This is a genomic window from Promicromonospora umidemergens (assembly GCF_024171995.1).
Classification (GTDB): domain Bacteria; phylum Actinomycetota; class Actinomycetes; order Actinomycetales; family Cellulomonadaceae; genus Promicromonospora; species Promicromonospora umidemergens.
In genome coordinates this window covers 1-56,408 of the sequence record NZ_JAMTCT010000001.1, presented here as the reverse complement: position 1 = coordinate 56,408, position 56,408 = coordinate 1, and the positions used below count along the sequence as shown (strand labels likewise).

Genomic DNA, 56,408 nt, shown 5'->3' with positions numbered 1-56,408 from the left:
AGGTCTCCCGAGACGATGACCGTGTCGTGCCGCTCGGCGTTGACCGCGTCCGCCAGCTGCAGCGCGCTCGTGTTCCGGAGCTCCGTCTGGAACCCGCCGCTACCCAGCCGGACCGAGGGCAGGTGGGCCGCGAACAGCGCGACCGGCGCTCCGTCCCGCTGGATCACGACGCGCAAGCAGCGGTCCCAGCTGGCGTCGATTCCCTCGGGCCGGATGTCCACGGCCGTCGCGCCCTTGAGCGGGTACCTGGACCAGACGCCGACGGTGCCCTGCGTCTCGTGGTGCGGCAGCACGTCGCCGAACGCCCGCGTGTACTTCTCGGCCGTCGCGTCCGAGACCTCGGTGAGCGTCACGACGTCCGGCTCCGCCGCGAGGAGCACCTCCGCGGTGCCCGCCACTTCGGTGTTGGTGTCGCTGACGTTGTGCTGGACCACGGTCAGGTCGCCGGGCTCCGGGACGACGGGGCGCAGCTGGGGCAGGAAGACCCAGATCCAGGCGGCGAGCGGCAGCAGGACGGCGAGGATGGCGAGCGCCGACCGGCGCAGCAGCGCCGCGAGGATCCCCAGCGGCACCGCCAGGCCGAGCCATGGCAGGAACGTCTGGACGAGGCTGCCGAGGTTTCCCCAGCGGTTGGGCACAAGATCGTGGGCAACCAGCAATGCGGCGACCGCGACGGAACCGAGCGCAAGGAGCCTCCCGCGCTGCCAGGCAGTCTTCGCCGGCCCGCCGGTGTGGATCGCATGCTTCGCGTCGACCGTCACGGGCCGTGACCCTATCGGTTGCGCCTTTCGGACGTAAGGCGTGGGTCATCCCTTTCACCCCGCGTGATTTCACCCTGCCGAATCTCGGCGGCCGTTCGCCGGGAGCTCTGCACGCCCGTTCGAGTCACGCCCGTTCGAGGAACTCCTCCTGATCCTCGTCGAGCTGGGCACGGATCGCTTTCGCCAGCTCCGGGAACTCCGTCAGGTCGGGGGAAGCCCGCACGACGTCGACGGCGGCGGTGCGTGCCTCCTCGATGAGGCCGGCGTCCTTGACCACCCGCAGCAGGCGCAGGGAGCTGGTCCGGCCCGACTGTGCGGCGCCGAGCACGTCGCCCTCGCTCCGCAGCTCCAGGTCGAGGTTCGCGAGCTTGAAGCCGTCGGTGGTCTGGGTCATCGCCTCCAGCCGGGCATAGGCCGGTGTACCCGGCTCGGCGTCGGACACCAGGAGGCACAGGCCCGGGTCGGTGCCTCGCCCCACGCGCCCGCGCAGCTGGTGCAGCTGAGAGATGCCGAACCGGTCGGCGTCGAAGATCACCATGGCCGTGGCCTCAGGGACGTCGACGCCCACCTCGATCACGGTGGTGGCGACCAGGACCGGCACCTCTCCGGAGGCGAACCGGGCCATGGCCTCCTCCTTCTGGTCGGCCGGCAGCTGCCCGTGCAGCATGCCGATATCGATGCCTGCCAGCTCGGGCCGCGAGCGCAGCTCCTCGACGACCTCGAGCACGGCGCGCAGCGGCGGCCGGTCGGCGGCGCCCTCGGCGGCAGGTCCGGAGGGGTCGAGGAACTCCGGTACCTCGTCGAAGTCCTTGGCGGCTGTCCTGGTCTCCTCGTCCGGGTGGATCCGCGCACACACGACGTAGGCGCGGCGGCCCGCGTCGACCTCCTCGCGGACCCGGGCCCAGGTGCGGTCCGTCCAGCGGGTGTTGCGGGCGGGGACCGCGACGGTGGTGATGCCCGCGCGCCCGGCCGGCACCTCGGTGAGGGACGACGTCTCCAGGTCGCCGAAGACCGTCATCGCCACGGTGCGCGGGATGGGCGTGGCCGTCATGACCAGCAGGTGCGGGGACACCCGCCCCTTGGCCCGCAGGGCGTCCCGCTGCTCGACTCCGAAGCGGTGCTGCTCGTCCACCACCACAAGGCCCAGGTCGGCGAACTGCACCTGCTCCGACAGGAGCGCGTGCGTGCCGACCACGATCCCGGCCTCGCCGCTCGCTGCCTGGAGCAGGGCCGCCTTGCGGGCCTTCGCGCCGAGCGAGCCGGTGAGCAGCGCTATCCGGGTGCTCGCGCCGGCATGCTCCGCCCCGAACAGGGTGCCGCCCTCGGCCAGCGGGCCCAGCAGCGCACGCAGGGTCCTGGCGTGCTGCGCGGCGAGCACCTCGGTGGGTGCGAGCAGGGCGGCCTGACCGCCGGCGTCGACGACCTGCAGCATGGCGCGGAGCGCGACCACCGTCTTTCCGCTGCCGACCTCGCCCTGCAGCAGCCGGTGCATCGGGCGCGGGTCGGCGAGCTCGGTGGCTATCTCGTCACCCACCGCACGCTGACCGTCGGTGAGCACGAACGGGAGGGAGGCGTCGAAGTCGGCGAGGAGGCTCGGCTTCCCCTTGGCCAGCGGCGGGCGGGCGGTGGCGTCCTCCGCGGCGGTGCGGGCACGGCGCTGTGCGAGCGCAGCCTGCAGCACGAACGCCTCCTCGAACCGCATCCGGTGCTGCGCGCGGTAGGCCTCTTTCACGGTCGCCGGCCGGTGCAGGCTGCGCAGCGCGGCGGCCCGCCCGGGCATCCCCTGGCGTTCCCGTACCTCGTCGGGCACCGGGTCCGGCACGTCGTCGTCGGTCAGCGTGTCGAGGACCACGCGCAACGCACCCTGGATCTTCCAGCTCGGGATACCCGCGGCTGCCGGGTAGATCGGGATGGGCTTGGTCGCGTGCTCGAGGAGCGCCTCGTCGCTGTCGAGGTCGGACTCCTCCCCCATGAGCGTGAAGTCCGGGTGGGTGAGCTGCCGCGCGCCCCTGTACAGGCCGACGGTTCCCGTGAACAGGCCCGTCGCGCCCGGGACCAGGCGCTTCTCGTGGTTGAAGAGCGAGCCGCGGTGCTTGCCGAAGAACGTGAGGGACAGCCGGCTGTTGCCGTCCGTCACCACCACCTCCATGAGCGCGCCCTTGCGGTTCCGCATGGGGCGGACGGTCGCCTGCTCCACCCGGGCCAGGATCGTCACGTGCTCACCCACCTCGAGCGCCGCGATGTCCGAGAGCGCTCCCGGGTCGGCGTACCGGCGGGGATAGTGGCCCAGCAGGTCTCCGACGGTCCGCAGGCCGAGCTTGCCGAGGGCGGTCGCCGTCCGCTTGTCGAAGGCGCGCTCCAGCCGCTCGTCCACCCGTTCGGTCATGCGTCCTCCTCCGTACCCAGGTGCACCCTGTCGCCCGGGCGGCCGGTCGACAGGACGACGAGCTCTGCCTCCGGCGCACGCTCGGCGAGCGCGGCGGCGAGCCGGCCGGACAGGCCGTCCGGGACGTCCCCGTCGAGCAGCGCCGTCGCCAGGGTGGTCGCCGGGCCCGCCGCGTCCCGCAGGGCCTCGACCGCGGCGGCTCCCTTGGCCTCCACCACGGTCAGCGCGGCGAGCGCCTGGTCCACTATCGCGCGGGCGTCGACGGAGGGCGAGGCGGACCCGTCCGGCGGCCCGTCCGGCAGCCCGACCGGCAGCAGCGTCCCGAGGGCGGCCAGTGCCACGACGGCGTGCAGGTCGGTGGGTGCCTGCACCGCGACCACCTCGTCGACGTCGAGCTGCGCCTCACCCCCCGCTCCCGCGTCCGGTACCCCGAGCAGCAGTACCCGCCGGGCTCCGGTCGACGCGGCGGCACGGCCGACGTCCTCGGCGGTCAGGGCCTCGACCGTGCTGCCGAGCCCGCCCGTGAGGAGCACGACGGCGCCCGCGTGCGCGAGCTCCGCCGCCAGGCCGGGAGCCGACGTCGCGGCGACGACGCCCCACTCGTGCTGGTGCACGGCTTCGAGGTGGCGCACGTGCACCTGGGCCAGCGAGCCCTCCCGGGCGGCCTTCGCCGCGATCGTGAGCGCCCGGTCGAGGTGGTCGGTGTGCACGTGGGCCTGCCAGACGGCGGTGCCGGTGCCTGCGTCCCCGCCGACCACGACCACCGAGTCGCCGACCTCTCCGAGCGCTGCCCGCAGCCCGGCCGCCACGGCCTCCGCCGCGGCCGAGGCCGGCGCGGCGAGCACGAACATCAGCTCGAGACCGCCCGTGCCGCCCTCTACGCCGTGCGGCCCGACGTCAGGCGTCTCGGTCACGGGCGGCGGCGCGCCGGCGTCGAGCAGCTGGTCCAGGTTCACGGCGTCCATGCTGCCGTCCGCCACTGACACTCCCCCTGACGCTTCCCCTGCCGCGGCGACGACCAGGGCATCGAGCACGAGGACCAGCCCGAGGGCTCCGGCGTCGAGCACGCCTGCCACGCGCAGGGCGTCGAGCTCGTCGCGGCTCGCACGCGCCGCGGTGCGCGCGGCGGCCGCGGCAGCGGTCACGACCGGCAGCGGACCGGCCGTGCCCACCGAGCCTGGCCCCGCGTCGCGCTCCAGGGAGCTCTCGGCGGCCCGCGCCGCGGCGGCAGCGGCGTCGGCCGCCGTGAGGATCGTGCCCTCGGCCGGCCGCGCCACCGCTGACCTGGCCGACGTCGCCGCCCGCGTGAACAGCTCCGCCGTGCCCGCCCCACGGCGCGCCGCTACCGCCAGCCCGCGGAGCCACTCGCTGAGGATCACGCCGGAGTTGCCCCGCGCGCCCAGCAGGGCGGCCCTGGCGAGGGTCGCCAGCAGCTGCGTACCGGTCGCCCCGGAGGGCGCACCGGCAACCGCACGGTCCCCCTCACGGAACGTCAGGTAGAGGTTGGTGCCGGTGTCGGCGTCCGCCACCGGGAAGACGTTGACCCGGTCGATCGCGGCCCGCTCCCTGCGCAGGGCCGCTGTCGCCCCACGGGTCCAGGCGCGCACCAGGCCCGGGTCCTCGAGGCGGACACCGGCCCGGGATGGCTCCGGTCCGGAACCGGTCGTCCGGCTGCCGCTGTCGACGTCGGTCACGTTCTGCCCTCCTGCACGTGGCTGCACAGCTGACCGGGCGCCCGCCCGGACGGATCCACCGTACCGAGCGACCGAGGCGATCGCGTGCGGCTGTCCACAGGCCTGACCAGGCGGCACAGGTGGGCCGACCCTGGTGTGACGCACCACCCGACGGCTACGGTTTGAGGGCCCGGCCCGGGATCGGGTACTCTGTGGAAGTTGCCTGGCCCGCTAAGTAGCGTTGCTTGCTCTGAAGCGTCTAGGCTCCCCCTTTTTTGACCATCCATCACGTCGTGCTGTCGTTTCTGCACAGGCGTGCACGACATTCAGGAGACACCGTGGCTGCCAACTGCGACGTCTGCGGCAAGGGCCCCGGCTTCGGGCACTCTGTTTCGCACTCTCACATCCGCACCAAGCGCCGCTGGAACCCGAACATCCAGCGCGTCCGTGCGATCGTGGGCGGGACTCCGAAGCGCGTCAACGTGTGCACCTCCTGCCTCAAGGCCGGCAAGGTCACGCGCAAGGTCTCGGCCTGACGCTGCCGCAGCCGGGTCGCTGACGCGACCCGTAATGCTTGATGAAGACGCCTGCCGGGCTTGTTCCGGCGGGCGTCTTCGGCGTTCCTGAACATTCATCTCGAACCAAAGAAGTAGTTGCGCCCAGCACCCGGTGGTGGAAAGGTGAAGTCATGATGGCACCGGACGACGTGACCATCCGCCCAGCAACGACGACCGACGCCGAAGCCATCGCTCGTGTCGACATCGCCTCCTGGCGTGGTGCTTACTCAGAGATTCTGCCCGACTCCTACCTGGCGTCGCTCGAGGTCGCCGACCGAGCCGGACACTGGTCAGCGGCCCTGACCGCCCGGGGCACCAAGATGCTCCTCGCCGAGGACGACGGAAAGACCATCGGGTTCACCAGCGTCGGTCCGTCCCGCGACGAGGACGCCGAGCCCGGCGACCTCGAGATCTACGCCATCTACCTGCATCCGCGCGCGTGGGGTACCGGTGTGGCCCGTGACCTGATGCGGACGGCGCTCGGCGGCCTGGCGCCTGGCACCGTCGTCAGCCTCTGGATCTTCGAGGGCAACGAGCGCGCCCAGCACTTCTACCGGCGGCACGGGTTCCAGCACGACGGCACCGAGCGCATCGACGACTTCGGCGGCCGCCCGCTCAAGCAGCTCCGCTTCCGCAAGCGCTGAGGCGCTCGGTCAGCCGTCACGCGCGGAAGTGGTCCCAGCCAGGTTGATCGGCGGGCGCCTCGCCACCGATCGTGACGGCGGGGCCCGCCTCGCCCACCGCCTGCACTCGGCCGACGGCGGTCCAGCCCGCCGGCAGCTCAGTTCCGGCCGGGAACGTGGCGAGCAGCCCGTGGTCCTCTCCCCCGCCCCAGACCCAGCGCCCGACCAGCCCGTCGATGTCCGCTGTCCCTGGCCCCCAGCCGGGGTCGCCCAGCCCGGTCGCCGCGGCCACGGCTCGGGCCGCCGAGTGCAGTGCGTCCCGGTCCTTGGCGAACGCCCCGGCGTCGAGGTCGAGCCGTACGCCGCTCGCGCGGGCGATCCGTCCGGCGTCACGCAGCAGGCCGTCGGAGAGGTCGAGCATGGCGGTGGCCCCCGCCTGGGCTGCCGAGACGCCGGCGGCGAGCGGCGGGTCCGGCCGCAGGTACGCGGCGACGAGCCGTTCCCAGGCGTCCTCGAGCAGCACGCCGTCGGTGACCTCCAGCGGCGCGGTGGACAGCGGCGTGCGGACCAGGCCCGCCTCCAGGAGCGCCAGCCCGGCGGCCGACCACCCGCGCACCCCGGCGTGCGCGACGACGTCGCCCGGCCGGGCGCCCGACCGCAGCACCGGCGGGCGCCCCTCCAGGTCGCCGTGGACGGTGATGCTCACCACCAGGAACGGGCCGCCCGACAGGTCGCCGCCCACGGCGCCCGCACCGACCGGCGCGCAGCCGTCGGCCAGGCCGATGGCCAGGCCGGTCACCCAGTCCAGCTCGGTGTCGCCCGGCACCACCAGGGAGGTCACCAGTGCGGTGGGCCGTGCGCCCATCGCGGCGATGTCTGCGAGGTTCTGCGCGGCGGCACGCCGTCCGACGTCGTACCCCGTGGACCAGCGGGTACGGAAGTGGCGGTCCTCGACCAGCACGTCGGTCGAGACCACGAACCGGCCGTCGGGTGCAGCGAGCACCGCGGCGTCGTCGCCGGGCCCGAGCAGCGTGGCGCTCCCCCGGGGCAGCAGGGGCACTATGCGTTCGAGGATCTGCTCCTCGGAGAGGTCACGGACGCGGGTCACTGGTCGACCCTAAGGGCCAGCCCCGGTCGGACGCGGCAGGCCGGCCACCGCGCGAGCCGCACACCGGCCGCAGACGGGCATCGGGGACGGGCCCTATCCGAGACGGGTAACGTATCTCTCCGTGCTTCCTGCCCGCTTCGTCACCGCTCTGACCGCCGCTGCTCTCACCGTCGTGGTACTGGCCGGGTGCGCACCACGAACGATCGGCGTGGAGGTCGCGCCGGACGCCGCCGACCCGAGGTGCGCCGACGTGATGCTCGCCGTGCCGGACGAGCTCGGCGGCGACCTGCTGAAGGTGCCGACCGACGCGCAGGCGACGGCGGCGTGGGGCGAGCCGGGCGCCGCGGTCACCATGCGGTGCGGCGTGGCCCAGATCGGCCCGTCCGCGGACTGCCAGCACGTCGACTCGGGCGACGGGACCGCCGTCGACTGGATAGTCACCACCGACGACGCAGGCACCTGGTCGTTCGTCACCTACGGCCGCGAGCCCGCGGTCGAGGTGATCGTGCCGCCAGCGGTCACCGAGAACCACTCGACGTCGTTCATCGCCGATCTCGCCGGCGCCGTGACACAGGTACCTGCCACGAAGGAGTGTCAGTGAGCCCGGTTGTCTCAGTGCCAGCGACAGATCCCGCCCCGCCCGTGCAGTCGCGGCGCGAACGCCTGCGCGACGAGCTGCACCGTGAGGTCCTCACCGCGGCACGCCACCAGCTCGCCGGGCAGCACGGCCTGAGCAAGCTCACGATGGCCGCCGTCGCGAAGGAGGTGGGTGTCACGCCGCCCGCGCTGTACCGGCACTTCGAGAACCGGCAGGACGTCATCGCGCAGCTCTGCGTGCTGATCGTCGAGGAGGTGCTGGAGGAGCTCGGCGCCGCCGTCGCCCGGCAGGAGCCTGGCGACATCTCGGCGGCCCTGGTGGCGTCGACCCGCGCCTCGCTCGAGTGGGCGGTCCGCAACCCGGCGGAGTTCGACCTCGTCATCGGCTCCGGCATCCGCGCTGAGCTCCCCGACAGCTACGCCCTCCAGCGCCGCATGGCCGAGCTGGTCGGGGGCCACTACGTGCCTCTCTTCCGCGAGCTGGCGGCATCGGGCATCCCGCGCCCGGCCGACGACGAGATCGGTCCCGAGCTGGCCGAGCAGGTCCGCCGGTACCGCGACGCCGTGGGTGGGCACGACCTGCCGCTCGGCGTCGCCCACCTCATGGTGACGAGCTGGCGGCAGGTCTACGGCCTGCAGTGCATGGCCGTCTACGGGCACCAGGAGTTCGCGTTCGGAGACCACGTGGCGCTCCACGAGGACCTCGTCTCGTCGTTGCTGGCCCAGATGGGTCTGGAGCCGCACCCGACCGTGCGCTGAACGGGCACACCGCACCGGTGCACCCGTCAGCGCACCATCGAGTCCCTGCTGGCCTCCATCGTGTGCAGCGCGTCGGCGTTCGAGATCAGCTGGATGGTCCCGTGGTAGGAGATCGCCGGGTCCTTCATCGCCGCGGCCAGCAGCGCCGCGAGCGCCGAGAGGTGCCTGGCGTCGTGCGCGCAGATGCGGTGCACGTGCTGCGTCGCGGTGACCAGCTGCAGGGCGAACACCGGGTGCCTCCACACCGGCTTCCAGAACTTCGTCTGCTGCCACGCGCGCGCCGCCGGCCACCCGAGGCCCGCACAAGCCATGGCAAGGGCGGCCTCCCACGGGACGGCGTCGGCCCCCACCGCGCGGAGCAGCAGGACGACCACCGCGATGATGCAGAACGGGTAGGCGACCTGGTTCGCCCAGGCGCCGATGGGCTGGGGTTTCGCCACGCCCACCACCTCGACCCGCATGACGTTGCTCAGGGCGAAGGTGGTGAGCCCGATCGTGAGCGTCCCGTTCGCGACCCGCACGTCACGCGCGGCGTACCTGTAGCGCGGCTCGCCCCACATCCTGCCTCCTCAGAGCCCCTATTCCGGTACGGACGACCGGTGGTGAGAGGCAGAGTACAGGCGATCAGCGCAGGCCGGTGGGCCGCTCCAGAGCGAGCTGGATGAGCTCGTCGATGAGCTCCGGGTAGCTCAGGCCGGAGGCGTCCCACATGCGCGGATACATCGAGAACGGCGTGAAGCCTGGCATCGTGTTGATCTCGTTGACCACCACCTGGTCCTCGGGCGTCACGAACACGTCGACGCGCGCCAGGCCCTCGGCGCTGACCGCCTCGAACGTCCGCACGGCGATCTCCTGGACCTGCTTGATGACGTGCTCCGGCAGGTCGGCGGGGCAGGAGAGCTGCACGGCCGCCTCGTCGAAGTACTTGGCCTCGTAGTCGTAGAAGCCGTTCTTGGTCTCGTCGGTGACCAGGATCTCGCCGGGCAGCGACGCTCGCGGGCGCTCACCGCCGCGGCCGCCGAGCACCGCGCACTCGATCTCCCGGCCGGCGATGCCTGCCTCGACGATCACCTTGGGGTCGTGCCTGCGTGCTTCCTCGACGGCGGCGTCCAGGTCGTCCAGGGAGTCCACCCTGGACACGCCGAGCGACGACCCGGCACGGGCCGGCTTGACGAACAACGGTAGCCCGAGGGGCTCTACGGTCTGCAGCACGACGTCCCGGCGCCGCTCCCAGTCGCCCGGCTTGATCACGGTGTACGGGCCGATGGGCAGGCCCTGCCCGGCGAACACCATCTTCATGAAGTGCTTGTCCATGCCGACGGCGGACGCGAGCACGCCGGAGCCGACGTACCGCGCATCGGCGAGCTCGAGCAGGCCCTGGACGGTCCCGTCCTCGCCGTACGGGCCGTGCAGGAGCGGGAACACCACGTCGACGTCGGCGAGCGCCGACGGCACCCGGCCCGGCTCCAGGACCCGCAGCGCGGCGTCGCCCACGGTCAGCGGGAGCACCACCTCGGCGGCGGACGCGGGGACCTCCGCCGCCTTGCCGTCGGTGATGGCCCAGCGCTCGGGCTCGTCCGCTGCGATGACCCACTGCCCCTTCGGGGTGATGCCGATGGGCACCACCTCGTACTTCGAGCGGTCGATGGCGCTCATCACGCCGCCGGCGGTGGCGACGGAGATCCCGTGCTCGCCGGAGCGTCCGCCGAACAGGATCACGACGCGGGTCTTGGCGGCAGCGTCCGGCGTCGGCGCGGGGCTCGCCCCGGCGGAGGCTGGTTCAGGTGTGTGGTGCGACATCGCGCCTGACCCTACCGGACCTGCGTGCGCAGGACCTGTCCGCGAAAGACCCGACGCGGAGCCCTACTTGAGGTCCTTGCGCAGGACCTTCCCGGAGGCCGACTTCGGCACCGCCTCGATGAACTCCACGCTCCGCACCTTCTTGTAGGGGGCAACCTGTTCGGCGACGTACGCGATGACCTCGGCCTCGCTCAGCGATTCCCCCCGCGCGGTCACGACGAACGCCTTCGGGATCTCGCCGGCTTCATCGTCGGGCAGGCCGATCACCGCGGCGTCCGCGATCTTCGGGTGGGACAGCAGCAGCGCCTCCAGCTCGGCGGGCGGGACCTGGTAGCCCTTGTACTTGATGAGCTCCTTGAGCCGGTCCACCACCCGGAACACGCCGTCGGCGTCGACGGTGACGATGTCGCCGGTGTGCATGAACCCGTCGGGCTCCAGCGTGTCGGCCGTCGCCTCGGGATTGCCGAGGTAGCCGACCATCACGTTCGGCCCGCGGCACAGCAGCTCACCCGGGGCCGAGACGCCCTCGCCCGGCTGCTCGATCTGGGCGCCCGTCGCCGGGTCGACGATCTTTGCCTCCATGCCGGCGACGAGCAGCCCGACGGTCCCGGGCGAGATGTCCGCGCGGTCGAACGGGATGCAGTGCGAGACCGGCGACATCTCGGTCATGCCGTACCCCTGCAGGACCCGCACGCTGTCGCCGAGCCGGTCGAGCACCGCCTGGGCGAGCTTCTCGTCGAGCGGCGCGGCCCCCGACAGCACGGCCCGCACGCTGGAGACGTCGTAGGAGTCCACGAGGGGGTGCTTCGCCAGCGCGAGCGCGATGGGCGGCGCCACGAACAGGAACGTCGCCCGGTGCTCCTGGATGACCCCGAGGTACTGCGCCAGGTCGAACCGGGGCAGCGTCACGAGCTTCGCCCGGGTGCGCAGCGCCAGGTTGAGCAGCACGGTCATGCCGTAGATGTGGAAGAACGGCAGCACGCACGGCACGACGTCGTCGGGCCCCACCCCGATCGCGAGGGACTGTGCCACGTTCGCCACAAGGTTGGTGTGCGTCAGCATGACGCCCTTGGGGCGGCCCGTCGTGCCGGACGAGTAGGGCAGCACCGCGAGGTGGGTCGCGGGGTCGAACGAGACGTCGGGTGCCGGGCGCGGCTCGGCCAGCAGGTCGGCCAGGGACGTGTAGGCCTCTGCGGCACCGGAGCCGCCGTCGAGCACCACCAGCTGGTCGTCGGTGAGGCCTGCGCCCCGTGCGCCGGACTCGCCGGCGGCGAGCAGCGCCGACACGGTGATCATGAGCCGCGCGCCGGAGTCGGCGAGCTGCTTGGTGATCTCCGGGGCGGTGGCCAGGCCGTTGACGGTGGTCACGGTGACCCCGGCCCGCAGCAGCCCGTGGAACACGGTGACGTAGGCGGGGACGTTGGGGGCGTGCAGCGCGACGACGTCGCCCACCCCGAACCCGCGCGCCGCCATGGCGCCTGCGACCGCGTCGATCTGCGCGAGGAGGGAGCGGAACGTCGTCTCCACCCCGCTGACACCGTCGACCACCGCAACGCGGTCCAGGTCGTCAGACGCGATATCGCCGAACAGGTACTCGTAGACGCTGACGGACGGGATCTTCACGTCGGGCAGCGGGCTCCGGACAACCATCATCGGTCTCCTTCGGTCAGTTGCCGGACCGTCGTCGGCCCGGCCGAGCCGCCGGACCCCCATCGGCCCGGCGCAAGAGCATTGTGCAGCCACACCGCCCCGTCATGCACGGAACGCGGCGAGCAGTACCGGCACGAGCCTGCGCCACGACGGCGCCGCCGCATAGCGGGTCAGCCGCCGGCCTGTCTCCGTCCCGCTCCGGGAGCCGCTGAACCACGGCGGCTTCGGGAAGAGCGAGAGCTCGCCGTGCAGCACGCTGCGCGGGAACGGGCGGAACGGCCCGGTCACGACGGTACGTTCCGGCCCGGAGAGCAGGTGCCCGTTGTGCACGACGTCGATCCCGGAGCCGACGTCGGCGACCGTGTGCCCGGGGAACGCGCCCCACGTGGCCCCCGGCAGGAGGAAGCCGACACCCGTCCAGGCGTTGATCGCGATGGTGCCGTAGCGCAGGTCGGCGATCGCGGCGTCGAACGCCGGCCCCAGCGCCGCGCGGTCCTGGGGCCGCACCACCACGTTGGCGCCCAGCGTCCCGTACAGGGAGTCGTTGGCGAGGCCGACGGCGGCGGGCAGGAACTCGGCGCCCACGCCCGGCAGCTGCGTCCACGCCAGCACCGGCGCGAAGTACTCGTCGGTGCACGCCGGGTCGCCTGGGGCCACCTCCATCAGGATGCGTCCGCTCACGTGCTCGGCGTCCGGGTGCGCGTCGGCGGCCCGCGCGACCTTGGCATCCGTACCGGGATACCAGGGCGCGCGAGCCGGCAGGGTCGCCAGGGCACGGCGCAGCTCGGCGAGGAACGCGTCCTTCTGGTCCCAGTCCGCCGAGAGCACGACGAGCTGCCCCGCCACGCAGTTGTGCCCCGCGTTGTGCAGGCGCATGGAGACCAGGTGCTCGGCCTGGTACCGCAGGTCGGCGGCGCTCCACCGGCCGGGCAGCACGATCATCGGCGCGACCCCGCCCAGCTCGCTCGTGATCGGCACCCGCAGCAGAGGGTCGTCCGCCGCCCGACGCCGCTCGGCCTCCGCGCCGGTGCCCCACACGATCGCGTCGTGCGTGACGGCGGAGCCCGTGATGTGCACCTTGTCGATGCCGCCGTGCGCCGTGAGGTAGGCGCCGACGGCGCCGTCGCCGTTGACCACCCGGACCACGCCCGCCTCGATCAGGGGGGCGAGCGCCCTGCGGTACACCCCGAGCAGACCGCCGAAGGTCGGGTTGAGCTTCACGAGCGAGGCGCGGTTGTACGCGACGAGCTCGTAGAACGCGTCCAGCGGCGCGATCGACGAGACGTTGCCGGCGCCCAGCACCAGCCCGACGCCGCCGTACTCACCCACCGTGCCGGCCCGCAGGCCCGCCTCGGTCCGCACCTGTCGCTCGGTCACGCCCGGCGGCAGCCAGACCTCCGCCCTGAAACCGTTGAACAGCACCCACTCCTTGGCGGTGCGGGGCAGCGCCCGCACCGCCACGCGGCCGCCCGGCGCCGTCCCGAAGGGCAGCCCGTCGAGCGGCGACCTGCCCGCTGCGAGCGCCTCGTACGACTGCGCGTAGGTGGCAGCGCTCTCCAGCGCGCCGTACGGGCCGGTCATCCACTCCTCGCCCGCGTACGGGGCGGACGGCGCGACGTGCTTCGCCTCGGCGGCGGCCGTCGCCCACTCTTCCGAGACCTCGGCTATCGACGCGTGCACCCTCCGGAACAGCGCCCCCCTGGCCGCGACGGGCAGCTGTGCCCAGCGCGCCGCACCGGCCTTGAGCTCCTCGACCGCCTGGTCGAGCTCACGCTCCGTGGCGGCTCGCGTGTCCGTCACGCTCATCAGCTGTCTCCTTCGACCGCTCGGCATCCGACCGTCCCAGACCTGGCTATCACTGACCTGGACTCCAATAGCCTAGGGGTCCGCACCGGTCCGGCGCGAGACCCAGTACCGGTTGACATCTCGACCTTCGGTGCACTGGCGACGCCTCACCGTTACGCTGCCGGTTATGTCGGACATCGTTGGAGACGGACGCCACGACCTCCGCGATGCCCTCGAACTGCTGAGCTCGCAGGTAGCCGAAGGCATCCTGCACGCAGAACCCACCTACCAGGAGACCCGGCTCCCAGCAGCCGCAGTCCAGCCGCTCGTCCGGGCGAACGTGGCGGAGATCCTCGCCGCGCTCGCCGGTGAGACCTCGTCTCTCACCCCTGCGCGGGAGACCGGTCGGGTCAGCGCCGCCGAGGGCGTGCCGCTGGACCTGCTGCAGCACGCCTACCGGCTGGCCGGTCTGCGGATCTGGGAGGAGCTCGCCCGGCGCCTGCGCTCCGAGAACGACACCCCCGCACTGCTCCGTGCGTCGTCGCAGGTCTGGTTCGCCATCGACCGCTCGTCGAACGTCGCCGTCCGCGCCCACCTGGAGACCGCCGCAGGTGTGGGCGAGAACATGGCCCGCACCGAGCTGCTGCGCGGCGTCCTCACCGGGGCGGTGCACGACCTCGAGACCGCACGCCGCGCGCTCGGCCTGCCCACCGACGTGCTGCTCGTCGTCGCCGTCACGCCGCCCGGCCTGCCGCCCGCCTCGCTGCCCGGCGCGTCGCAGGGTGTGTCGCCGGGCGTGTCGCCCGTCCCGGAGGACGACGGCGTGGACGCCTCCAGGGTGACCACCCGCTGGCTGACGCACGAGGGCGCCCGCCTGACGCTCGTGGCCGCGCCCACCTCCGAGGGCGTGCACGACGCAGCGGCCTGCCTCGCCGTGCACGCCCCGACCGGCGCGAGCCGGCCGTTCACGAGCCTGGCCGACGCGCCGGCCGCCCTCGCCCAGGCCCGCACCGCTGTGCGCTCCCTGCCCCGTGGCGTGGCCGGGCTCGCCCGCTACGGCGACCGTCCGCTGGACGCCCTGCTGGTGGCCGACGACGAACGCGCCGCCGAGCTCGCCACCGCCGTGCTCAGCGGCCTGAGGGACCGGGACCCGCGGGACGAGGAGCTGCTGCTCGGCACCATCGAGGCATGGTTCGAGCACGGCGGGTCCGGCACCAAGGCCGCCGCGGCGCTGCACTGCCACCGGAACACCGTGCTGAACCGGCTGGCCCGCGTCGCCGACCTGACGGGCCGCGACATCAACGACCCGCGCGCCGCCGCCGAGCTGTACGCGGCGGTGCGGGCGCGCCGGCTCCAGCGGGATCCGCCGTGAAGCGGTGGGATCCGGCGCGAACCGGCGGGACGCGGCTGACCCGGCGCAGTGCCGGTGGTCGTGGTCGCCCGCGCGTTCCGCTCGCGGTGCCGTCCGGCAGCGCTAGCCTCGGGAGGTGACTCACCTCCTGTCCGACGAGCTGCTCGGCACCTTTCGCGAACGAGCCGCCGACTACGACCGCGACAACGCCTTCTTCGCCGAGGACCTCGCCGACCTGCAGGCCGCCGGCTACCTCGGCACGATGGTCCCCACCGCGTTCGGTGGCGCCGGCCTCTCGCTGCGCGAGACGGCGCGCGAGCAGGCCCGGCTGTCCGCGCACGCACCGGCGACGGCGCTGGCCGTGAACATGCACCACGTGTGGGTGGGCGTCGGACGCTACCTGCACGAACGCGGCGACTCGTCGCTGGACTGGCTGCTCGCCGAGGCGGCGGCGGGCGAGGTGTTCGGCTTCGGCTACTCCGAGCCGGGCAACGATCTGGTGCTGCTGGGCTCGCGCACGGAGGCGCGGCCCGACGGCGCCGGTGGGTACACGTTCCACGGCCGCAAGATCTTCACGTCCAACTCCCCCGCCTGGACGCGGCTCGGTGTGCTGGGCCTCGACTCGTCGAACGGCACCGGGCGCCGCGGCGGCGGCCCGCGGCTGGTGCACGCGTTCGTCACGCGCGACGGCGGCGGGTTCGAGATCCTCGACGACTGGGACACGATCGGCATGCGCGCCTCCCAGTCGCGCACCACGAGGCTCGACGGCGCTCACGCGCCCGCGGACCGGGTCCTGCGCCTGCTGCCGCCCGGGCCGTCGCTGGACCCGTACGTCCTGGGCATCTTCACGTCGTTCGAGGTGCTGCTCGCCTCCGTGTACGCGGGGATCGCCGACCGGGCGCTGGAGCTCGCCGTCGAGGCGGTGGGACGCCGTACGTCGATGAAGACCGGCAAGCCGTACTCCCAGGACCCCGACGTGCGCCGCCGCATCGCCGACATGGCCCTGACGCAGGACAGCGTCTGGCTCCAGATCGACGGGATCACCCGCGACCTCGACGCCTCGGCGTCGGACAGCACCCTGGACCGGGGCGCCGGCTGGTTCCGGGCCGCGGCAGGCCTGAAGGTACGGGTCACCGAGGCCGCACGGGACGTCGTGGACCAGGCGGTCCGGGTGTCCGGCGGCTCCACCTACTTCAGCTCGTCCGAGCTGGGCCGTCTCTACCGGGACGTGCTCGCGGGGATCTTCCACCCGTCCAGCGACGACTCCGCCCACGCCACAGCCGCCCAGTCCCTCCTGGGCCCGCTGGAGTAGCCGGCGACGCGCCGTGCGGTCGGCAGAACGTCAGGTGATCGGCAGCTCGGGCTACCGATCACCTGACGTTCTGCCGACTACTCGGGTGTTCTCACGCACGTAGCGCCTGGTCCAGGTCCAGCCAGAGGTCCTCGACGTCCTCGATGCCGACCGACAGGCGCAGCAGGTCCTCCGGCACCGTCACGGCCTCGGTGCCCCAGCGGCGGCGGCGCTCCAGCATGGACTCCACCCCGCCCAGCGACGTGGCGGGGAGCCACAGCCGCACGGCGTCCACGACGGCGTCGGCCCGCTCCACGGGGTCCAGGCCCGCCCGCCCGACCGGCCGGACGCCGATGATCGCGCCGAAGCCGTTCATCTGCGCCTTCGCACGCCCGTGCCCTGGATCACCGGGCAACGACGGGTGCCGCACCTCGGCGACCTCTGGGTGGTCCGCGAGACGTCGGGCCAGCTCGGCGGCGTTCGCCTGCGCGCGCTCGAAGCGCAGCGCCAGGGTCCGCAGGCCGCGCAGGGCGAGCCACACCTCGAACGGCCCGGCGATGGCGCCGTGCAGGGTGCGGTGCTCACGCAGGGTGGCGGCCAGCTCGGCGTCGCGGGTCACGAGCGCGCCGAGCACGACGTCGGAGTGGCCGGCCAGGTACTTGGTCACCGAGTGCAGCACGACGTCGGCGCCGTGCTCCAGCGGACGCTGGCCCAGCGGCGTCGCGAACGTGTTGTCGACCACCGAGCGCATGCCGCGCGCACGGGCCGCCCCGAGCACGGCCGGCAGGTCGGCGACCTCCAGCATCGGGTTGGTGGGCGACTCGACGAGCAGCAGGTCCGCGCCGTCGAGGGCCGCCACCACGGCGTCCGTGTCGGCGATGTCGACGTGCCGCAGGGTCACGCCGTGCCGGTCCCTGATCTGGTCGGCGAGCACCATGCCGGCCTGATAGGCGTGCCGCGGCAGCACCATCGTGCCGCCGTCGGGCACCAGGGAGAAGACGGCGGCGATCGCCGCCATGCCGGAGCCGAAGACGATGCCCTCGCCGGCACCCGCGTCGCCGTCTGCCCCGCTGCCGCACTCCAGCGCGACGAGCGCCCGCTCGAACGGGTGCCAGGCATCGTTGTCGCCGCGTGCGTACGACAGCTCGCCCGAAGTGATCACGCCGCGCGACACGTACGTCGAGTTGAGCGGGAGGGACGGGTTGATGTGCCCGCCCTGGGTGCGCTCGGGGCGCCCGGCGGAGACGACGACGGTGGCCGGCGACAGCCCGGCGGCAGGATTGGTGCTCATGACGGCGAGAATACGGCGGACTCGCCGCGGGGCACCGGACCGTCCGCGCCGCGTCACCGGTTGCGCCGGATCACCAGCGACATGAGCGCGGCCCCCGCGCACAGGATGCCTGCGCCGTACCAGACGGCGTCGTACGAGCCGGTGACGTCGCGCACCAGACCGCCGGCGAACGCCACGACCCCGGCCCCGATCTGGTGGGAGGCGAGCACCCAGCCGAACACGATCGGCGCGTCGTCGCCGTAGAGCTCGCGGCACAGGGCGAGGGTGGGCGGCACGGTCGCCACCCAGTCCAGCCCGTAGAACACGATGAAGAACACCATCGGCAGCTCGACCTGCGGAGCCATGAGCGAGGGCAGGAACAGCAGGGCGACACCGCGCAGCGTGTAGTAGACCCCCAGCAGCACACGGGGCGAGTACCGGTCGGTGAGCCAGCCGGAACCGATCGTGCCGATCACGTCGACGACGCCGATCACCGCGAGCAGGCTCGCCGCCACGGTGATCGGCATGCCGTGGTCGTGCGCACCCGGCACGAAGTGCGTCCGGACCAGCCCGTTCGTCGTCGCACCGCAGATCGCGAACGCACCGGCCAGCAGCCAGAACGGGCCGGTGCGGGCGGCGTCGAGCAGCGCCGTGACGGTGCGCCGCGCCACGTCGTGCACGGGCGCGGGCTTCGGCACGTACTCGCCGCCGTAGGGCGCAAGGCCCAGGTCGGCCGGGTGGTCCCGCAGGAGGAAGAGGACGAGCGGGACCGCCGCGAGCGCGGCGATGGCCACCGTGGCCGACGCGGGGCGCCACCCCTGGCTCTCGATGATCCAGGCCAGCAGCGGCAGGAACACGAGCTGGCCCGACGCCGTCGCCGCCGTCAGCACACCGGTGACGAGGCCGCGCCGGGCGACGAACCAGCGCGCGGTGATGGTCGCGGTGAACGCCAGCGCCATGCTGCCGCTGCCGACGCCGACCAGGAGCCCCCAGCCGAGCACGAACTGCCACGGCTCCGACATCCAGACGGTCGACAACGCGCCGCCCGTGATCACGACCAGGGCGACAGTGACCACCGGCCGCATGCCGAACCGGTCCATCAGCGCGGCGGCGAACGGCGCCGTCAGCCCGTAGAGCACGGACTGCAGGCCCACCGCGAGGCCGATGGTCGCGCGCGACCAGCCGAGTTCGGCGTTCAAGGGCTCCACGAAGAGGCCGGGCACCGCGGTGAACGCGGCCGCGCACATGATGGTCACGAAGCTGACCAGGGCCACCCACCAGGCCGGGTGGATGCGCGGGGGTGTGCTGCCGGGAGCTGGCGGCTGGGACATGCTCTCGGCGTCGGGCGCCGGCGTGCTGATCTGCGTCACGGCGCCAGCCTGCTGGAGTGGCCTGGGTTCGGACAGTGGCCGGATGGTCAGTGTTCGATAGGATCAGGCCATGGCCCTGTAGGGCTGTTGCTGTGCTGTCATTGGTTCGGCGTTATCACAGCAACGTGCGATGCAGCCAGATGGGTCTATGACCAGGCGGTCGTTCCGGACCGTATCGGTGACGGCGCACTCGTCACGCTCACTGAGGTTCGCTACATCCGTGAACTTGCCATGGGACCCACGTTGGCGACCGGATCACCGACGAGCAGGGGGCTGCGCGAGGCCTTCGATGATGCGGAAGTCGCGCTCGAAGCCGTCGGGGAGTTCGGCCAGCGCCTTCTGGTAGGCCGCACTCGCGCGTGCGGCGACCGCCTGTCCGAAACTGTCGAACTCGATCAGGACGACGCGCTCGGCGATTCCGGCTTCGTGTGCGTCGACCCGGCTGCCGATGCCGGCGAGCACCCGCCCGCCCGCGGCCGCGACGGCCAGACCGGCCAATTCGTTGTAGACATCAAGCCTCTCGGGATCATCGATGGTGGGGTAGACGCTGACCCAGTAGCCCTTGGGCATGGAACCTCCAGTGTCGGGATGAATGCTTCGAATTCCGAAGCACTCACGCGATATGCGAAACTACCGTTTCGGAATCCGAAGCACAAGAGTTAACGGAGAGTCATGAACCCGACGCCCATGCCGGGCCGGCCGGTCCGCGGTTCCACCACGGGACGATCGTTGATGGCGGCACTGGACCTGTTCGGGCGCCGCTGGACTCTGCGCATCATCTGGGAGCTGGGGAACGAGCCGCTCGGCTTCCGACTCCTGCAGCGGCGCTGCGACGGCATGTCGTCAAGCGTCCTGCAGCAACGGCTCACAGAGCTCCAAGAGGCTCGGCTCGCCGAGGTGCTGCACGACGGCAACTACACCCTCACCCCGCTCGGCCACGATGCCCGCGAGTCCCTCGGTCCGGTCATCGAGTGGTCGCGGCTGTGGGCTGCCGAGCTCGCCGACGCCCCGCCCACTGCCGCCGAGGGTGGCGGCGACGGCTAGCGCAACCGGTTCTGACAGCGGTCTGCGCGCGGGGCACCTCAGATTTCGGCTCGTAGACCACAGGACTGGAGACCACGGACCATGACAGAGTTCCCCTCACAGGCGGCGCGAACCGCCGTCGCCGCTGCCCTGGCCGGGGACGAGTCGGGCCAGGACGTCACCACCGCGTGGAGCGTTCCCGAAGGCCTGGCGGCCGTGGCCGAGATCCGCGCCCTGCAAGGCGGCATCGCCGGCAGTCTCCCCGTGGTCGCCGCGCCGCACCGCGTCGCAGTCCTGATCCGACCCGGCTTCATCCCGTTCGAGCTGGGCATCCCGCACCGGATCTTCGGCACGGCACGCGACGCGACGCTCGCACCCCTGTACGAGGTGGTGACCTGCACGCCGGGCGGCCCGGGACTGGTGCAGTCGGACTCCGACGTCGCGGTCCACGTGGCGCACGGCCCTGAGGCCGTCGAGGACGCGGACACGGTGGTGGTCCCGGCGTCGCACGAGTACGGGCCCGTGTACGAGAAGGGGCTGCTCACGCCAGAGCTCGCGGAGGCGTTCCGCCGGATCCGGCCGGGTACGCGGATCGTGTCGATCTGCACCGGGGCGTTCGCGCTGGCGGCCGCCGGGCTGCTGGACGACCGGCCGGCCACCACGCACTGGGCGACGACGGACCAGTTCCGGAAGCTGTTCCCACGGGTCCGTCTGGACCCGGAGGTCCTGTTCACCGACGACGGCGACGTGCTCACCTCGGCCGGCGTCGCCTCGGGGATCGATCTGTGCCTGCATCTCGTACGTCGCGACCACGGGGCCGCCGTCGCGCAGGACGTCGCTCGCCGCACCGTGGTGCCCCCGCACCGCGAGGGCGGGCAGGCGCAGTACATCCAGCGGTACCTGCCGGACCCGGACGGGCCAGGCGCCGCGGCGACCCGTGCGTGGGCGACGGAGCGGCTCGCCGAACCCCTGACGCTGGCCGAGCTGGCGCGGCACGCCGCCATGTCGGTGCGGACGTTCACCCGGCGGTTCCGCGACGAGACCGGCGAGAGCCCCGGCCAGTGGCTCGTCCGGCAACGGGTCGAGCACGCCAGGACCCTGCTGGAGTCCAGCGACCTGCCGATGGAGCAGATCGCACGCGAGTGCGGCTTCGGCACGGCGCAGTCCCTGCGGGCCCACGTGCAGTCTGCGCTCGGCGTGACCCCGACCGCCTACCGCAGGACGTTCCACCGCGCGGCGTGACCGCTCGACGAGGTGGGCCCCGCGTCGCGGGCACCCACCTCGTCGCGGCCGGTCCGTGGTCGGTCAGTCCTCCGGAACCGGGTAGGGGAACGCGTCCGTGACGCCGATCAGGTCGTACTCCATCTGGCCGGCGTCGAAGTCGTCCTCCCAGTTGCCGTTGGTCACCTCGTTGCACTGGTAGGACTGGTACGACTGGTCGGTGGTCTCGCCCACCTCGATGTTGCTGAACGAGAAACCACAGCCGCCCGCGTCCATGTGGACGCCCCGGGTCCCGCTGTCCGGCATCGCACCGGCGGGGTCGGGGATCACGTCACCGATGACCATCTGGTCCACCGTGTTCCTGACCGGGTGCGGCTCCTGGTTCGCGACGCCATACGTGTAGAAAGCGCCCATGTCACCCGAGTCCAGGCCGGCCTCCTCGATCCTGATGTACCGGAACGTGTTGTCGTCCGTGTACTGGTCGCCGTCGACGACCTCAGGACGCGACTCGAGGCTGATCCCGTACCGGGCCGAGTGCCGCACGTGGACGTGCTCGACGGTGTTGCCGCCGGTGCTCATGAGCTCGATGCCCGCGGCATCGCCGGGCACGAGCTCGCCGACGTGGTGGATGTAGAGGTTGCGGAAGGTGTGGTCATGGGACAGGTCGCCCTCTCCGGGCCAGCCGCCCTCCACCTTGATGCCGTCGGCCCCGAGGTTCTCCAGCAGGCTGTCCTCGATGGTCAGGCGCTCGTTGGCGAACAGCGCGAACACGCCCATGTAGCCCGTGTCCCGGATGCGCATCCCGGTGAGGGTGATGTCGCTGGTGTTCTCCAGCGTGATGGCGCCGAACCGGTTGCGGGGCATCTCGATCTGCCGGTCGTACTCCGGGTACTCGTGCCGCTCACCGGCGTCGCCAGCGCTCATCCACCCCGCGCGGTACCAGCCGACGAAGTCCGAGTACTGCAGGCCGATCCCCTCGAACGTGATGTCGTGCGCCCGGTCCTCGGGCGACGCACCCCTGACGTCGATCACCTTCGCGACCGTCGGCCGCATGACCGTCACGTCGTCGATGTCGCCGTGCGGCTTGTAGTACACCTCGCCGGCCTCGTGGTCCAGGTAGTACTCGCCCGCCTGGTCGAGGAAGCTGAGGGAGTTCTGCAGGAAGTAGCGCGACGTGCTGCGGCTGTTCACCATCGCGTACCGCGTCCAGTGGTCCAGGATGATCTTGTTGTCGCTGTCCGCGGTGTCGGCGTTCTTGATCGGCACCGTGTCGGTGAACCAGCTCCAGGATCCCCCCGACCAGACCGTCACCTGTGCCGGCCAGCTGGTGTAAGAGCCCAGGTCGGCCGACTCGTCCCACTCGCCGGGGTGGTAGCCGATCTGGTCACGGACCCCTTCCTTCTCCGGCTCGATGAGCCGGGAGAACAGGTAGGGCGCGTGCGTGTCGTCCGACGTCCGGTTCGGGTGACGCGCCGTCGTGGCCCGCTCCTCGTCGACGAAGAGCGTGTAGAAGGGCGTGTCGTCGTCGACCTCGGCCTTGTAGATCCCGTCCTGGTGCGGCTCCCAGCCCGTGACCGCCTCGGCACCGACGAGGTTGGCCTTGCCCGGGCCGTCCGCGCTGCGGTACACGACCTGGTGACCACCGGTGCCGGAGTCCTGCTCCGTGAGCTCGATCGTCTCGGTGACGGGATAGTCACCGGCCCCGAGGTGCACCGTGACATCGCACTTCATGCGGCCCTCGCTGTTGAGCCCCTTCTCCCGGATGTGGTCACGGGCCCTGGTGATCGTCTTCCACGGGTCGCCTGCCGTTCCCTTGCCCTGGTCGTCCCCTGACGGGGAGACGTAGAGCTCCGGGCACGCGCCGGAGGTCACGGCGCTGGTGAGGCGGTCGAAGGCGATCCCTCCGCCGGTCATCGTGGCGACCAGGCTCAGCGCGGCGACAGCAACGGCGCCGTTCCGGATCCATTGTCTGGACATCATTGTCCTCTCGGTTGGTCGAACGGAACAGGGGCGAGGAGTCCGCGACGGGACTCCCCGCCCCCGAGGTGCAGCCTGTTCGCGGAGGTCAGTCCTCCGGGACCGGGTACGGGAAGGTGTCGGTGACGCCGATCAGGTCGTACTCCATCTGGGCCGGGTCGAAGTCGTCCTCCCAGTTGCCGTTGGTCACCTCGTTGCACTGGTAGGACTGGTACGACTGGTCGGTCGTCTCGCCCACCTCGATGTTGCTGAACGAGAAACCACAGCCACCGGCGTCCATGTGGACGCCCCGGGTCCCGCTGTCCGGCATCGCACCGGCGGGGTCGGGGATCACGTCACCGATGACCATCTGGTCCACCGTGTTCCTGACCGGGTGCGGCTCCTGGTTCGCGACGCCATACGTGTAGAAAGCGCCCATGTCACCCGAGTCCAGGCCGGCCTCCTCGAGCCTGATGTACCGGAAGACGTTGTCGTCCGCGTACTGCTCGCCGTCCTTCACCTCGGGACGCGACTCCAGGCTGATCCCGTAGCGCGAGGAGTTCTTCACGTGGACGTGCTCGACCGTGTTGTTGCCCGTGCTCATCAGCTCGATGCCCGCGGCGTCGCCGGGCACGAGCTCGCCCACGTGGTGGATGTACAGGTTCCGGAAGGTGTGGTCGTGGGACAGGTCGCCCTCGCCCGGCCAGCCGCCCTCCACCTTGATGCCGTCGGCCCCCAGGTTCTCCAGGAGCGAGTCCTCGACCGTCAGGTGGTCGTTGGCGAACAGCGCGTAGACCCCCATGAAGCCCGTGTCCCGGATCTGCATGCCGGTCAGGGTGATGTGCGAGGTGTTCTCCAGCGTGATGGCGCCGAACCGGTTGCGGGGCATCTCGATCTGCCGGTCGTACTCGGGGTACTTGTGCACCTCGCCCGAGTCGCCCGCGCTGATCCACCCGGAGCGGTACCAGTCGACGAAGTCGGAGTACTGGACGCCGATGCCGTCGAAGGTGATGTCGTGGGCCCTCTTCTCCGGCGACGCCCCCTGCACGTCGATCACCTTCGTGACGGTGGGCCGCATGACGCGCACGTCAGCGATGTCACCGCGAGGTATGTAGTACAGCTCACCGGCGTCCTTGTCGAGGTAGTACTCGCCCGGCTGGTCGAGGAACGCCATCGCGTTCTGGAGGTAGTAGCGCGACCCGCTCCGGCTGTTCACCATCGCGTAGCGCGTCCAGTGCTGGAGCGTGGCGAAGTTCTTGCGGTAGTCCTGGCCGATGATCGGGACGGTGTCGGTGAACCAGCTCCACGAGCCGCCCGACCACACGGTGACCTGGGCGTCCTTGAGCGGGTTGCCCTCGGGGGTGTCGTCCCAGGCCGGGTCCCAGTCGCCGTCCTCCCAGTACAGCCACGAGCGCACTGCCTCCTTCTCCGGCTCGCCGAGCACGGAGAACAGGTAGGGGGCGTGCGTGTCCTCCGACGTGCGGTTCGGGTACCGCGCCATCTCGGACCGCTCGCCGTCCTCGAACAGCGTGTGGAACGACTGACCGGGGTCCACCTTCGCCTTGTAGATGCCGTCCTGGTGCGGCTCCCAGCCGGTGATCTCCTCCGCGCCGACGAAGTTGGCCTTGCCCGGGCCGTCCGCACTGCGGTACACGACCTGGTGTCCGCCCCCGCCGGAGTCCTGCTCCGTGAGCTCGATGGTCTCGGTGACGGGATACTCGCCCGCCGCGAGGTTCACCGTGATGTCGCACTTCATGCGGTTCTCGCTGTTGAGACCCTTCTCGCGGATGTGGTCACGGGCCTTGGCGACCGTCTTCCAGGGATCGTCCTGCGACCCCTTCCCGTGGTCGTCCCCGGTGGGCGAGACGTAGAGCTGCGGGCACGCGCCGGAGGTCACGGCGCTGGTGAGCCGGTCGAGGGCGATCCCTCCGCCGGTCATCGTGGCTACCAGGCTCAGCGCGGCGACAGCGACCGTGCTGTTCCGGATCCATTGTCTGGACATCGGTGTCCTTTCGTGGGTGTGGGTGGTGCAGGTCAGGTCAGCGGCTCGACCACATAGGTGGCGCCACGCCGCGTGGAGAAGACGGCGAGCCCGTCCTCGGGCCGCTCGACGTCGACCGGGCCGCCGGGGCCGGACACGCGGACCGGCACGTCGGTGCGCAGCCGGATGGTGTTGCCGGCCAGCGACTGGACCCGGGCGGTCGTCAGGCGCCGGTCGGACCAGGTGATGGAGAGCTCGAACGCGCCACGGGCGCGCAGTCCGCGGACCTTGCCCGCCGGCCAGGCGTCGGGCACGCACGGCAGCAGCCAGACCTCGCCCGAGTGGCTCTGCATGATCGTCTCGTTGATCGCCGACGTGCCCCCGAAGTTCCCGTCGATCTGGAACGGCGGGTGCAGGTCGAACAGGTTCGGCGCGGTCCGCCCGGTCGAGAGCAGCTGGGTGAGGTGGGTGTAGACGCCGTCGGCCTGGAGCAGCCGCGCACGGATGTTCATCTTCCAGGCGAGCGACCACCCGGCCGTCACCGCCGGCCCGCGCAGCTCGAGCGAGCGGTCCGCCGCCGCGGCGAGCTCCGGGGTGCGCCGCGGGGTGATCTGGTCGCTGGGGAACACGCCCCACAGGTGCGAGACGTGCCGGCTGATCTCCGTGGCGGCCTCCTCCCAGTCGATCAGCCACTCCTGGAGCTGGCCGAGGTGGCCGATCTGGTTGGGCGGCAGCTGGTCGCGCGCGGAGATCGCCTGGGCGGCCATGGCGCGGTCCTGGCCGAGCACGGCGCAGGCCTTGTCGAACGCCGTGAACAGGTCCCGCAGGATCTGCATGTCCATGGTCGGGCCCGCACAGATGCTCACGCTCTCGTCATCGATCTCGTGGTGCTTGATCTCCGGGGAGTGGGAGGGGTTCGTCACGAGGTAGCCGGTCGCCTCGTCCTGGACGAGCGTGTCGAGGAAGAACTCCACGGCTCCGCGCAGGACCGGGAAGTACTCGCGCAGCGTGTCCAGGTCGCCGGTGTACTCGTAGTGCTCCCAGAAGAGCAGCGACAGCCAGGCACCCCCGGTGGGCCAGACGCCGTAGTACGCGAAGTCCACCGGTGCGGAACCGCGCCAGAGGTCGGTGTTGTGGTGCGCCACCCAGCCCTTGGCGCCCCACATCTTCTTGGCGGTCCGGGCTCCGGACTCGGCGAGCTCCTCGATCATCGCGAACAGCGGCTGCCAGCACTCGGCGAGGTTCGCCGGACCGGCGGGCCAGTAGTTCATCTCGCAGTTGATGTTCAGGGTGTACTTGGACTGCCACGGCGGGAGCATCTGGTAGTTCCACAGGCCCTGGAGGTTGGCCGGCTGGCCAGGGGAACGGGAGCTGGAGATCAGCAGGTAGCGGCCGAACTGGTAGTACAGCGCCGCGAGCTGCGGGTCCTGCCCGTCCCGGAAGGCGACGACCCGCTCGTCGGTCGGCAGGTCGACGGACGGTGACGTGCCGAGGTCGATGTCGACGCGGCCGAACATCTCCTGGTAGTCCCGCACGTGCGCCCGCCGCAGGAGCCCGTAGCCCTGGACCGGCGTCTGCTCCAGCGGTTCCACGGCCTTGGCGAAGTGGTCGCCGCTGACATCGAGATAGTTCCGGTGGCTCGTCCCGATGGAGACCACCAGCGTGACGGCGTCCGCGCCGCGCACCCGCAGCCGCGTGGCACCGCAGGTGACGCTCCCGCCCTCGGCCACGGCGCGGGCCAGGCTGACGAAGCGCACCTTTCCCTCGAGGCCCTCTGCCGCACCGCTGCGACCTTCGAGGGCGAGCGTGCGGGTGTCGTGCGCGTGCGTCGACGTCTCCTGGAGCGACTCGTACCGCCCGTCGAAGGAGATCGCCCCCGGCGCGTCGGCGGTGAACCGGGCGACGATCACCTGGTGGGCGTGGCTGCTGAAGATCTCCCGCGTGTGGCGCACGCCGTCGACCACGAAGGTCGTCGTGGTGATGGCCGTGGTCAGGTCGAGCGACCTGCGGTACTCCGTGACGTCGCCGGTCAGCTCAGGGAAGTCGAGGTGCAGGTCCCCGACCGGCTGGTACTGCATCTGCTCCGTCGGCCGGCCCATGAACCGCTCGTCGGCCAGCTTCTGGGCCTCGCCCCACTTCTCCTCGTCGATCAGCCGCCGGATCTCCGGGAGGGCCTCGCTCCCGCGCGGGTCGGCGTAGTCGTGCGGCCCGCCGGCCCACACGGTGTCCTCGTTGAGCATGAGCGTCTCGGCGGCGACGCCACCGAACACCATGGCGCCGACCCGGCCGTTGCCGACGGCGAGCGCCTCCAGCCATTCGGTCGCCGGGGCGGTGTACCAGAGCCGCATGGGGTTGGTCTCCGGCGCGTCGGAGTCCCCGCTCGGGGCCGCCTCCGCGTTCGCCGGAGCGTGACCGGTGAGGGCGATAGCACCCGCGGTCAGGCCGGTGGTGCGTAGGAGATCTCTTCGCGTGATCGGGTTCATCGCAACCTTCCTCGTTCGGGCTCGCCAGTGAGTCGAACTGCGTGAGGTAAATGTAGTACATCACATGTCTGACAAGTCAAGAGTGCTGACTGCCCTGATGTGTCAGCGAAGGTCGCGGCCGGGGCCGCGGCAGGACGTCGATCGACCCGTGACCCGGCCCCGGCGCACGACAGGCTCTACGCTGGAAACATGGGACGAGCCGGACATCGCACAGCCTCGACAGCCGCGGCCCTGGCAGCGGCCGCCGCCTTGCTGCTGGCCGGGTGCACCAACGGTGCACCGAGCTCGGAGCAACCGGGGGTGACCCTGTCCAGCCCGGCGCCCGTCGCCTCGGCACCGGCCGGCGCCTCGCCGTCAGCGGACGGCGGTTCGGGTGGCGACGGCACCGACGACGAAGCCCCCGACCCGACCGCCTCGGCGACCGAGGCCGCGACCGGCCCGCCGTTCCCCGCGAGCACGAGGGCCGACACCGCCGAGCCGACGGGCGTGGGCGAGACGTTCCTGTCGGTCACGGACGTCCGGGTCGCCGAGCACGACAGCTACGACCGCATCGTGTTCGACCTCGGCGGCAAGGGCAGCGGCAAGCCCGGCTGGCGCGTCGAGTACGTGGACCAGGCGTCCGACGCCGGCTCAGGGCACGCCGTCCAGGTCGACGGCGACGCGATCCTCCGGGTGTCGCTGTCGGGCACGGCGATGCCGGCGGACAGCGGCGTCGAGGAGTTCTCCCGCGACCGCATCGAGCCCGATGACACCGAGTCGGTGGACGAGATCGTGTACCGCTACTGGTTCGAGGGGGACACGACGGCGTTCGTCGGGATCGACGAGGGCGAACAGCCGTTCCGCGTGTTCCTCCTGGAGAACCCGACGCGCGTCGTCGTCGACGTCCGGCACTGACCGCTCAGCCGGCGACCTCGGACTTCTGGGGCCGCGCGAGCAGCGCCGCCGCGAGCTCGGACAGGGGCAGCTTGCCTGCCAGCACGTCCACGACACCGGCCGTGATCGGCATCTCGACGTCGTGGGCACGCGCGAGCTCCAGCACCGACTGCGACGACTTGACGCCCTCGGCCGTGCCGCCGGTCGCCTTGATGGCCTCTGCGAGCGTGAGCCCCTCGCCGAAGTGCTTGCCGAGCCGGTGGTTGCGCGACAGCGGCGACGCGCACGTCGCCGTCAGGTCGCCCATGCCGGCCAGCCCGGAGAAGGTGGCGGCGTCGGCCCCCAGCGCCAGGCCGAGGCGCGTGATCTCCACGAGGCCGCGCGTGATGAGCGTGGCGAGCGTGTTCCAGCCGAAGCCGCGGCCCTGGGCCATGCCCGCCGCGAGGGCGATGATGTTCTTCACCGCGCCGCACAGCTCCACGCCGACCACGTCGGTGTTCGTGTAGGGACGGAAGTAGCCGGTCGAGCAGGCGGAGGCGACGAGCTGCGCGGTGGCCTCGCTGCGCGAGGCGACCACGGTCGCCGTCGGCTGCCGCTCCGCGATCTCGGGTGCCAGGTTGGGGCCCGAGACGACGGCGACCCGCTCGTCCGGCAGGTCCAGCACCTCCGCCATGACCTGGCTCATGCGCTTGTCCGTGCCGAGCTCGACGCCCTTCATCAGGGAGACGACGACGGCGTCCGGCGCTGCCAGCTCCTGCACCAGGCCCTTCATCGACTCCAGGGTCGCACGCGCCACCTGGGACGGCACCGACACCACCACGATGGACGCACCGAGGAGCGCGACCGCTGGGTCGGTCGTGCCGTGCATGACGGGCAGCTGCACGCCCGGCAGGTACTTCTCGTTGCGGTGGGTCCGGTCGACGGCGTCGAGCACCGCGGCGTCGCGGCCCCAGAGGGTCACGTCGCACCCGGCGTCGGCCAGGACCATCGCGAACGTGGTGCCCATGGAGCCCGCGCCGAGCACGGCGACCTTGGTCGGGGTAGTAGACGTGGCCGCGCTCACGGGCGCTCCACCGGGGGGTAGCTCGTCATCTTCGCCTCGTACTCGGGGTGCTTGCGCAGGTCGAACCGCGGCTTGGGAGCAACCTCGCCACGGATCTGCTCCAGCTGGGTGGTGATGGCGTCCATGATGCGGCTCGTCGCCTCGCGCAGGGTCGCGGTGTCCTGGGGCCGGTCGTACAGGTCGCTGAGGTCCACGGGCGGGCCCGTCTGGATCGTCACCTTCTTGCGGGGGTACGGCCAGCGCAGCCGACCGTACCGCGGCATGATCTCGGTGACCCCCCACTGGGCGACCGGGAGCACCGGCAGGCGAGTCGTCAGCGCGATGCGGGCCACGCCGGTCTTGCCCTCCATCGGCCAGTAGTCGGGGTCCCGTGTCAGCGTGCCCTCCGGCAGGATCGCCACGCAGGCGCCGTCACCGAGCTGGTTCGCGGCGTTCCGCAGGGACTCGGTGGCCTTGGCCGACTCGCGGTCCACCGGGATCATCCTGGTACCTCGCAGGGCCCACCCCGTCAGCGGCGAGTTGAACAGGCCGCGCTTGGCCAGGATGCGCGGCTCCCGGCCGTTGTCGAAGAGGTAGTGCGCAAGGGTCAGCGCGTCGAGCTCCGTGACATGGTTCGCCGCGGCGATGAACCCTCCCTTGGCCGGGAAGTTCTCCCCGCCCTTCCAGTCGTACCTGCACAGCGCGAACATGAGGTTCCGCACGATGAACGCGATGAAGCGGTACATGCGTGACTCAGGGCGTGGGATGGACACGGTCCGAAACAATACTCGGCTCCACCGACAACTCCGCCCAAGCCTGGTTGTGAGCGCGGCCGTTGCGACCACCTGCCCGTCTCAGGCGCAACGATCGCGCTCACAACCATGGGTCAGGCGCGGGCCACGTCCGCGCCAAGGGCCTCCAGCTTGTACTGGAAGTTCTCGTAGCCGCGGTCGATCAGACCGATGCCGCGGACCGTGGACCGGCCGTTGGCAGCGAGCGCCGCGATGAGGTGCGAGAAGCCGCCGCGCAGGTCGGGCACCTCGATGTCGGCCGCGGAGAGCGGCGTCGGGCCGGAGACGACGGCGGAGTGGTGGAAGTTGCGCTGGCCGAACCGGCAGTCGCGGCCGCCCAGGCACTCCTTGTAGACCTGGATCGTCGCGCCCATCTTGCGCAGCGCGTCGGTGAAGCCGAAGCGGTTCTCGTACACCGTCTCGTGCACTATCGACAGGCCGGTGGCCTGCGTGAGCGCGACGACGAGCGGCTGCTGCCAGTCGGTCATGAACCCGGGGTGCACGTCGGTCTCGAGCACGATGGACTTGAGCTGGCCGCCGGCGTGCCAGAAGCGGATGCCGTCGTCCTGCACCTCGAACCGGCCGCCGACCTTCCGGAACGTGTTGAGGAACGTCATCATCTCGGGCTGGGTAGCGCCCTTGACGGTGATGTCTCCGCCGGTGGCGAGGGCGGCCGAGGCCCACGACGCCGTCTCGATCCGGTCGTTCAGCGCGGTGTGGGTGTAGCCGTCGAGGCGGTCGACGCCCTCGATACGGATCACGCGGTCGGTGTCGACCGAGATGATGGCGCCCATCTTCTGGAGGACGGCGATGAGGTCCATGATCTCTGGCTCGATCGCCGCGCCCGACAGCTCGGTGATGCCGTCCGCGCGTACTGCAGTGAGCAGCGTCTGCTCCGTGGCGCCCACCGACGGGTAGGGCAGGGAGATCTTGGTGCCCTGCAGGCGGCGCGGCGCCCGTAGGTGGATGCCGCCTGCCCGCTTGTCGACGACGGCGCCGAACTGGCGCAGGATGTCGAGGTGGTAGTTGATCGGCCGGTCGCCGATGCGGCAACCGCCCAGGTCGGGGATGAATGCTTCGCCGAGCCGGTGCAGCAGCGGCCCGCAGAACAGGATCGGGATGCGGCTGGAGCCCGCGTGGGCGTCGATGTCGGCCACGTGGGCCGATTCCACGTTGGACGGGTCGAGGTCCAGGATGCCCGCGTCGGTGTCGTACTTGACGTTCACACCGTGCAGGTCCAGAAGCCCCGAGACGACCTTGACGTCACGGATCTGCGGTACGTTCCGCAGCACGCTGGGGGTCTCCCCCAGCAGAGAAGCCACCATGGACTTCGACACGAAGTTCTTTGCCCCTCGAACGGTGATGGTCCCGTTCAGCGGGGTGCCGCCGTTCACATACAGCAGATCGTTCATATGCTCGTCGTCGTCTCGTTCGTTCCGATGATGGATTTCCGGTGGCGGGGCCGGGGGCGCCCGGTCGATACTGCCCCCCACCGCCGGTCGTGCCAACATGCGCACGGACGGGAGTATTCACCGTTCACTACACCTTCACCCGTGATGCACCCGGTCGCAGGCCGACACGCCACGATCCCCGCGCTCGTGCGGAGACGCGCCAGCACCCTACGTCAAGGGCGCGTCCACTAAATGAGACGCGCTTCCCGGATCGCGGACAGGCTGCTTAATGTCCCGGGCATGAGCACCTCCGCATCACCGACCGCTGGGACCGCCCCCGGCGAGCAGGGCGCGCCCTCTGCAGGCAACCCCAGGGGCCGCGTCGTCGTCGCGTCCCTCATCGGTACGTCCATCGAGTTCTACGACTTCTACATCTACGCCACCGCGGCCTCGCTGGTGTTCCCCGCGCTGTTCTTCCCGAACGCCGAGGACCCCACCACCCAGCTCCTGTCGTCCTTCGCCGTGTTCGGCGTCGCGTTCGTCGCGCGGCCGCTCGGCTCGGTGCTGTTCGGCCACTTCGGCGACCGCGTCGGCCGCAAGGCGACCCTTGTGGCGTCGCTGCTCACGATGGGTATCGCGACGGTCCTGATCGGGCTCATCCCTGCGGCGTCGACCCCGGGCTGGGCGGTGGCCGCACCGGCCGTGCTCGTGCTGTGCCGGTTCTGCCAGGGCCTCGGCCTCGGTGGCGAGTGGAGCGGCGCCGCGCTGCTGGCGACGGAGAACGCGCCGCAGGGCAAGCGGGCCATCTACGGCACGTTCCCGCAGCTGGGCGCACCCATCGGCTTCATACTTGCCAACACGGTGTTCATCTCCCTGTCGAGCGCCCTGACGCCGGAGCAGTTCGCCACCTGGGGCTGGCGCATCCCGTTCCTCGCGTCCGCGATCCTCGTGATCATCGGCCTGTGGGTACGGCTCTCGCTGCTCGAGACCCCGGCCTTCCGCAAGGTGGTCGAGTCCTCCGCCGTCGCGAAGCTGCCGGTGGCCCGCGTGTTCCGCACGTCGTCGAAGCAGATCGTGTCCGGCACGTTCATCATGCTCGCCACCTACGCGCTGTTCTACCTGATGACGACGTTCACGCTGAACTACGGCATCGCCCCCACCAACCCCACCGACGGCTCCCCCGCCGGCCTCGGCTACGAGAAGATCGACTTCCTCTGGATGCTGATCATCGGCGTCGTGTTCTTCGGCATCTTCACGCTGGTCTCCGGGCCGATGGCGGAGAAGTTCGGCCGGCGCGCGCACCTCATCTGGGTCACGGTCGCGATCGTGCTGTTCGGCGGGGTGTGGGTGCCGCTGTTCTCCGCGGGCCACATCGGCGTGCAGAGCCTGCTGATCATCGGCTTCACGCTCATGGGCCTCACCTTCGGCCCGATGGCCGCCGTCCTGCCCGAGCTGTTCCCGGCCAACGTGCGGTACACCGGCTCCGCGGTCGCGTACAACCTGTCGTCGGTGCTCGGCGCGGCGCTGGCACCGTTCATCGCGGTGTGGCTCTGGGCGAAGGCCGACGGCTCGCCGGTCCTCGTCGGCATCTACCTCGCGGCGATGGGAGTCGTCACGCTCGTCGCGCTGCTCCTGGAGCGCGAGACCCGCGACGTCGACTACGACGACAACGTCTCGGCCTGAGAGCCCGCACTTCGCGCCTGCGATCACACCCGACGCCGTCGCGCAGCTTCCGTTCCAGGAGTTGCGCGACGGCGTCGGACGTTGAGCACCCGCTACCGCACTCGGTCCTGGTCCACAAGGTCAGCACCTCCGCGCGCGAACCGAGCTAGACCTCTCTAGGCTTACGGAGTCGGTACTTCCGGAAAGCCAAAGGGCCCGCCGGTGAAAACCGGCGGACCCAGTGGAAAAGCTCGAACGGAGTGACCTGCCTCCGCCTTCGATATCCACGATATCCGGCCACGGAGGCTTCCACAAGGTGACGACGACCGCTGCTACCGCTCCACCCCTCACCCGTTGGATCAGCCCGCCACGGTTTGCTCCGTATCAGCTCGAGGCATCGGGCAATGCGCGAAGCGCATTACGGCTCTACGACTGGAACCGCGAGCTCTCAGGGGCCGTCTACGAGCTGCTCCACATGTTCGAGGTCGTCCTCAGGAACGCGATGGACGAGCGGCTGTGCGCCTGGAATGCCAAGCAGCCCAACGCGAACGGCCTCGGCTTCCACTCCCCTGACTGGCTGCTCGACCCGGCACCTCTGCTGATACGGCTCACGAGGAACGGGCAGGACATTCGTAAGGCTCACGAGCATGCGACGACAAGCGCCAGGGCCTGGCAGCCGAGCCGCTCCGTCGCCCATTCCGACGTGCTCTCGCAGCTCTCCCTCGGAACGTGGCGATATCTGCTCCCCAACAAAGACCCTGGACGGCAGCGACTGTGGAACGAAGCACTTCGTGATGCGTTTCCGAAGTTGACGACGTCATCACGGTTGCTGACCGCGAAGGTGCACGACATCCACCTGCTGCGAAACAGAGTCGCTCATCTCGAGCCGCTGATACGGACCGGCGTAGTCAGTCACCGACTCACCGATGTCCTGGACGTCCTTCGCGCTGTCGACACAGTGCCCGAACAATGGGCTTCCGGCCAGCAGCGTGTGACGACCGTGCTGAAAGCTCGCCCCCGCTAACTCGTAGCCGGTCCACGCAGCGGGATAGCGTGACGGCGTGGAGACCACGGCCCTGATCGCCGCCTGTGCCGCCGTCGTACTCGGAGCCGGGCTGCAGCGCGTCGCCGGGATGGGCCTCGGGATGGTGGCGGCGCCCGTGCTCACGGTGCTCCTCGGCGCGTCGGTGGGCGTGCTGGTCAGCAACGTGGCGGCGATCGTCACCGCCCTGCTCATCCTGCGGGCCCTGCGGGACCGGGTGGACTGGCGGCGCGTCGGCACGGTCCTGCCGCTCATGCTCGTGGGCTCCGCGCTCGGCGCGCTCACGGTCCGGGAGGCCGACTCCGCCTGGCTCGACGTCATCGTGGGCGGGTCCGTGCTGACCGCGCTGGCCGCCTCGGCGGTGCTGCGCCGCCGCGTGCGGGTCAAGGGCCGCTCCGTCGCCGTGGTGACCGGCCTCGCGGCCGGTTTCATGAACACCACGTCGGGAGTGGCCGCGCCGGCCTGGACGGCGTACGCGCTGGCCACCCGCTGGGACCATCGCTCGTTCGCCGCGACCCTGCAGCCGCTCCTGATCGTCATGAACACCATGTCGGTCGCGACGAAGCTCGGCCTCGGCGCGATCCCGCCCGGCTCCCTCCCTGCGTGGTGGGTCTGGCCGGTGCTCCTCGCCGGGGTGCTCGCGGGCGTCGGGCTCGGCACCGTCCTGGCGCGCCGCATCCCTACCCGGGTCGCGGCCCGGGTCGCACTGACGGTCGCCGTGACCGGCGCGGTCACGGCCCTGGTCCGTGGCCTGCTGACTGTCTGACCCAGGGTCACTCGTCCTCCGCGAACACCACGTCCCGCTTGCGCCGGATCGCCGGCAGCACCGCCACCACCAGCGCGAGCACCGCGAGCCCGAGCAGCACGCCCGAGATGGGGCGCGTGACGAACACCGTGGGGTCGCCCCGCGAGATGAGCAGGGCCCTGCGCAGGTTGTCCTCGAGCAGCGGACCGAGCACGAACCCGAGGAGCAGCGGCGCGGGCTCGCACCCGGTGCGCACGAGCACGAAGCCCAGCACACCGAAGACCGCCACCGCGAACACGTGGTACGGGTTCTGCCCCAGCGCGTAGGTCCCGATGCAGGCGAACACCACGATCACCGGGAACAGCACCGAGTAGGGCACAGAGAGCATGCGCACCCACAGGCCGATGAGCGGCAGGTTGAGCAGGACCAGCAGCACGTTGCCGATCCACATCGACGCGATCAGGCCCCAGAACAGGGCAGGCTGCTCGGTCATGACACCGGGGCCAGGTGTGATGCCCTGGATGATGAACGCCCCGACCATGAGCGCCATCACGGGGTGCGCGGGCAGGCCGAGCGTCAGCAGCGGGATGAACGACGTCTGCGCCGCGGCGTTGTTCGCCGACTCCGGTCCGGCCACGCCCTCGATGGCCCCGTGCCCGAACTCGCCGGGATTCCGTGAGACCCGCTTCTCCACCGCGTACGAGGCGTACGCGGCGAGCACGTGCCCGCCGCCCGGCAGCACGCCGAGCAGCGACCCGAGGCCGGTCGCACGGAGCACCGGGCCGACGATCCGGCGCAGCTCGCTCCGGCTCGGCCAGAGCTTCGACACACGGCTCACCATCCGGGTCCTGGTGCGGGGGTCGTGCAGGTTGCGCAGGATCTCCGCGATGCCGAACACGCCGACGGCGACCGCGACGAAGCTCAGCCCCTGGTACAGCTCGCGAACACCGAACGTGAACCGTGGCGTGCCGGTGTCCAGGTCCTGGCCGATCGTGCCGAGCAGGAGACCCAGCACGATCATCGCGAGCGCCTTGAGCGTGGACCCGCTCGCCAGCGCGATCGACGCGATGAGGCCGAGCACCACCAGCGAGAAGTACTCCGGGGCACCGAACGCCAGAGCTGCCCGGGCCAGCGGCGGAGCCGCCACCGCGAGCACGACGGTCGCCACGGTCCCCGCGACGAACGATCCGAGGGCGGCGACCGCGAGCGCCACGCCGGCCCGCCCGGCGCGCGCCATCTGGTGCCCGTCGATGGCGGTCACCGCCGCCGAGGACTCTCCCGGCAGGTTGAGCAGGATCGCCGTCGTGGACCCGCCGTACTGGGCGCCGTAGTAGATGCCGGCGAGCATGATGAGGGCCGACGTCGGGTCGTCGAACCCGAACGTGATCGGCAGCAGCAGGGCGATGGTCGCCGTCGGCCCGATGCCGGGCAGCACGCCGACGGCGGTGCCGAGCGCGACGCCGAGCAGGCAGAACAGGATGTTGTGCCATTGGAGCGCCTCGGAGAACCCGAGCGCGAGGTTGTCCAGCAGGTCCATCGCCGCCCCCTACCCGCCGAGCCAGTCGCCGAACAGCGCCAGGCGCAGCTGCAGCAGGACCACGAAGATGACCCAGCTCGCCAGCGTCAGGCTGACGGCGATGACGAGCGCCCGGACCGGGTGGGTGCCGGGCCGGGCCAGCGCCGCGAGCAGGCCGGTGCCGAACGTGGCGGGCACCAGGCCCAGCCCGTCGATGGTGAGCGCGAAGAAGGTCACCGCTGCGAACACCCCCACGGTGGGGCGCCACTGGATACCGGCGAGGGGCCGGGTGTCGAGCTCCTCGGCATCGGCTGCTCCGCCGTCGGTCGCCGGGCCGTCCAGCGGGCCGTCCGACACGCCGGCGTCGGCCACCGCGCCCGCGGGCGCCGCACCGGGGGCCGGGTCCGGCGCGACGTACGCCTTGACGGCCGTGGCGAGGCCGAGCGCCGCGAGCACGACCCCCAGGGCGAGGGGCACGTACCCCGGCCCCATCTCCAGGAGCGAGCCGAGGTCGTACCCGAGCGCACCGATCGCAAAGGCCGCGCCGAGCCCGAGGAAGATCAGGCCCGCGACGAGGTCGCTCGTCGACCGGGGCCGCAGGACGCCGATCTCAGCCTCCCTGACCGGAGCCGATGATGTCGGCCCAGGTAGCGGTCTGCTCCTCGAGCAGGGTGGCGTGGGCCTCCGGGGTGGCCTGCTCCTCGCTCACGGGGGCCGTGCCGAGGTCGGCCATCTGGTCGATGACCTTCTCGTCGGCCAGCGCCACCTGCAGCGAGTCGGTGAGCTGGCTGACGACCTCGTCGGGGGTCTCGACCGGGACGTACAGGCCGTGCCACACGCTCACCTGGATGTCCGGCTGGCCGCCCTCCGTGGTGGTGGGCAGGTCCGGCAGCGCCTCGATGCGCTCCGGCGTCGTCGCCGCGTAGGCCTTGACCTCGCCCGCCGTGATCTGGCCAGTCGTGTTCGTGGTCTGGTCGCACATGAAGTCGACCTGGCCGCCCACCAGCTCGGCCATCGCGGGCCCCGTGCCGTCGTACGGGACGGCGGTGACCTCGACGCCGAGCGCGTCGGTCAGCAGCAGGCCGCACAGGTTGGACGCGGAGCCCTCGCCGGCGTGCGCCATCGTCACGGTGTCCGCGTTCTCCTGGACGTAGGTGACGAACTCCTCGAACGTCTCCGGCTCGAAGTCGGAGCTCGCGATGATCGTCATGGGCACCTCTGTGACGAGGCCCACCGGCTTGAAGTCGGCGATCGGGTCGTAGGCGAGGTCCTCGTAGAGCGCCGGCGCCGTGGACATGCCGATGTGGTGCATGAGCACGGTGTAGCCGTCCGGGTCCGAGGTGGCGGCCTGTCCCGCGCCGACGGTGCCACCAGCGCCGTCGATGTTCTGCACGACCAGCTGGACGCCGAGGTCCTCCGACATGGGCTCGGCGATCATGCGCGTCACGGTGTCGGTGGGACCGCCCGCGGAGAACGGGACGATCACGTCGATGTCGTCGTCGGGATAGTCGGCGGGGTCAGCGCCAGAGGAACAAGCGGCCAGCACGAGGCTGAGGCCGGCCAGCGCAGCGCTGGACGCGGCCACCTTCCGGGGTCCGGCAGGGGTCATGTCCGTCTCCGATCATCGTTGATCCGGCAGAAGTTGATCCGTCTGGGGCAAGATCCGGTCGAGACCGCGACAGTACCTCTGCGCATGTGACGCTCGCCACAAACTTAAGGCGGCTTGACCGAACGGTGACCTGCTCCGGCAGCGACCGACCGGCCGTGCGGGCGTCAGAGCGAGTAGGCCGCGACCGCGACGGCGACCGTGCCGTCGGCCCGGTCGACGGTGTCGATGTCCAGCGTCCAGCCGTTCTCCGGCGCGTCCGGCTCGCCGTAGCCGACCTGAAGGCACCCGTCGACGTCGACGCAGCCCTCGGCCTGCAGCTCGGTGCCGGGGAGCTCCGTCCGGAGCCACGCGTCGACGTCGGCCTGCGGCGCCACGAAGTCGATGGTCACGAACGCGTCCTGGAAACCGCCCTCCGCGCACTCGGGCTCTGCGCCGGCCGGCAAGGTCTCCAGCCCGGCGGCGCCCAGGGCCTCCGCACAGTCGATGAGGTCGGGCTCGGCGCCGAACGGGTCGTCGGACGTCAGGAAGAGCACGACCACCGCGCTGAACGCGAGCAGCGGCAGCACCACCACACCCAGCACGATCCAGAACCACGCCCTGCGGCGCGGCGCCCTGCGTTCGGTGAGGGGCCGCCCGTAGACGGACTGCTCGTTCATGACCGCAGGTTACCGCCGCCCTCCCCCGTCGACTGCGTCCACCGCCGTCCGCAGCGAGCCAGGGGACCCTGCCGGGCGGGCCCGGCGCGCCGCGCCGGGCGACATGCCGTGGTGCCGCTTGAAGGCCCTGCCGAACGCCGCCTCGGAGCCGTAACCGACGCGGCGGGAGATCGACGCGACCGGGTCGGTGGTGGTCGTCAGCGCCGTGTGCGCCTGCTGCAGCCGCCAGCCGGCCAGGTAACGCATCGGCGGCTCGCCCAGGAGCGCGGTGAACCGCTCGGCGAACGCCGAGCGCGACATCCCCGACTCTCGCGCGAGCTCCACGAGGGTCCAGGCCTGCTCGGGCCGCGCGTGCAGCCTGCTGAGCGCGCGCCCCACGTGCGGGTCCCGCAGCGCGGCGAGCCAGCCGGTGCGTGCCTCGTCGGACGTGCTCAGCCACTGGCGGAGCACGTGGATGACGAGCACGTCGGCGAGCCGCGTCATCACCGCCTCACCGCCCGGCTCAAGGGTCTGCGCCTCGTGGGCCAGCAGCCGCAGCACGGTCCCGAACGCACCAGGCTCGCCGTCCGCCCAGGCGTCCACCCGGATCAGGTCGGGCAGCTCGGCGACCAGCCGGGCGGTGAGCGGCTCGTCGACGGTCATCGCGGCGTAGGCGATCTGCGTGCGCTCGCCGCCGCCACCGAACCGCATGCGCTCGTAGGTCTCGCCGACCCGTTCGACGGGGATGTCGAAGAGCCCGGTGCTCGGCGCGCCGGCCGCGCTCAGCAGCCGGTGCGGCACACCGCGGGTGATCAGCGCGGCGCTGCCGGCCTCAAGAGTGTGCCGCTCGCCCCCGATCTCCAGGACGCACCGCCCGGCGAGCACCACCGGCAGCATCATGCACGGCTCGATCGCGGGGAACGCGACGCCCCACGGCGCCGTCAGGTCGGCCTGGCAGTACAGCGCCCCGGTGAAGCGCAGCAGGTGGAGACCGTCGCCGACGGGGCCGGCCTGACCGGGAGGCGTGTTGACCATGCGTCCAGCCTGGCATGCCGATCTGCCGGACGTCCGGGATCCTGGACGCACGGCACAGGACCGCGGACTCGCGGGGCTGTTCCGTCCGCCCCGCGAAGCCCAGGGTGGACGCATGGACACCAACACCACCACGGACACCACGGACACCACGACCTTCGCCGTCATCGGCGCCACCGGCAAGACCGGGCGCCGGGTCACGGCCCTCCTCGAGGCCGGCGGCCACACCGTCCGCCGGCTCGCCCGCGGCACCACCATCAGGTTCGACTGGGAGCGGCCCGACAGCTGGGCCGGCGCCCTGGACGGCGTCGACCGCCTGTACGTCACCTACGTGCCGGACCTCGCGGCGCCCGGCGCGGACGTCGTGATCACCAGGCTCACCGAGGTGGCCCGCGAGGCCGGTGTGCGACGCGTCGTGCTGCTCTCCGGACGCGGCGAGGAGGGCGCCCGGCGCTGCGAGGAGATCGTGCTCGGCTCCGGCATCCCCGCCACGGTCGTGAGCGCAGGCTGGTTCACCCAGAACTTCACCGAGGGCATGCTGGACAGCGCTCTGCGGACCGGGGTGCTCGCGCTCCCCGCTGGTGACGTGCGGGAGCCGTTCATCTCCGTCGACGACGTCGCCGCGGTGGCCGTCGAGGCGCTCACCTGCGACGGGCACGCGGGCCGCCGGTACGAGGTGACCGGCCCCGAGTCGCTCACCCTGGCCGAGGTGGCCGCGCTGCTCACCGAGATCACCGGGCGCGACGTCCGGTACCTGCCGATGGGCTTCGACGAGTTCCATGCCGCCGTCGCCGCCGAGGCGGGAGCCGAGACCGCGACGCTGCTCACCGAGCTCTGCCGCGAGGTGCTCGACGGCCGCAACGAGACGCCGACCGACGGCGTCCGCCAGGTCCTCGGGCGCGCGCCCAGCGACGTCCGGACCGTGCTCACGGAGGCGCTCGCGCCGGCACGGCCCGTCCTGGTTGCTCCGAGCACGCCATGACCGGGACCGACCCGGGCGTGGCGGCGCGCCGTCAGGCCCGGGTCGGTCGCGGGCGATCCGGGCGGCCTGAATCGTTACCGACGGGGCCCAGCCAAACACCGGTCATCGGCGCATACTTCGAAGAGGCGAACGGACCGTCTCCCGGAGGTGCCCCATGGTCGCCACACACAAGGCCGTGCGAGGCCTGGCCGCTCTCGGCAGCAGCCTGGCTCTCGTGCTCGTCGGGCTCGCCGTCCCCGCAGCTGCCGAGCCCGAGACGCCAGTCGCCTACCGGTCGGCGTCGACCGTGACGCGGGCCGACAGCCTCGGCTTCGACACGTGCACCGCACCGTCGCTGGCGGCGCTGAAGGCATGGAAGGGGACGTCGCCCTACCGGGTCGTCAACATGTACTTCGGTGGCAACAACCGCGGCTGCTCCCAGCCGAACCTGACCGCCGCGTGGGTGCGCGACGCCTCCGCGATGGGCTGGAAGCTGCTGCCCACCTACTTCGGGTACCAGCCGTACTGCATGCGCGGCGACAAGCCGAACCGCTATACCGCTGCCAACGCCACGTCCCGGGGGAACTCTGACGCCACGGACGCCGTCGCGAAGGCCAAGGCCCTTGGCATGCGGTCGGGAAGCGCCCTGTACGCGGACGTCGAGCACTACGACCGCACCGACTCCGCCTGCCGCACGGCGGTGCGGCGGTACGTCTCGGCCTGGACGAAGACGCTGCACTCGTCGGGGTATCTGGCAGGCGTGTACGTCCACCAGGACTCGGGGCTGCGCGACCTCTCGGACTCGTACACCTCCACCACGTACGCCCGGCCGGACGCGGTGTGGATGGCCCGCTGGGACGGCAACGCGTCGCTGTCCGGCTGGCCGACGGCGCCGAACTCGCACTGGGCCGCCGATCAGCGCGCGAAGCAGTACCGCGGTGACCACGACGAGACCTGGGGCGGAGTGAAGATCAACATCGACTCCGACGCGATCGAGGCACCTGTCGCGACCGTCGCACGCACCTACCGGGTGACGAGCAGCACCTCGCTGAACGCCCGCTCCGGGCCGTCCACCTCCTACCCAGTGGTCCGCGCCCATGCACCCGGTTCCTCGCTGTCCGTCGTGTGCCAGGGCACCGGACAGAAGGTCGGCCCGACCACGGTGTGGGACCGGCTCACCACCGGAGCGTGGGTCAGCGACTACTACGTCTCGACACCGTCGAGCACCGGGTTCACCAGGTCGCTGCCCCGCTGCATCTACCCCGGACAGGTCACGACGGACTCGCTCAACGCCCGCACCGGTCCGGGGGTGTCGTACCCGACGACCGGCAGCCCGCTGCGGCGCGGCTCGCTGGCGGCCGTGATGTGCCAGAAGGCAGGCAGCCGGACGGGCACCACCTCGGTATGGAACAAGCTGCGCGACGGGCGCTGGGTCAGCGACTACTACGTGTCGAACCGGTCGAACAGGAGCTGGAGCGCGCCGGTGCCGAGGTGCCTGTGAGGAGCGTCCCTGACGGCTGACCGATCCGAGACTTCCCGGGCCGCCTGGTCAGGCGGGCGCCGATGAGTTCACGACCGGTTCGCCGTCGGACAGGTGGGGCGCCGCCGCGGCGCCCGAACCCGAGACGCTGGAGGGCACCATGACCGAGACGTCCACCCGGACCGGCCGACCAGCTCGGCCGACCGTCGTCGACTGGGACACCTGGCAGGCCACCCGCGAGGAGCTCCTGGCCCGGGAGAAGGCGCACACGCGTGCGGGCGACGCGCTGGCCGCGGCCCGACGCCGGCTGCCGATGGTCGAGCTCGACGGTACGGTCCAGGTTGCCGGAGCTGATGGACCGGTGCCGTTCATCGACCTGTTCCAAGGCCGCGACGAGCTGGTGGTCTACCAGCACATGTGGCACGACGGCGACCCGTTCGAGGGCCAGTGCCCCGGATGCACGATCAACGCCTGGCACATCCAGCAGGCCGCCCCGTATCTCGCCGTGCGCGGGGTCTCGTTCGCGATGCTGACCGAGGGCCCGTGGGACGAGGTCGCCCCGTACCTGGAGTTCATGGGCTACACCGAGCCCTGGTACTCGGTGCGCGAGCTTGCGGCACCGGTGGGCGTGGACATGGGCCACATCGCCTGCTTCCTGCGCGACGGCGACCGCGTGTACCTCACCTACCGGACCACGGGCCGTGGCAACGAGCCGGCCTCCGGGGTGTTCGGACTGCTCGACATGACGCCCTACGGTCGCGGCGAGGCCTGGGAGGACATGCCGGAGGGCTGGCCGGAGGGCCGGGCCTCCTGCTGGTACTGGGCCACGGACGCCGACGGCGGCGCCACCTGGGGACCGACCAGCCGGCCCGTGCCCCAGTGGACGCGTCCGGGGGCGGCGCCGGTCGTGCCCGGCGCCGGGCACGAGCACCACCACTGAGGCGCGTCCGAGGCGCGACAGCACAGAGGGCCTGGACCTGCGGAGATCCGCGGGTCCAGGCCCTCCGGCCACCGGGCGGGCCGGCATGGGCGCTAGATGATGCTGCGCCCCTCAGCCTTGGCCGCGCGCAGCTCGCGGTAGAAGGCGCGCCCGATCACGAAGAGCACGCCGGCCACGACGAGCGGCCAGACCAGCACGTAGAGCGTGAGCAGGACTGTCATGAGATCTCCCCTCGGGCCGCGACAGGCTCACCCTGGCGCGGCTGGTCGTCCAGGCTCTTCGTGCCCGGTTCGGTGTCGAAGTCGCCGGTGCGCTCCTTGATGAGCGCGAAGTCGAACGTCCCCTTGTTCAGCAGGGTCAGTCCGACGCAGACGATCGTGCTCACCGCGTAGGCCACGAGCGATCCGGACAGCACCGGGTAGGTGTGCAGGAACCCGATCGCGAACGGCGCCGCCACCAGTGTCGCGACCGTGCCCACCACCAGCGCGACCCGCTTGCCGAAGAAGCCGAAGGCCATCAGGCCGAGCACGATCCCGACGCCGACGGTGGACAGGACGTCAGAGACGAGCCCCAGCCCACCGGAGAGGTCGACCCACGAGAAGCGGACCGGCAGGAAGGCCGCGAGGCCCGCCACGACCGCGACGCTGAAGGCGAGGTTCGTGACGCGGCCCCAGTAGAAGCTCGCGATGACGGGGAACACGAGCGCTCCCCACAGCGCGCCGACGAACACCAGCAGGTCCAGGATGTTCAGCTTGAACCCTGCGAAGACAAGTGCTGCCGCTATCGCCACGACCATGGTGAGCCGGCCGATGAGGACCATCGTGCGCGGGTTGGCGCGCTTCTTCCCGGCGATGTTCTGGCCGTAGACGTCCGTCATGACGATCGACGAGAGGGCTGTGAGGTCGGAGTCCGCCGTCGACGACAGCGAGCCGATGATCATCACGAAGAACAGGCACAGGAGCGCGGGGTTCAGATAGGTGGCGGCCATCTGCGGGATCAGGTTGTTCAGGTCGCCGCCCAGCGGCTCGACGCCCGCGTACAGGGCGATGACGCCGAGCATCCCGACGCCGATGATCGTCGCCCCGTAGCCGAACGTCGCGGTGACGAAGGTCTTCTTGATGAGGTCTTCCCGGACCGCGAAGAGCCGCTGGGCGATCGTCTGGTTACCGATCGCGTAGGCCAGCACCGCCGCTATGTACGGCGCGCCCTGGTTGAAGAACGCGTCCGAGGAGAAGAAGTCCTGCTGCTGCGGCGTGAGGTTCTCCGCGCCGCTCTCGAACAGGCCTGGGCCGCCGGCGGCGAAGAACACGACCGGGATGATCACCACTACCGCGCCGAGCATGGCGAGCACCTGGGCGAAGTCGGTCAGCACCGAGGCACGGAACCCGGACCAGAGCGTGTACAGGAGCACGCCGGCCGCGATCGCGATGATGCCCTGCGTGAAGGTGTAGGGCGTGAGCAGGTCGATGAGCGCTCCGCCGGCGATGAGGTTCGACGTCAGGCTGATCACGCTGCCGAGCACGTTGGAGCCCGCGAGCATGAGCTGGCTCGAGCGGCCGTGCCGGGCGAACATGACCTCGGCGATCGTGTGCGCGCGGGGTGCCACGGCACGGATCCTGCGCCCGAAGGGGTAGATGAGCAGGATCATGAGGGCGCCCCAGAGCCCGTAGTGGATGGGGCCGGAGATCCCGTACGTGTAGCCGGAGGTGGCGGACGCGTACATCGACGACGCCCAGATCCAGGTGGCGGTCATCGAGGCGGCGGAGATGCCGAACCCGATGTTCCCGCCGCCGGTCATATAGCCGTCCGCGTTCTCCTTCTTCTTGCTGATGCGGACCGACATGTAGAAGCTGCCGCCGAAGAACAGCAGCATGAGGAGGACCACGACGGGCCCGGAAAGTTGTTGTAGGTCGCCCAAGGCGTTCTCACTTTCTCGTCAGGAACCGGGCCGGAATCGGACCGGATGAACGGGTGCAGTGGGAACGGCAGCTAAGTGGGCGAGACCCGCCGTGGACGTACTGGGCGAGCCCCGCAGGCTCGGGTGGTGCTGTGCTGTGCTGGCCGGCAGAAGAGCACAGAGCTCCTTTCGTTCATCGCGGTGCGGGCCAGGGCGCACGACGGCGCAGGCCAGCGACCTTCGGGTGCCGGCACAGGCAGTGCCGGCGAGGCGGTGACGGACCCTGGGGGCTCACGCAAGGGCGCGGCGGCGACGCGGGGCCGGGGAGTTCCACCGGTGCAGCGCTGGGCGCTGGCGAAGGCGGTCCGTCGGGAATGTTTCTACCATAGAAACGCACTGCGATGCCCAAATCGTTCTATCCATGAGCCTCGCGGGTCAAGATGGGTCAAACGCTGTTCGCCGGTTGGTGTTGAGCAGCGGGGAGCAGTCCGCCGCGGACGGACTGTCCGTGGAGCGGCCGAGCGCGGCGTGGCGAAGGCGCACCCGATGCTCGTTACGATCACGGCGTGCCGGTTCCCCTGCCCCTACCTGGGCTCTCGTTCACCGCGATCGACTTCGAGACAGCCAATCCGAACAAGGCGTCCGTGTGCGCTGTCGGTGTCGCCCGGGTGCGGGACGGTCAGGTCGTCGAGACCCACGGAACGCTCGTGCGACCACCGATCGGCTACGACGATTTCGGGTTCTACAACGTCCGCGCCCACGGGATCCAGGCCCAGCACGTCGCGAGCGCCCCGTCGTGGGAGGCCGTGCACGCGACGATCGTCGACTTCATCGGCGCCGACCCGATCGTGGCCTACAACGTGCCCGCCGACCGGCCCATGTTCGAGAAGGCGTCAGCGGTCTACCGGCTCACGGCGCCGCCCAACGAATGGGTCGACGCGCTCCGGATGGCGAGGCGGCACCTGACGCTGCCGAAGTACTCGTTGCCGCAGGTCACCACTGCGCTCGGGCTGCCATCCTTCACCCACCACGACGCGCTCGCCGACACGATCGCCGCCGCGCACGTGACGGTCGCGCTGTGCCATCAGGCTGGGCTCGCGGCGTTCCACGGCTCGGACGTGCTCGCCGGCGTCACCCTCGCTCGTCGTCCGGGCGCAGGTTGGCGAACAGGTCGTTGAAGGCCTCGGTCATGGACGGGTGGGTGTAGATCTCGTCGCGCAGCTCGCCGGCCGTGATGCCGTGGCGCATGGCGAGCGCGACCGTGTTGATGGTCTCGTGGGAGTCGTGGCTGAGCATCGTGACGCCGAGGACCTGGTCGGTCTCGGCGTCGACGACGGCCTTCATCATGCCGCGGGGATCGTGCACGATCCGTGCTCGCGGGACGGTCGCCATGTCGGCCACCTGGCGCCTCGCGACGAGCAGCGGACGGCCGGAGGCGCGGGCCTCGGCCTCCGTGAGGCCGACCCGGGCCAGGGGTGGCGTCATGAAGAGCGCGAGGGCGACGGCCTTGCGGTCCGCCGTCGTGCGCCGCCCCTCTCCGACCAGGTGGTCGAGCACGATGCGGTAGTCGTCGAGCGAGACGTAGGTGAACTGCGGGCCGCCGTTGACGTCGCCGACCGCATAGACGTGCGGCTGTGTGGTCCGCAGGTGCTCGTCGACGACGACGGCGCCGCGGTCGTCGGTCTCGATCCCCGCCGCGTCCAGGCCGAGGCCAGTGGTGTGGGGACGGCGTCCGACCGCGGCGAGCACCGTGTCGGCCCGGACGATCTGCTCCGCACCGTCCTGGTCGGTGTACCTGACCAGTGCGCAGGCGTCGTCGTCCTCGATGTGGGTCACGCTGGTACCGGTGCGGATGGTGACGCCCGCCTCGATGAGGATCTCCGCGGCAGCGGCGGCGATGTCGTCGTCCTCGGTGCGCAGGATGCGCTCCCCGCGTTCAAGGAGGGTCACGTTGGCGCCGAAGGCGGCGTGCATGGAGGCGAACTCGACGGCGACGTACCCCCCGCCGATGACGACCAGGTCGTCGGGGCGTTCAGCGCGAGCGAGCAGCCCGGTGCTCGTGACCACGTGCGTGCTCTCGCTCAGGCCCGGGACGGGCGGGACCTCCGGGTCGGCACCGGTGTTGATGACGATGGTCCTGGCGGTGACGTGCAGGGTGTCGTCGCCCGCCTGGACCCTCAGGGTGTGCGGGTCGGCGAAGGTCGCGGTCCCGGTGATCACGGTGACGGATTCGCGGGTGTCGAGCATGGCGAAGTTCTTGCCACGCATCATGGCGGTCAGGGTCTCCGTGCGCTGCGCCGCGCGGTGGTACCGGGTGGGTCCGGGCAGGGAGTCCGCGCCGTGCTCCGCGTCGTGCACGAGGGCCTTGGTGGGGACGCACCCGATGTTGATGCACGTGCCGCCGTACATCTGGTCCGACTGCTCGATCATGACGACACGGGCACCCCGTCCGGCCATGGCGGCGGCGAGGGTCTTGCCCCCTTTGCCGAAGCCGATGACGGCCAGGTCGACGTCGAGCTCGGCGGGCAGGCCGGCGGGCAGGGGCGTGCTGGTCAGGTCAGTGCGGTCAGCCATGCGTCGAGTGTGCCCGGCGGACCTGGTCGCCACCAGCGCAGTCCGGCCCTCGCGCGTGGTCAGGCCGGCGACCTCTGGTGCGCCCGTCCCTGGACCAGGCACAGCGGTCGCGGGGCGCTCAGCGCCGAGATCTGACCGGCTCGCCCCGGCGTCGGATGCGCTTCACGATGCTCCAGGTCGCGACCTTGTGAAGGCGCGAGTCGATCACCAGGAGCCGGTAGACCGCACCGAGCACACCCGGGAAGGTCGCGTCGGTGTGCGCCTCCAGACGCGTGCCGTCGCCGTCGGGCACCAGCCGGAAGGTGAGGGTGTAGACCGAGAAACGGTGGACGCCGTCGAGCACGAGGCAGCCCGGCGGGTCCGCCGCCGTGACCTGGAATCCCGGCACCACCGAGCCGGCCGCGAGCGGGCGCGGGCCCGAGGCCCGCGTATCGCGGCAGTTGATGGCTCGTACGTACCAGTCCGGCTGCCCGAGTACCTCGACCTGGTCCAGGACCGCGCGCCACACCGCCTCGGGCGGAGCACCGATCGTCGTGGCACGCACGTCGCGGTAACGCCGCAGACCAGCCATGCTGGGACCCTACCGGCGCGGGCGCTCATGCGCCGCCATCACCGACCCGTCATCAGACGACATGCGCGCCAGCTGTCGCCGCAGCGCTCCGCCTTGCACGCACGGCGCTACGTGAGACTCTTGATCCAGAGCCGAATGCGCAGCAAGCTTCAATCTCATGAGTCAAGGCAACGAGTCCGCGCGAATGCGCTTTCGCCTCCCTGTTGACCGGAGCACCAACTCGGCAATCATCGTAGGCGGGTTCATCATCATGGGAAACTTGCTGGCCTCCATAGACGACACGACCGGCAGCGAAATCCTCGTAGTCCCGGCAGACGCGAGACCGTGATCCCCATCGTGAGGCCCACCACCCAGATTCGCAGGTCGGCCGCGTCTCATCTGCCACAGAGATAGTACGGCGCATATTGGCGCATCCGGGAATTCGCCGAGACGGCGGAAACCCGTCGAGGTCGCACTGTAGCGACCAGGCCCTTCGGTGACTTCTCCGCTCTACCAACGGCACCCCGGCGCGCGACGGCTCGATGAACACACCGCACCTTCCTTCGGCGCGAGGGAAAAGATCAATCCGATGAGCCTTCAGCACGCCCACCCACGCCATCAGCGAACAGGCATCCGTCCGGTGACGCCGGCTGCGAAACCTGAAAGGAAGCACACATGAACGAGCCCTCGGCTTCTCCTCTTCTCCTCTTCTCTCCGGCACGTCCTACATGGACCTCTTCTACGCCGAGATCGAGCGCATCGGTCTCCATGTTCGAGACACACAGATCACCGGAATCTGTGAGGCGATGAAGGTCGCCTACACGTGCCGGGCCTCCGGCGGCCGGATCTTCTCGCACGTCCTGGTGGGACATTTTGCTATGTTCGCGGCGAATGCCGGCCTTCCTGGTCAGCCCTCGGTGCTGCCACAGCGTGCCGACCGGAAGATCTCGGCGGACTACGACCAGATGAAACCGGGCGACTTCCTGCTCACGAACGGTGCGTCGCTCATCAACCCCGACAAAGGAACCATTCCCGATGTCGGCCCCGACGAGGCTCGCGCCCGTGGCGCGTACACCGTCGGTATCACCTGCAGCTACGCCCGCTTCTACAAGACCCCTGTCGGAGCCTTCCTGCCGGTCAAGATGGGCACCTCGCTCGAGCAGATCTGCGACCGTGTGCTCGACAGCGGCTGCACCTGGAGCGCCGGCGTGATCTCGACCCCGGCAATTCCAGAGTTCAAGATCATCTCTTCCAGCGGCATCTCGCAGTTCCTCGTCTACTGGGCCTGTACGGCTGCTCTGTGCACGCAGATCAGTACCGAAGGATCCGACGACGGCGCCGACGCGGCTCGCGAGTACCTCGACCACGCCCTGAGGAGCTTCGAACGTATCCGCCGGCGTGAGTTCGAGGTGATCGACCGGGTGGCGCGCGCCTGGACCGACCGCATCCTGCGCTCCGCGAGGGCCGCAGACCGCCCACGCCTTCTCGTGTACGGGCATGCACAGACCGGAACGCCCTACGAAGGCACTCAGAGCATGTTCGTCAACGAGGCCTACGAGACGGCTGCCGGCAGCATGATCATGCAGCCGTACGACTTGTACAAGACGCAGCTCAAGGCCAACGACATAGTGCTCATCGGCGCGATCAGCGCCGACAACAGCGACGAGATCCAGGTCGCGAAGCACGCCAAGCAGGTCGGCGCCATGGTCGTCGCCTTCGGCCCCTTCGATGGACATGGGGGTACCGACCCGCTCAACAAGCACGTGGATCTCGCCATCAGCACGCACAGCGGTGACGGCGCGGGTGTCCTCGACATCCCGGGCTTTGACGAGCCGGTGTGCCCGGTCAGCGGGATCTCGGGGAATCTGGTGCTCTGGCTCCTGACTGCTCAATGGACCTATCGCATGGTCGAACGCGGCCAGACGCCCAACTACTGGCAGAACTACTGGGAGGTCGGGGCGAGCGAGTACGACGACCGGGCCCACGCGAACTTTCTGGAACGCGGCTACTGAAACCCTCTCGGCAGTACTCCGCAGCCATCCCTTTTCGAGCATGGAGGCCTCAACATGTCCAACTCGCCTGCGAGCACCGGTTCCCGTCCCATAGTGCTCAGTGACCGTCAAGGATTCGACCGGCGCTGGTTCGCCTCGAAGCTCGAGGCGGTCTATGTGCCCAAGAACGATACCGAGGCGGTCTCACAGATCACCGACGCCATCTCCCGTCACGGGCGCGACGTCAAGGTCGTGTCCGGACGCCACTGCTACGAGAACTTCGTCTACAACGGCTCGACCAGGGCCATCATCGACATGTCCTCGATGAACCGTGTCGGCTGGGACAAAGAGCGGTCTGCGTTCTTCGTCGAGGCAGGCTGTGAGAACTGGTCCGTCTACCGAGCCTTGCTGAACGGTTTCAACAAGACACTTCCCGGAGGAACCTGCTACTCGGTCGGTGCCGGGGGCCACATCACCGGCGGTGGATACGGGCTCCTGTCGCGACTGCACGGTCTGGTCGTCGACCACCTCAGCGCGGTCGACATCGTGACCTGGAACGACTCGTCCAAGAAGGCCGAGCTGCACCACGTGTCGGCGACCAGCACGAAGGACGAGCAAGAGCTCTTCTGGGCCCTCCGGGGGGCCGGCTGCGGGAACTTCGGTGTCATCCTGCGCTACTACTTCAATGAGTTGCCCGAGGCCCCGGAGCTCGCCTCGATCTACACCCTCTCCTGGGACTGGTCATCGGTCGACACGGCTTCCTTCGCGGACCTGCTCGCCTACTACGCAGAGTTCGTGGGTGACATGCCCGAGACCGAGTTCAGCCTGCTGAAGCTGACGCATGTATCGGCCGGGCAGCTCGGCATGACGGTCCAGGCCGTCTCCCCCGCAGGGACCACTCTCCTCGACCACCGGGCCGAGACCGAGCGACGGTACCGAGAGGCGCGAACGCGTTTCGGGGCGATCGTCGACCATACGCCGTTGCGGAACCCGCTCGGCGGCCATCCGGGGTGGATGACAGACCTCATAGGCAACGAGAAGGTGCAACACGTCACCTACCTCGAAGCGCTGCAGACCATGAACGGGTCGGGTCCCAACCAGTTCGGCAAGTACAAGTCCGCGTACATGAACAAGGCCTTTCCCTCGGATCAGGTCGACAAGATCTACCGCTGGCTCAACACGACGCCGGAAGGTGTTTCCACGTCGGACATGAGCCAGAGTCTCTTGCAGGTCGACAGCTACGGGGGCGCCATCAACCGGGTCGCCTCCGACGTGACTGCGGTTCCCCAGCGCAGCGCCATCATGAAGCTGCAGTATCAGACCTACTGGCTCAATGACGCGCGTCCTGGCGAGGGAAGCCACGCTCCCTACGACGCCCAGACCGAAGCCCATCTTGGATGGATCAACGAGTTCTACCGAGACGTCTACGCCGAGTACGGCGGGACTCCCAACCCGGCCAAGGATCCGAGCGGAACGGTCGCAGGGGCGTACTACAACTATCCGGACAGCGTTCTCGGCACACATGCCAAGGGCACCGTCGATGACGCGCTGCGGCTCTACTTCCTCGACAACTTCCGCAAGAACGAGCGGAACCTCGTTGCCGTGAAGCGCCGCTGGGACTCGGCGGACATCTTCCATCACGGGCAGTCGATCCCGGTGGAGTGATGTGAGCTCACCACGTCTGGCCCGCCGTCCGAGGTCGCCCGACGGCGTCGGGCGACCTCGGACGGCGGGCTATTGCCGAAGATAGGTGAGAACCGCTTGCACCCGCTTGTGCGTGGTGTCGTCCACGCTGAGCTGGAGCTTGGCGAAGATGCGGTTGATGTGCTTGGCGACCGCCGCCTCGGTGATGACCAGTGCGACGGCGATAGCGGTGTTCGTCCTGCCCTCGGCCATGAGGGCAAGCACCTCCGTCTCGCGGGGCGTCAGCTCCTCGAGAAGTAGATGCCGTGCACGATGTCCCGGAGCTCGTCGATGGCCCGTTGCGCATCGGCGTGGGCCTGATCGATGAGCGGCGTGACGTCGTCGTCGCGGTCATATTGATAGCGCAGGGTGCCGAGTGTCATGACGAGAGAGGTCAGCTGTTGCTGGGCGCCGTCGTGCAGATCGCGTTCGATCCGCCGTCGTTCATCGTCGAAGGCGGTCGTCAGTCGCGCGCGGGAGCGAGTGAGGTCGTCCAGCCGCTCCGCGATCTCGTCGGCGGGCTCGCTGACGAGCTGGCGCGTGAGGTATCGCTGCCCCTCGGCGGCAAGCGTGACGAGATACAGACCGAGCGCCAGGATCAAGAGTCCCAGCGCGGCAGATCCAACATGGGCGAGGGGATCGTCGTCGGCCGCCGACGTCGGCAGGTCCGAAAAGGCGGTGACAGCGGCTCGCGTCGCCGCTGCCCGATGGAGACGGTGAGCGTGCTGCAGATGACGAACACTGCGATCGTCAAGGACAGGAACGCGATCACCATCACGAACTGGCCGGACCCGCCGGCGAGCTCGGCCTGACGCGGATCGAGCTGCAGGCTCCCCGCGCGATCCTCGCCGGTGAAGACCTGGAGGCCGGGAACAGCGTTCCGCAGCGCTTCGGCGTCGGTCAGGGAGACCAGCGCCGCGACCGGAGCGCCGCCGAACCGTGCCACGGCCTCGTCGGTGAAGAACAAGGCGTGCTCGAACTGCTCTCCCGGACGCCGCACGATGCCGCTCACCGTGAGCTCTTCGGTGCTCGCGGCGAGCACGACCGGAACGCTGTCGCCGACGCTGACTCCGGCGGGCATCGCCACGGACTCGTCCACCGCTACCTCACCTGGCCGGCTCGGTTCCCGGCCCGCGACGAGCGACGCGCTGTCGGCGACCGCCGTCGACCACGGATGCCCCCACGAACGCGTGAAGGCATCGCCGGTCACCGTGCCGTCGGGCGCGACCAGATACGCGGGGAACGGCGACTCCAGCGTGACCGCGGTGACCCCGGGTGCTCGGCGAACGTCGTCGATCTGCTGGGGGCTCAGTTGCGGCATGGACGGCAGGTCGAGTGCGAGACCGCTGTTCAGCTGGACGCTCGCGGGCGGCTTGACGACAGCATCGACGCCGTCGAACCGCCAGCTCGTCACGCTCGCTGCCCCTTGCTGTTCCTGCGAACCGGCGACCAGCAAGCCTGCCGTCACCAGCGACGAGCCCACGACGACCGAGAGCAGGGCGGCGAGGATGGCGAGCTTCCGTGCCGCCAGACTGCGCCAGGCGAGAGTGATCATGCCGCTGACCCCCTGGAGGCCAGGCGGGCCAGGACGCCGTCGGCCGACGGGTCCTGGAGCTCACCGTCCACCCGGCCGTCCCGGAGGAACACGACTCGATCGGTGCCCGCGGCAGCGACGGGATCGTGCGTCACCATCACCACCGTCTGGCCGAACCGCTCGACCGCCAGACGCAAGAAGCTCAGCACCTCACTGCTGGCATGCGAGTCCAGGTTGCCCGTGGGCTCGTCGGCGAGGACGACCGCCGGGCGGTGTGCCAGCGCCCGGGCGATCGCCACACGCTGCTGTTGTCCACCGGACAGCTCGCTGGGCCGATGCTTCAGGCGATCGCCGAGCCCAAGGACCTCCACCAGATGGGACATCCACTCGCGCTGGATCCGGGGTCCACCGATGCGCTCGCTCAGAGTGATGTTCTCTTCGGCGGTCAGGGTCGGGATCAGGTTGAACGCCTGGAAGACGAACCCGAGCCGGTCGCGGCGCAACGTCGTCAGCTGCGCGTCCGAAAGACGCGCGAGATCTGTTCCGGCGACATGGACCGACCCCGAGCCTGGCCGCTCGAGACCCGCGAGGCAGTGCAGCAGGGTCGACTTGCCCGATCCCGACGCCCCCATGATCGAGGTGAACCGACCCGCCTCGAACGCGACCGATACGCGATCCAGTGCGGTGACCACGGCTGGTTGATGACCGAAGGTACGGGTGAGCTCGGCTGTGCGCACGGCGGGCGAGGGCCCGTCGCTCGACGAGGCTCCGGACGACGGTGGTGGAACCGATTGCGAGGAGGGGAACGACATGTGTTCATCCCACGCCAGTCGTGCGCCGGGGTCGATGGCGCTGGCGACTGTCTCGGCGGTAACGCTGGCACTACCGCCCAACCGGACAAGGCCGGCCAGCATCCCTTGGGCCGGAACTTCAGGGGCCTTTCTGGCACCGCATCGGACCAGCGATGGATGCCCGCTATCCTGGGCGGCAGTGGACAGGGAACAGACCCGCGCGCCTGAGCGCCCCACGCGCCGGTTAGCGCAGCATACGGACGCCGTGATCGCCGCCGTCCTCGCGGCGATCCTAGGCGGCGTCGCCACCGCATGGGGCGAAGACCTGATCGGCTCCGACAGTCCCGATCCCGGATCATCCGAGCTTGAGGCGCAAGTTCGCGACCTCGGAACGACCAACGATCAGCTCGAGGACGAGCTGGCCGCCCTCCGCGACCAGAACAGCAGCCTGGACCGCGAGCTGGACGACCTCGACGAGCAGAACCAGGAGCTGCGCGAGGAGAACGAGCGCCTGCGCAGCGAGGCGGACGACGGCGCAGCGCCCCAGGAGCCGGACGGCGACGGAGACGCCCCGGAGAAGGCCGCGGGCGATCCGCCCGGGGCGGTGGTCCTGGACATCCGGCGCCAGACGGACTCGCCCGTCCAGGTGATGCTCCACAGCTGCCTCGACCTGGACAGCACCTCAGCCGACTGGGGTGCGGCGTCGGTCTTCCAGGACCTCTGCTACGGCGACGCCGGCGTCGAGGGGGTTCGGCTCACGGTCATGAGCAGCACCCCCAGCCGGGCCGACTGCGAAGCACTGACGACCTGGCAGCAGACGATCAGCCACGACGCCGTCGTCGAAGGAATGCACCTGTGCGTGCAGACGAACCAGCGCCGCACGGCGTACGCGCGACTCGCAGCGCTCGACCGCAGCGCCGAGACCGTCGCGTTCGACATCGTCGTCTGGGAGCCGACGTAGATCGGTCGGAACCGCTGTGGCCCGACGCGACCCCGACTGGGCCACGAGCCGGTCAGGGCAACTTGTACCGACCGACGTGCGGCTGGATCTGCATACTGGCGGGCACCTGCTCGTGGACCGGGACCGCCCTCTTGGGCAGCGAGTGAGAGAAGTTCGTTCGGCACGTGGGCGTCGTAGGCCTCTGCCGCCTGGCGGGCACGGACGCGTCAGGACAGTTGGAGGATTGGCTCCTGCTGGGCCCTCCCCGTGGCTGAACCTGCACCTGACGAATCACACACCGGTTGCACGCGACTACGAGAAACGGCGGCTGGCGGTGCGTGGCGGCGCAAGGCGGCAGTGCCGGTCAGCTGCCCTTTCGGCGTATCCGCCGGGTCGGAGCAGTCAGGCGATCAGAAGTTGATCATGTGGTTTGGTGGCGCGGGATCGTTGGGATTCTGCGGTTTCTAGGTTAGCCGGGGCGGGGCGTGCCTGCTGCGTGCCACACCGGAAGCGGGCAGCCGAGGCGCGTGGCCAGATCGCATTCCTGTGCTTGGACAAGGGGTCCCCACCCGAGACACACACGGGCGACCGTGATCGTGACTTACGATCTCAGGCACAGCGCGCGACACGCGCGTGATCAGGCAGGTTGGCATCGGCGCTCGTCACAGTTGCGACTCTATCCCGCTGCCCCGGCCTGGTTCACCGCAGCAAGACCGGTAGGTTTCTCGCTGTCTCACGCTGACTTTGCCGGGCGACGGTCAGCGCTGCATGGAAGCCGCTGTGCTTGTTCTTGTCGAGGTTGAGTGGCAGGACGAGTTCCGAGATGAGCTTGGACTCGATGAGCCACGGCTCTGGGGCGACGTACCAACAGACTCGTGCGTGCTCATCCATCCACGCAGAAAGGGCCGTTTCACCGTCACTGAACGTCAGCCGTTCGGTGCGACCCACACGGCGCAACTGCAGTCCTGAGGGGCCCTAAGAATTTCGGACAGTTGATTCCGATGATTCTTACGCCGCGATATTCGCCGTGTGCCAGGCTTCTTCGACTTCGTTCGGTGTACGGTAACCGAGCGTGGAGTGGAGC

Annotated in this window: 50 protein-coding genes (1 of these 50 running past the window's edge); 19 read left to right on the top strand and 31 right to left on the bottom strand. The window is 70.5% G+C overall.

The window, feature by feature from the left end; genetic code table 11:
- From APR04_RS00245 to APR04_RS00235, 3 genes are all read right to left on the bottom strand, one after another.
- Positions 1-761, bottom strand: the 5' portion of a protein-coding gene (locus tag APR04_RS00245) for an endonuclease/exonuclease/phosphatase family protein (RefSeq protein ID WP_253867002.1). It extends 217 nt beyond the left edge of the window; the window shows 761 of its 978 coding nt (coding positions 1-761); the start codon lies at positions 759-761; its stop codon lies off the left edge, out of view.
- A 124-nt stretch (positions 762-885) separates the two neighbouring features.
- Positions 886-3,147 (bottom strand): ATP-dependent DNA helicase RecG, encoded by a 2,262-nt coding sequence (locus APR04_RS00240; protein WP_253866995.1) that lies wholly within the window; start codon positions 3,145-3,147, stop codon positions 886-888.
- Positions 3,144-4,841: a DAK2 domain-containing protein gene (locus APR04_RS00235; RefSeq protein ID WP_253866994.1), complete on the bottom strand. Its 1,698-nt coding sequence runs from the start codon at positions 4,839-4,841 to the stop codon at positions 3,144-3,146. The genes APR04_RS00240 and APR04_RS00235 overlap by 4 nt, the downstream gene beginning before the upstream one ends.
- 317 nt (positions 4,842-5,158) lie before the next feature.
- On the opposite strand from APR04_RS00235, the gene rpmB reads away from it, so the two are divergent.
- Complete coding sequence (gene rpmB, locus APR04_RS00230; protein ID WP_119143026.1) at positions 5,159-5,356, top strand: 50S ribosomal protein L28; 198 nt, start codon at positions 5,159-5,161, stop codon at positions 5,354-5,356.
- A 152-nt stretch (positions 5,357-5,508) separates the two neighbouring features.
- A complete protein-coding gene (locus APR04_RS00225) occupies positions 5,509-6,021 on the top strand; it encodes a GNAT family N-acetyltransferase (protein WP_308292305.1) in 513 nt (170 codons plus the stop codon).
- Positions 6,022-6,037: 16 nt separating this feature from the next.
- On the opposite strand, the gene APR04_RS00220 is transcribed toward APR04_RS00225, so the two are convergent.
- A complete protein-coding gene (locus APR04_RS00220) occupies positions 6,038-7,108 on the bottom strand; it encodes a thiamine-phosphate kinase (protein ID WP_253866993.1) in 1,071 nt (356 codons plus the stop codon).
- 121 nt (positions 7,109-7,229) lie between these two features.
- Here APR04_RS00220 and APR04_RS00215 point away from each other — a divergent pair, with 121 nt between their 5' ends.
- Complete coding sequence (locus APR04_RS00215; protein WP_253866992.1) at positions 7,230-7,709, top strand: DUF3515 domain-containing protein; 480 nt, start codon at positions 7,230-7,232, stop codon at positions 7,707-7,709.
- Positions 7,706-8,464, top strand: a complete 759-nt coding sequence (locus APR04_RS00210; RefSeq protein WP_253866991.1) for a TetR/AcrR family transcriptional regulator — start codon at positions 7,706-7,708, stop codon at positions 8,462-8,464. Before APR04_RS00215 ends, APR04_RS00210 begins: the two co-directional genes overlap by 4 nt.
- Positions 8,465-8,490: 26 nt before the next feature.
- On the opposite strand, the gene APR04_RS00205 is transcribed toward APR04_RS00210, so the two are convergent.
- The 4 genes from APR04_RS00205 to APR04_RS00190 form a co-directional block, all read right to left on the bottom strand.
- Positions 8,491-9,024 (bottom strand): DUF6232 family protein, encoded by a 534-nt coding sequence (locus tag APR04_RS00205; RefSeq protein ID WP_253866990.1) that lies wholly within the window; start codon positions 9,022-9,024, stop codon positions 8,491-8,493.
- Positions 9,025-9,088: 64 nt separating this feature from the next.
- Positions 9,089-10,264, bottom strand: coding sequence for a D-alanine--D-alanine ligase family protein (locus APR04_RS00200; RefSeq protein WP_253866989.1), 1,176 nt, complete (start codon positions 10,262-10,264; stop codon positions 9,089-9,091).
- Positions 10,265-10,327: 63 nt separating this feature from the next.
- The gene (locus tag APR04_RS00195; RefSeq protein ID WP_253866986.1) at positions 10,328-11,914 is read right to left on the bottom strand and encodes an AMP-binding protein; all 1,587 of its coding nucleotides are present in this window, start codon (positions 11,912-11,914) and stop codon (positions 10,328-10,330) included.
- Positions 11,915-12,016: 102 nt separating this feature from the next.
- Complete coding sequence (locus APR04_RS00190) at positions 12,017-13,720, bottom strand: aldehyde dehydrogenase family protein (RefSeq protein WP_253866982.1); 1,704 nt, start codon at positions 13,718-13,720, stop codon at positions 12,017-12,019.
- Between the two features lie 166 nt (positions 13,721-13,886).
- On the opposite strand from APR04_RS00190, the gene APR04_RS00185 reads away from it, so the two are divergent.
- Positions 13,887-15,071: a PucR family transcriptional regulator gene (locus APR04_RS00185; protein ID WP_253866970.1), complete on the top strand. Its 1,185-nt coding sequence runs from the start codon at positions 13,887-13,889 to the stop codon at positions 15,069-15,071.
- Between the two features lie 115 nt (positions 15,072-15,186).
- Positions 15,187-16,362 (top strand): acyl-CoA dehydrogenase family protein, encoded by a 1,176-nt coding sequence (locus APR04_RS00180; RefSeq protein WP_253866968.1) that lies wholly within the window; start codon positions 15,187-15,189, stop codon positions 16,360-16,362.
- Positions 16,363-16,453: 91 nt separating this feature from the next.
- On the opposite strand, the gene APR04_RS00175 is transcribed toward APR04_RS00180, so the two are convergent.
- From APR04_RS00175 to APR04_RS00165, 3 genes are all read right to left on the bottom strand, one after another.
- Complete coding sequence (locus tag APR04_RS00175) at positions 16,454-17,632, bottom strand: trans-sulfuration enzyme family protein (RefSeq protein WP_253866966.1); 1,179 nt, start codon at positions 17,630-17,632, stop codon at positions 16,454-16,456.
- Between the two features lie 53 nt (positions 17,633-17,685).
- A complete protein-coding gene (locus APR04_RS00170) occupies positions 17,686-18,942 on the bottom strand; it encodes an MFS transporter (RefSeq protein WP_301311957.1) in 1,257 nt (418 codons plus the stop codon).
- A gap of 294 nt (positions 18,943-19,236) precedes the next feature.
- Positions 19,237-19,551, bottom strand: coding sequence for a DUF1330 domain-containing protein (locus APR04_RS00165; RefSeq protein ID WP_253866955.1), 315 nt, complete (start codon positions 19,549-19,551; stop codon positions 19,237-19,239).
- A gap of 102 nt (positions 19,552-19,653) precedes the next feature.
- Between APR04_RS00165 and APR04_RS00160 the strand changes: the two genes are divergently transcribed.
- Both APR04_RS00160 and APR04_RS00155 read left to right on the top strand, forming a co-directional pair.
- Entirely contained in the window at positions 19,654-20,025 is a 372-nt protein-coding gene (locus APR04_RS00160) for a winged helix-turn-helix transcriptional regulator (protein WP_253866953.1), read from the top strand.
- A gap of 81 nt (positions 20,026-20,106) precedes the next feature.
- On the top strand, positions 20,107-21,246 hold the full coding sequence (locus APR04_RS00155) for a GlxA family transcriptional regulator (protein WP_253866952.1): 1,140 nt from the start codon (positions 20,107-20,109) through the stop codon (positions 21,244-21,246).
- A gap of 63 nt (positions 21,247-21,309) precedes the next feature.
- Here APR04_RS00155 and APR04_RS00150 read toward each other — a convergent pair whose 3' ends face one another.
- From APR04_RS00150 to APR04_RS00140, 3 genes are all read right to left on the bottom strand, one after another.
- Positions 21,310-23,202: a right-handed parallel beta-helix repeat-containing protein gene (locus tag APR04_RS00150; RefSeq protein ID WP_253866950.1), complete on the bottom strand. Its 1,893-nt coding sequence runs from the start codon at positions 23,200-23,202 to the stop codon at positions 21,310-21,312.
- A gap of 88 nt (positions 23,203-23,290) precedes the next feature.
- Positions 23,291-25,183: a right-handed parallel beta-helix repeat-containing protein gene (locus APR04_RS00145; RefSeq protein WP_253866948.1), complete on the bottom strand. Its 1,893-nt coding sequence runs from the start codon at positions 25,181-25,183 to the stop codon at positions 23,291-23,293.
- 32 nt (positions 25,184-25,215) lie between these two features.
- On the bottom strand, positions 25,216-27,645 hold the full coding sequence (locus tag APR04_RS00140; RefSeq protein WP_253866946.1) for a glycoside hydrolase family 95 protein: 2,430 nt from the start codon (positions 27,643-27,645) through the stop codon (positions 25,216-25,218).
- Between the two features lie 189 nt (positions 27,646-27,834).
- Here APR04_RS00140 and APR04_RS00135 point away from each other — a divergent pair, with 189 nt between their 5' ends.
- Positions 27,835-28,539, top strand: coding sequence for an AMIN-like domain-containing (lipo)protein (locus APR04_RS00135; RefSeq protein WP_253866944.1), 705 nt, complete (start codon positions 27,835-27,837; stop codon positions 28,537-28,539).
- 4 nt (positions 28,540-28,543) lie between these two features.
- Here APR04_RS00135 and APR04_RS00130 read toward each other — a convergent pair whose 3' ends face one another.
- The 3 genes from APR04_RS00130 to murA all read right to left on the bottom strand — a co-directional run bounded on the left by APR04_RS00130 (position 28,544) and on the right by murA (position 31,763).
- Positions 28,544-29,581, bottom strand: a complete 1,038-nt coding sequence (locus APR04_RS00130) for an NAD(P)H-dependent glycerol-3-phosphate dehydrogenase (protein ID WP_308292304.1) — start codon at positions 29,579-29,581, stop codon at positions 28,544-28,546.
- Positions 29,578-30,333, bottom strand: coding sequence for a lysophospholipid acyltransferase family protein (locus APR04_RS00125; protein WP_308292303.1), 756 nt, complete (start codon positions 30,331-30,333; stop codon positions 29,578-29,580). Before APR04_RS00125 ends, APR04_RS00130 begins: the two co-directional genes overlap by 4 nt.
- A gap of 113 nt (positions 30,334-30,446) precedes the next feature.
- The gene (murA, locus tag APR04_RS00120; protein ID WP_253866942.1) at positions 30,447-31,763 is read right to left on the bottom strand and encodes a UDP-N-acetylglucosamine 1-carboxyvinyltransferase; all 1,317 of its coding nucleotides are present in this window, start codon (positions 31,761-31,763) and stop codon (positions 30,447-30,449) included.
- A 279-nt stretch (positions 31,764-32,042) separates the two neighbouring features.
- Between murA and APR04_RS00115 the strand changes: the two genes are divergently transcribed.
- The 3 genes from APR04_RS00115 (at position 32,043) to APR04_RS00105 (ending at position 35,212) form a co-directional block, all read left to right on the top strand.
- Positions 32,043-33,425, top strand: a complete 1,383-nt coding sequence (locus APR04_RS00115; RefSeq protein ID WP_253866933.1) for an MFS transporter — start codon at positions 32,043-32,045, stop codon at positions 33,423-33,425.
- A 295-nt stretch (positions 33,426-33,720) separates the two neighbouring features.
- Positions 33,721-34,428 (top strand): hypothetical protein, encoded by a 708-nt coding sequence (locus tag APR04_RS00110; protein WP_253866931.1) that lies wholly within the window; start codon positions 33,721-33,723, stop codon positions 34,426-34,428.
- A gap of 37 nt (positions 34,429-34,465) precedes the next feature.
- The gene (locus APR04_RS00105) at positions 34,466-35,212 is read left to right on the top strand and encodes a TSUP family transporter (RefSeq protein WP_253866929.1); all 747 of its coding nucleotides are present in this window, start codon (positions 34,466-34,468) and stop codon (positions 35,210-35,212) included.
- A 7-nt stretch (positions 35,213-35,219) separates the two neighbouring features.
- Here the strand turns inward: APR04_RS00105 and APR04_RS00100 are convergent, their stop codons facing one another.
- From APR04_RS00100 to APR04_RS00080, 5 genes are all read right to left on the bottom strand, one after another.
- Positions 35,220-36,728, bottom strand: a complete 1,509-nt coding sequence (locus APR04_RS00100) for a tripartite tricarboxylate transporter permease (protein ID WP_253866927.1) — start codon at positions 36,726-36,728, stop codon at positions 35,220-35,222.
- 9 nt (positions 36,729-36,737) lie between these two features.
- The gene (locus APR04_RS00095) at positions 36,738-37,268 is read right to left on the bottom strand and encodes a tripartite tricarboxylate transporter TctB family protein (protein ID WP_308292315.1); all 531 of its coding nucleotides are present in this window, start codon (positions 37,266-37,268) and stop codon (positions 36,738-36,740) included.
- A 49-nt stretch (positions 37,269-37,317) separates the two neighbouring features.
- On the bottom strand, positions 37,318-38,316 hold the full coding sequence (locus APR04_RS00090) for a tripartite tricarboxylate transporter substrate-binding protein (RefSeq protein WP_253866925.1): 999 nt from the start codon (positions 38,314-38,316) through the stop codon (positions 37,318-37,320).
- 164 nt (positions 38,317-38,480) lie between these two features.
- Positions 38,481-38,972, bottom strand: coding sequence for a hypothetical protein (locus APR04_RS00085; protein WP_253866922.1), 492 nt, complete (start codon positions 38,970-38,972; stop codon positions 38,481-38,483).
- A gap of 9 nt (positions 38,973-38,981) precedes the next feature.
- Positions 38,982-39,986 (bottom strand): AraC family transcriptional regulator, encoded by a 1,005-nt coding sequence (locus tag APR04_RS00080; RefSeq protein ID WP_253866920.1) that lies wholly within the window; start codon positions 39,984-39,986, stop codon positions 38,982-38,984.
- 112 nt (positions 39,987-40,098) lie between these two features.
- On the opposite strand from APR04_RS00080, the gene APR04_RS00075 reads away from it, so the two are divergent.
- The 3 genes from APR04_RS00075 (at position 40,099) to APR04_RS00065 (ending at position 43,364) form a co-directional block, all read left to right on the top strand.
- Positions 40,099-40,965 (top strand): NAD(P)H-binding protein, encoded by an 867-nt coding sequence (locus tag APR04_RS00075; protein WP_253866918.1) that lies wholly within the window; start codon positions 40,099-40,101, stop codon positions 40,963-40,965.
- 154 nt (positions 40,966-41,119) lie between these two features.
- On the top strand, positions 41,120-42,445 hold the full coding sequence (locus APR04_RS00070; protein WP_253866917.1) for a glycoside hydrolase domain-containing protein: 1,326 nt from the start codon (positions 41,120-41,122) through the stop codon (positions 42,443-42,445).
- A 139-nt stretch (positions 42,446-42,584) separates the two neighbouring features.
- Positions 42,585-43,364, top strand: coding sequence for a DUF899 family protein (locus APR04_RS00065; RefSeq protein WP_253866914.1), 780 nt, complete (start codon positions 42,585-42,587; stop codon positions 43,362-43,364).
- A gap of 92 nt (positions 43,365-43,456) precedes the next feature.
- Here the strand turns inward: APR04_RS00065 and APR04_RS00060 are convergent, their stop codons facing one another.
- Complete coding sequence (locus tag APR04_RS00060; protein ID WP_253866912.1) at positions 43,457-43,585, bottom strand: putative transporter small subunit; 129 nt, start codon at positions 43,583-43,585, stop codon at positions 43,457-43,459.
- Positions 43,582-45,237 carry a sodium:solute symporter family protein gene (locus APR04_RS00055; protein ID WP_253866911.1) on the bottom strand — a complete coding sequence of 552 codons (1,656 nt, stop codon included), beginning with the start codon at positions 45,235-45,237 and terminating at the stop codon, positions 43,582-43,584. The genes APR04_RS00060 and APR04_RS00055 overlap by 4 nt, the downstream gene beginning before the upstream one ends.
- A gap of 590 nt (positions 45,238-45,827) precedes the next feature.
- Between APR04_RS00055 and APR04_RS00050 the strand changes: the two genes are divergently transcribed.
- On the top strand, positions 45,828-46,439 hold the full coding sequence (locus APR04_RS00050) for an exonuclease domain-containing protein (protein ID WP_253866909.1): 612 nt from the start codon (positions 45,828-45,830) through the stop codon (positions 46,437-46,439).
- Here APR04_RS00050 and APR04_RS00045 read toward each other — a convergent pair.
- Both APR04_RS00045 and APR04_RS00040 read right to left on the bottom strand, forming a co-directional pair.
- Positions 46,393-47,835 (bottom strand): FAD-dependent oxidoreductase, encoded by a 1,443-nt coding sequence (locus APR04_RS00045; RefSeq protein WP_253866902.1) that lies wholly within the window; start codon positions 47,833-47,835, stop codon positions 46,393-46,395. The two genes, APR04_RS00050 and APR04_RS00045, sit on opposite strands and share 47 nt — an antisense overlap.
- 118 nt (positions 47,836-47,953) lie before the next feature.
- On the bottom strand, positions 47,954-48,406 hold the full coding sequence (locus APR04_RS00040) for an SRPBCC family protein (protein ID WP_253866899.1): 453 nt from the start codon (positions 48,404-48,406) through the stop codon (positions 47,954-47,956).
- A 707-nt stretch (positions 48,407-49,113) separates the two neighbouring features.
- Between APR04_RS00040 and APR04_RS00035 the strand changes: the two genes are divergently transcribed.
- Positions 49,114-50,397, top strand: a complete 1,284-nt coding sequence (locus APR04_RS00035; protein ID WP_253866889.1) for a phosphoheptose isomerase family protein — start codon at positions 49,114-49,116, stop codon at positions 50,395-50,397.
- 54 nt (positions 50,398-50,451) lie between these two features.
- Complete coding sequence (locus APR04_RS00030) at positions 50,452-52,041, top strand: FAD-binding oxidoreductase (protein ID WP_253866887.1); 1,590 nt, start codon at positions 50,452-50,454, stop codon at positions 52,039-52,041.
- A 69-nt stretch (positions 52,042-52,110) separates the two neighbouring features.
- On the opposite strand, the gene APR04_RS00025 is transcribed toward APR04_RS00030, so the two are convergent.
- The 4 genes from APR04_RS00025 to APR04_RS00010 are packed head-to-tail and all read right to left on the bottom strand — an operon-like array spanning position 52,111 to position 54,405.
- Complete coding sequence (locus tag APR04_RS00025; protein WP_372496031.1) at positions 52,111-52,272, bottom strand: LuxR C-terminal-related transcriptional regulator; 162 nt, start codon at positions 52,270-52,272, stop codon at positions 52,111-52,113.
- 29 nt (positions 52,273-52,301) lie between these two features.
- The gene (locus APR04_RS00020; RefSeq protein WP_253866884.1) at positions 52,302-52,661 is read right to left on the bottom strand and encodes a histidine kinase; all 360 of its coding nucleotides are present in this window, start codon (positions 52,659-52,661) and stop codon (positions 52,302-52,304) included.
- Positions 52,658-53,614, bottom strand: coding sequence for an ABC transporter permease (locus APR04_RS00015; protein ID WP_253866883.1), 957 nt, complete (start codon positions 53,612-53,614; stop codon positions 52,658-52,660). Before APR04_RS00015 ends, APR04_RS00020 begins: the two co-directional genes overlap by 4 nt.
- Positions 53,611-54,405: an ABC transporter ATP-binding protein gene (locus APR04_RS00010; RefSeq protein ID WP_253867960.1), complete on the bottom strand. Its 795-nt coding sequence runs from the start codon at positions 54,403-54,405 to the stop codon at positions 53,611-53,613. Before APR04_RS00010 ends, APR04_RS00015 begins: the two co-directional genes overlap by 4 nt.
- A 244-nt stretch (positions 54,406-54,649) precedes the next feature.
- Here APR04_RS00010 and APR04_RS00005 point away from each other — a divergent pair, with 244 nt between their 5' ends.
- Positions 54,650-55,345 (top strand): hypothetical protein, encoded by a 696-nt coding sequence (locus APR04_RS00005; protein WP_253866882.1) that lies wholly within the window; start codon positions 54,650-54,652, stop codon positions 55,343-55,345.
- A 678-nt stretch (positions 55,346-56,023) separates the two neighbouring features.
- Here the strand turns inward: APR04_RS00005 and APR04_RS31230 are convergent.
- The gene (locus tag APR04_RS31230) at positions 56,024-56,272 is read right to left on the bottom strand and encodes a GIY-YIG nuclease family protein (protein ID WP_372496029.1); all 249 of its coding nucleotides are present in this window, start codon (positions 56,270-56,272) and stop codon (positions 56,024-56,026) included.
- Positions 56,273-56,408: the final 136 nt, after the last annotated feature.

What these genes read in the sequence shown, in the direction of transcription:
- APR04_RS00240 (WP_253866995.1), bottom strand. Translation starts at nt 3,147, where the DNA reads ATGACCGAACGGGTGGACGAGCGGCTGGAGCGCGCCTTCGACAAGCGG.
- APR04_RS00225 (WP_308292305.1), top strand. Translation starts at nt 5,509, where the DNA reads ATGATGGCACCGGACGACGTGACCATCCGCCCAGCAACGACGACCGAC.
- APR04_RS00205 (WP_253866990.1), bottom strand. Translation starts at nt 9,024, where the DNA reads ATGTGGGGCGAGCCGCGCTACAGGTACGCCGCGCGTGACGTGCGGGTC.
- APR04_RS00200 (WP_253866989.1), bottom strand. Translation starts at nt 10,264, where the DNA reads ATGTCGCACCACACACCTGAACCAGCCTCCGCCGGGGCGAGCCCCGCG.
- APR04_RS00195 (WP_253866986.1), bottom strand. Translation starts at nt 11,914, where the DNA reads ATGGTTGTCCGGAGCCCGCTGCCCGACGTGAAGATCCCGTCCGTCAGC.
- APR04_RS00190 (WP_253866982.1), bottom strand. Translation starts at nt 13,720, where the DNA reads ATGAGCGTGACGGACACGCGAGCCGCCACGGAGCGTGAGCTCGACCAG.
- APR04_RS00185 (WP_253866970.1), top strand. Translation starts at nt 13,887, where the DNA reads ATGTCGGACATCGTTGGAGACGGACGCCACGACCTCCGCGATGCCCTC.
- APR04_RS00175 (WP_253866966.1), bottom strand. Translation starts at nt 17,632, where the DNA reads ATGAGCACCAATCCTGCCGCCGGGCTGTCGCCGGCCACCGTCGTCGTC.
- APR04_RS00170 (WP_301311957.1), bottom strand. Translation starts at nt 18,942, where the DNA reads ATGTCCCAGCCGCCAGCTCCCGGCAGCACACCCCCGCGCATCCACCCG.
- APR04_RS00165 (WP_253866955.1), bottom strand. Translation starts at nt 19,551, where the DNA reads ATGCCCAAGGGCTACTGGGTCAGCGTCTACCCCACCATCGATGATCCC.
- APR04_RS00160 (WP_253866953.1), top strand. Translation starts at nt 19,654, where the DNA reads ATGAACCCGACGCCCATGCCGGGCCGGCCGGTCCGCGGTTCCACCACG.
- APR04_RS00155 (WP_253866952.1), top strand. Translation starts at nt 20,107, where the DNA reads ATGACAGAGTTCCCCTCACAGGCGGCGCGAACCGCCGTCGCCGCTGCC.
- APR04_RS00150 (WP_253866950.1), bottom strand. Translation starts at nt 23,202, where the DNA reads ATGTCCAGACAATGGATCCGGAACGGCGCCGTTGCTGTCGCCGCGCTG.
- APR04_RS00145 (WP_253866948.1), bottom strand. Translation starts at nt 25,183, where the DNA reads ATGTCCAGACAATGGATCCGGAACAGCACGGTCGCTGTCGCCGCGCTG.
- APR04_RS00140 (WP_253866946.1), bottom strand. Translation starts at nt 27,645, where the DNA reads ATGAACCCGATCACGCGAAGAGATCTCCTACGCACCACCGGCCTGACC.
- APR04_RS00135 (WP_253866944.1), top strand. Translation starts at nt 27,835, where the DNA reads ATGGGACGAGCCGGACATCGCACAGCCTCGACAGCCGCGGCCCTGGCA.
- murA (WP_253866942.1), bottom strand. Translation starts at nt 31,763, where the DNA reads ATGAACGATCTGCTGTATGTGAACGGCGGCACCCCGCTGAACGGGACC.
- APR04_RS00115 (WP_253866933.1), top strand. Translation starts at nt 32,043, where the DNA reads ATGAGCACCTCCGCATCACCGACCGCTGGGACCGCCCCCGGCGAGCAG.
- APR04_RS00100 (WP_253866927.1), bottom strand. Translation starts at nt 36,728, where the DNA reads ATGGACCTGCTGGACAACCTCGCGCTCGGGTTCTCCGAGGCGCTCCAA.
- APR04_RS00090 (WP_253866925.1), bottom strand. Translation starts at nt 38,316, where the DNA reads ATGACCCCTGCCGGACCCCGGAAGGTGGCCGCGTCCAGCGCTGCGCTG.
- APR04_RS00085 (WP_253866922.1), bottom strand. Translation starts at nt 38,972, where the DNA reads ATGAACGAGCAGTCCGTCTACGGGCGGCCCCTCACCGAACGCAGGGCG.
- APR04_RS00080 (WP_253866920.1), bottom strand. Translation starts at nt 39,986, where the DNA reads ATGGTCAACACGCCTCCCGGTCAGGCCGGCCCCGTCGGCGACGGTCTC.
- APR04_RS00075 (WP_253866918.1), top strand. Translation starts at nt 40,099, where the DNA reads ATGGACACCAACACCACCACGGACACCACGGACACCACGACCTTCGCC.
- APR04_RS00070 (WP_253866917.1), top strand. Translation starts at nt 41,120, where the DNA reads ATGGTCGCCACACACAAGGCCGTGCGAGGCCTGGCCGCTCTCGGCAGC.
- APR04_RS00065 (WP_253866914.1), top strand. Translation starts at nt 42,585, where the DNA reads ATGACCGAGACGTCCACCCGGACCGGCCGACCAGCTCGGCCGACCGTC.
- APR04_RS00060 (WP_253866912.1), bottom strand. Translation starts at nt 43,585, where the DNA reads ATGACAGTCCTGCTCACGCTCTACGTGCTGGTCTGGCCGCTCGTCGTG.
- APR04_RS00055 (WP_253866911.1), bottom strand. Translation starts at nt 45,237, where the DNA reads ATGCTGCTGTTCTTCGGCGGCAGCTTCTACATGTCGGTCCGCATCAGC.
- APR04_RS00045 (WP_253866902.1), bottom strand. Translation starts at nt 47,835, where the DNA reads ATGGCTGACCGCACTGACCTGACCAGCACGCCCCTGCCCGCCGGCCTG.
- APR04_RS00040 (WP_253866899.1), bottom strand. Translation starts at nt 48,406, where the DNA reads ATGGCTGGTCTGCGGCGTTACCGCGACGTGCGTGCCACGACGATCGGT.
- APR04_RS00035 (WP_253866889.1), top strand. Translation starts at nt 49,114, where the DNA reads ATGGACCTCTTCTACGCCGAGATCGAGCGCATCGGTCTCCATGTTCGA.
- APR04_RS00030 (WP_253866887.1), top strand. Translation starts at nt 50,452, where the DNA reads ATGTCCAACTCGCCTGCGAGCACCGGTTCCCGTCCCATAGTGCTCAGT.
- APR04_RS00025 (WP_372496031.1), bottom strand. Translation starts at nt 52,272, where the DNA reads ATGGCCGAGGGCAGGACGAACACCGCTATCGCCGTCGCACTGGTCATC.
- APR04_RS00015 (WP_253866883.1), bottom strand. Translation starts at nt 53,614, where the DNA reads ATGATCACTCTCGCCTGGCGCAGTCTGGCGGCACGGAAGCTCGCCATC.
- APR04_RS00010 (WP_253867960.1), bottom strand. Translation starts at nt 54,405, where the DNA reads ATGTCGTTCCCCTCCTCGCAATCGGTTCCACCACCGTCGTCCGGAGCC.